Raw genomic sequence first — 57671 nt, forward strand, 5'->3', positions numbered from 1 at the left:
AGAGCGGTTTATCCTGAACATAAGATTATGGGGGAAGAGGGTTTTGGAGATGAACTTCAAGACCTTGGGGGAATTGTTTGGTTAATTGACCCAATTGACGGAACGATGAATTTTATACACCAACAAAGGAATTTTGCCATTTCTATCGGGATCTATGAAGATGGAGTAGGTAAAATTGGCCTCATTTATGATGTAGTCCATGATGAGCTGTACCACGCATTTCGGGGAAAAGGTGCTTACATAAATGGAAATCCTCTACCGAAGCTTAAAGAAGCAACTATTAAGGAATCCATTCTTGCTATTAATGCCACCTGGGTTATTGAAAATAAAAGAATTGATCACAATTTAATGATTCCCTTGGTCAGAGATGCTCGGGGGACGAGATCATATGGAACAGCTGCTCTTGAAATGGTATTTTTAGCAGCGGGCAGGGTAGACGCCTATTTTTCAATGAGGCTTGCACCATGGGATTTTGCTGCAGGTGCAGTTATTATTGAAGAACTTGGCGGAGTGGTGACCAATTTACGAGGTGAAAAACTTAATTTTCTTTCAAGAGATTCCTTGTTTGCAGCAAAACCAGGGCTTCACCAGACCATTTTAAAGGATTATTTAAAAAGTGGACAATGGTAGAAAGGATTGATGCCTGCTTAGTGATTAACAAAAAAGAAGCCCGGGTCCGCCGAGCTTCTTTTATAATTCTCCATTCTGCCGCATTTTTCTTTTTGTTTTAAACCCCATCCCCATAATAACAATCACAGCCGCAATACAGCCTACGCCCCCTATTACACTGTGTTCACTAATTGATATACCAATTCCGACAATACTAACCGCTGCAAGGATTGCATAAATAAGTAAAGGCCATTTCACATTGTTCATCAGCACATTCCCCTTCTGTTTATCTGCGTTTTTACTTTTTATTTCTATATTACATAAAATCATTTCAAGTTTCCACTTTATTTGTGGTATAATGTTTTAGTTGTATATGAAAAACTATAATTAAAAACAATTTCTAGAATAAAGGTAGGAGTGGAATTTTTTGAATATAAGAAATGATATACGTAATATAGCGATTATTGCCCACGTTGACCATGGTAAAACAACGTTGGTGGACCAACTGCTAAAACAATCTGGAACATTTCGTTCCAATGAGCATGTAGAAGAACGTGCAATGGATTCTAATGATTTAGAAAGAGAACGCGGAATTACGATCCTTGCAAAAAATACAGCGATCCAATATAAAGATACTCGTATCAACATCTTGGATACGCCAGGCCATGCTGACTTTGGCGGCGAAGTAGAACGGATCATGAAGATGGTTGATGGAGTACTTCTTGTTGTTGATGCCTATGAAGGCTGTATGCCGCAAACACGTTTTGTCTTAAAGAAGGCATTAGAACAAAACTTAACTCCAATTGTTGTTGTCAATAAAATTGACCGTGATTTTGCCCGTCCATTAGAAGTAATTGATGAAGTACTAGATTTATTTATTGAGCTTGGGGCGAATGAAGACCAGCTTGAGTTCCCAGTTGTTTTTGCCTCTGCGATCAATGGTACGGCAAGTACTGATCCTGAGAAACAAGACGAAAACATGAAGTCATTATATGACATGATTGTAGAACATATCCCGGCACCAGTTGATAATAGTGATGAGCCCCTTCAATTTCAAGTAGCATTGCTTGATTATAATGATTATGTAGGCCGGATTGGAATCGGGCGTGTATTCCGCGGTACAATGAAGGTTGGACAGCAGGTAGCTCTAATGAAGCTTGATGGTTCTGTTAAGCAGTTCCGTGTTACCAAAATCTTCGGATTCTTTGGCTTAAAGCGTCAAGAAATTGAAGAAGCAAAAGCTGGAGACCTGATTGCCGTTTCTGGTATGGAGGACATTAATGTCGGTGAAACGGTTTGTCCTGTTGAACATCAAGAAGCACTGCCAATCTTACGAATTGATGAACCTACTTTGCAAATGACATTTGTAGTCAATAACAGTCCATTTGCTGGTAGAGAAGGTAAGTATTTGACTTCAAGAAAGATTGAAGAAAGACTTCGTTCTCAGTTGCAGACAGATGTCAGCTTACGCGTAGATAATACAGATTCACCAGATGCTTGGATTGTTTCTGGTCGTGGTGAGCTCCATTTATCGATTTTAATCGAAAATATGCGTCGTGAAGGCTATGAACTTCAAGTTTCTAAACCAGAAGTAATTGTAAAAGAAATTGATGGGGTTCGTTGTGAGCCTGTAGAACGTGTTCAAATTGATGTTCCTGAAGAGCATACAGGTGCCGTGATGGAATCAATTGGAGCCCGCAAAGGTGAAATGCTTGATATGATTAATAATGGCTCAGGTCAAGTACGCTTAATCTTTAATGTGCCTGCTCGAGGTTTAATTGGTTATACAACAGAATTTTTAACGATGACTCGCGGTTATGGAATTATTAATCACACGTTTGACAGTTACCAGCCTATGCTTCAAGGACAAGTCGGCGGAAGACGTCAAGGTGTTCTTGTTTCAATGGAATCAGGAAAAGCTTCTACTTATGGAATTATGCAGGTTGAGGACCGTGGTACGATCTTCGTTGAACCTGGTACTGATATTTATGAAGGGATGATCGTTGGGGAGCACACTCGTGAAAACGATATTACCGTTAATATCACAAAGGTAAAGCATGCAACTAACATTCGTTCTGCAAACAAAGATCAAACGTCTGTCATTAAAAAACCTAGGATTATGACATTAGAAGAATCATTAGAATACTTAAATGACGACGAATATTGTGAAGTTACACCTGAGTCTATTCGTTTAAGAAAGAAAATCCTTGACAAAAATGAACGTGAAAGAATGGCTAAAAAGAAAAAAATTGCTGAATTGAGTTAACAATTGAGAGGTGCAAACCCGTGGAAGAATTAAGATCTTTCTCTCCCAGTTTAAGATTTTTTATTGAACTTACGAACGATATTGAAACTGGTGTTATTTTACAATATATCTTTATTGTTATTTTATCAGTCATTGTTTATCGTTTAGGTTTTGCAAAAAAGCTGCCTCTTGGCAAGAATATTGTAATCTATTTCAGCCTATGTATTGGATGCTTAATGTTGCTGTTTTTCTCTTACGCATTACCAATTGCGGAAGGTTTAGGTGTCGCGGCGGTATTATTAATCATTTATAAAATCCGTCTCCATCAATCGAAAAAACAGGCGAATAGTGAAGCAGCAGGGGGGGAATAGAATGCAATCCTTACAGGATGCACTTTATAATTGGCTCACGATAAAAGTGGTTTGTGATGCCCGCCCTGATGACAGAGCAGCGATTGAAACACGGGATTTCTTTGAGGAAATGCTCACTTCACAGCATTCTGTCTCCACTATCGAAATAACAAAAGATGATCTGATGTATTATATTTCGTATCAACAGGGAGAGGAAACGAAAAAGGGTCGTTATCCCCGCGAATTAATTGAAATCATGATCAACCAAATTAATCAAGAGCCCGAAAAGTATAAGGACTATCCGAATGAATAAAGCTGCAGAACTGTAGAGCTGCAGCTGAAAAAATTCAACAAAAAAACGCTTGTATACGTTGAAATACAAGCGTTTTTTATTTGATTCACTAATTAATACTCACCATTCATCCTTATCAGATTTGGGACGGTATAAGTGGAAATTACCTGAATCCCTTCGCGCATTTGTTTTTTCAGCAATTCTAACACTGCAGTCATTACACATATATGTATGAATGGGACGATTCCGAAGTCGTTTAGCAATTAAGGATTCATCGTCTATAGGTTCAATCTTATCGCAAATCACACATTTGACTCTCATTCAAGCACCTCTTTCATTCTTCTTTCGGATAACAGAATGTTTGTATTATAGTATACCATGACAATACAACTACTGGTAAATCAATTGGTTAGAGTTGATGGAAAATAGGGATAGTAGTAATATGAGAATATCTGTTTTGTATAGGAATAATTAAAGGGGTTGTGTAATATGGCAAATCAAGTAGAACCAAAGCTAATTCAGCCATTATTTGATGAACTGCAAAAAGAGCGGTTCGTCACTTTGGCTACGATTGATTATGAAACGGGCGGTCCGAATGTGAGTGCAATATCCTGGGTGCTGGCTAAAGACGAAGGAACCATCTATTTTGCGGTTGATAATCGTTCTAGGATTTTAGAAAATATCAATAAAAATAATCAAGTAGTGATTAACTTAATTGCAAATGAATCTACATACTCGATTCAGGGGCAAGCGCGTGTTAAAGAAGAACGATTACCAGATGTTCCATTGAAATTGGCAATGGTAGAAGTTGTAATTAATGAAGTGAGAGATGTTATGTTTTATGGATCAAAAATTGTGACAGAAGTTCAGTATGATAAAACCTATGATAAGAAAGCGGCTGAAAGGCTTGATAAGCAAGTCATGGATGCAATGAAAAAAGCTTAGTGAAAACTAAGCTTTTTTTATATATGATGGGGAAATGCCGCATGTTTTACTTGTAGTGATTGGATTGGTCCTCTTGTTCTTCATTGAGTTTCTTTTCTTCCTTACCTTTAAGCTTTCGGTCCGGTTTTTCAGTTGCGTTTTTCGGACTTGGTGTGATTAAATCGCCAGGTACTTCAGGTATTAATCGACCTGCGACATCGGCCAGTTCCTCCATAATCCCTCGTATGGGCCTGCCTTTTTTAATATCGGCTTGTATTTCCCGTAAACGCTGATTGGTGTCGGCATCTGCCACAACAATCGCTTTGGCTCCATATGGATCCTTTCTTAAACTTTCTGCAACAGAATACTTAATGGATCCAACCTGTGAACGATCAATCTTCGCATCGACATCAATTCCAACAATGGCATATTTCCCTAAAACTACTGCCGTTGCATCCGACACGTTTGGAATACTAGTTGCAAGCTCAACGAGACGTTTGGAAATTTCCTGCCCGGATTTCCGGTCTACGTGATTAATATAACTGTTCTTAACGTTCACTAGTTGATTACCGCTATTGGCATTCTCCTTATGGTCCGCAATGCTGCAGCCTGTTAAAAGTATACTGATGGCTGTTATTAAAAGATTTTTCTTCAATATGCTCCACCTCCAAGATGACTAATTAATGGTTAAATGGGCTTGAACAGTAGACTCTCATACAAGTTATATGGTCCTAATAACAATTATTGTGCGGAACTTCTTCTATCTTTATTCCAATAAACATATATTTTACCAAAGTCCAATCTAGCAAAGGGTTGTTGAAACTAATTTAACAAGCCATACACCAGTGAACCAGGAGGCGTTGCTTTGAGTAAAATATACGTGTTAGATACAAATGTCTTGCTCCAAGACCCGTATTCCATTTATTCGTTTGAAGATAATGAAGTCGTGATTCCCGCAGTAGTCCTTGAAGAAGTGGACTCAAAGAAAAGATATATGGATGAAGTTGGCAGAAATGCCCGGCAGGTATCGCGGTTAATTGATGGTTTAAGGGCAGCAGGAAAACTTTATGAAAAAATTCCTCTTGAGAATGGGGGAACCATTAGGATCGAGTTAAACCACCGGTCCTTTCACGAACTACAAGATATATTTGTTGAAAAAACAAATGATAATCGGATTCTGGCGGTGGCAAAGAATTTATACTTAGAGGAACAAGCAAAGGAAAATGGCAAGCCAGTAATAATCGTTAGCAAGGATGCATTAGTACGAGTAAAAGCAGATGCGATTGGGCTAACGGCAGAGGACTTTTTAAATGACCGAGTGGTTGAAGTGGAACATATTTATACAGGCTTTTTTGAATTACAGCTTCCGATTGAATTATTAGGCCGCTTTTATGAAAAAGGCGAGTTATCACTTTCTGAAGTAGCTAACCACCCGTTCTATCCGAATCAATTCCTAATCATGAAGGATATTCTAGGCAGTTCTGCTTCAGCTATCGGAATGGTTGATAAAACCAGTAAGAAGGTAAAAAAGTTAACATTAAATCAAGAGCATGTATGGGGAATACACTCACGAAACGTGCAGCAGACGATGGCGATTGAATTATTGTTACGTAAGGATATCCCGCTTGTTACATTAACTGGCAAAGCTGGGACAGGGAAAACCTTGCTTGCACTTGCCTCAGGTTTGATGCAAACGGAGGATTTTAGAGAATACAAAAAGCTTTTGGTGGCTAGACCGATTGTGCCTGTCGGAAAAGATCTTGGATTTTTGCCAGGAGAAAAACAAGAAAAACTCAGACCTTGGATGCAGCCCATTTACGATAACTTAGAATATCTATTTAATACGAAGAAACCAGGCGAGCTTGATGCAATTCTAGCCGGGATGGGCTCCATTGAGGTAGAGGCATTAACCTATATCCGTGGTCGAAGCCTGCCAAAGCAGTTTATTATTATCGATGAGGCACAAAACTTAACCAAACATGAAGTGAAGACGATTTTAACAAGGGTAGGAGAGGGCAGTAAGATTGTGTTAATGGGGGATCCAGAACAAATTGACCATCCATATCTTGATGCCTATAACAATGGATTAACGTATGTAGTAGAGAAGTTTAAAGATCAGGAAATTTCCGGACACGTTAAGTTGTTAAAAGGGGAACGCTCAGGCTTGGCGCGCTTGGCAGCTGATTTACTTTAGGGGAGAGCTGCACCTATTATAAACGGGTGCCAATTGGCACCCGTTTATGCAGGAAGTACAAAATGGCTTATTTAATCGTAAAGCCCGTTATATTTGTAAAGGGGTTATCCTTATTAGAACCATCACCATAATAAATATGGACGGGTCCATCAGAAGTTAAGGGTTTACCATTTTTTGAGTAACCTAAAATAAGGTTATATGCCGTTTCCAGTGGAAACTCAATTTCCTCTGTTGTGGTGTGGACGACCAAGCTTTTCGCTTCAGGCGCCGGCTCCGAATTTAACAAAAAAGGTTTAAAGGGAATTCCGAAGGTACCTGTCAATACCTTTTCTTTTTCAAATTTCTTTTCGGTCTTTAATGTTGGAGGATATATTGCCCCTTCCATTATTTCACGGTCCCAGTGTTTAGAAACTGCTTTTGTATAGGCCTCGACGGAATCGGAAGTCTCCTTTACTTGTGAGAAATAAGTGGTTAAATCAACCCGGCGGTCGTCAAAAATCCAAACTCCGGGATCAAGCGTAATTGTAAATTTTACATTCCCTGTGATTGTTAAAATATTTTCCATCATCCATCCCCCTCAAATCTTGCCTTTTGGGCGTTGTCTTTCCATAACCACTAACACTTACGAAAAAACTTATATTTGAATATCAATCATAATACCGCTTTCTTAGTATAGCTTTTTTTGGCATTATTGTCATAAAAGTAACTCGTTTTGTGAATATCCTTCATAGTTCTTGCAATTTTGTGGTGTAAACGGTAAAATTTATAGATAAGTTGAATTATCGCTCTGAAATGGGGGGATCAATGTTGGCGTCTGAAATGATCGTGAATCACCATGAAAAAGCCTATGCCTTGCTCCAGGCTGACGCTGAAAAGATATTAAAGCTTATCAAAGTGCAAATGGACAATCTCACGATGCCTCAATGCCCTCTTTATGAAGAGGTATTGGATACACAAATGTTTGGCCTTTCACGAGAAATAGACTTTGCTGTACGATTAGGCTTAATAGATGTTAAGGATGGGAAAACAATTTTAGATCAATTAGAGAGAGAATTGTCTGCTCTTCATGATGCGTCCTTAAAAAAATAATGCATAAATAAGAACTCAAACAATACAAAGTAATGTTTGGGTTTTTTATTATACCTAACAGGAATTATAATTTGGCTATTCATTATTAAAATATTGTAACAAAGGTGAATTTCCTCAAGTATTGCCACGTATTTTCTATTATAATAGAATGGTATTCTATCAATTTTTGAAAATGAGGACGTCTTAAATGCTGAAAAAAATAGTAAAATCATATGATTATACGTTGATTATTGCCATAATCCTTTTGTGTGCGTTTGGACTTGTGATGATCTATAGTGCAAGTATGGCCTACGCAGTCCAAAGGTACCAAGTAAAACCTGACTTTTTCTACCAAAGGCAAAAAATATTTTTATTAATCTTTGCTGTAATCTTTCTCATAACAGCATTAGTTCCTTATAAAATTATGAATTATACGAAATGGTTTCAGGCACCAATGGTCATTGCCTCAATTGTTTCATTACTAGGCCTTTTTGCTTTTGGACAAGTAAAGAACAATGCCCAAAGCTGGTATCAAATTGGCACCTTTCTTTTGCAGCCATCTGAATTTGTAAAGCTGGGTGTCATCATTTATTTGGCATCAGTTTATGCAAAAAAACAACCGTATATTAACCAGTTCAATAAGGGGGTTCTTCCGCCTTTAGTATATCTATTTATTGTCTGTGCTATGATTGCCGCTCAGCCAGACTTTGGGACAGCTGTGATTATTGCAGCAATTGCCGGTACCATTATTATTGCCTCTGGTATGAATTTAAAAACCATCTCGAAATTAGCTTTAATGGTTCTGATTGTTGCCCTGCCGCTTGTTCTCGTCTCTTGGGGAAAACTATTTTCACCGGAACAAATGAGCCGTTTTGAAGTTATGGGCAATCCTTTTGATGAAAAATATATAAAGGATGCCGGCTTCCATTTGGCGAATTCATTTATTGCAATTGGTTCGGGCGGAGTAAATGGACTCGGTTTGGGAAAAAGTATACAAAAACTAGGGTATCTGCCAGAGTCCCATACGGACTTTATTATGGCGATCATCGCCGAAGAATTAGGTATTTGGGGTGTGGGTTTTGTTATTCTCCTCCTCTCCTATATTGTTTTACGGGGAATTCATATCGGGATGAAATGCAAAGATCCGTTTGGCAGTTTATTAGCATTTGGTATCTCTAGTATGATTGGCATTCAGTCTTTTATTAATTTGGCAGGGGTATCTGGTGTTATTCCACTGACCGGTGTACCGCTTCCTTTTATCAGTTATGGCGGGTCATCCCTGTTAATGCTTGCGGGGGCTACTGGCATACTTGTAAATGTTTCGATGTTTGTGAAATATGAAAGTAAATATAAAAATAAACAAGATGCAACTGACAAAAAGCTTAAGACTGAGGATGGAAAGGTTTATTATCTTTAATGAGAACGCGGGGGAATTAAGTTCCCTTGCGTTTTTAAAAATACATAGAATACGAGGTGCTTTTCGTGACAAGACAAATTAATAAAATATTGGTTGCTAATCGTGGAGAGATTGCGATTAGGGTTTTTCGTGCTTGTACTGAACTGAATATTCGGACAGTTGCTATTTATTCGAAAGAGGACTCGGGCTCCTATCATCGTTATAAAGCTGATGAGGCCTATATAGTAGGTGAAGGAAAAAAACCAATAGATGCCTATTTAGACATTGATGGGATTATTGACATTGCTAAGAAAAGCGGTGTGAATGCGATTCACCCTGGTTATGGCTTCTTGTCAGAAAACATTCATTTTGCTAGACGCTGTGAAGAAGAGGGGATTATTTTTATTGGACCTGCTTCCAAACACTTGGATATGTTTGGGGACAAAGTAAAAGCAAGAACCCAGGCCGAACTTGCCCATATTCCCGTCATTCCAGGCAGTAATGGGCCTGTCAATGAGATTAGTGAAGTGGAGGAATTTGCTGCTGCACACGGCTTCCCTATTATTATCAAGGCCTCATTAGGCGGAGGCGGACGCGGGATGAGAATTGTTAAAAGCAGTGCGGATGTGCGTGAGGCCTTTGAACGAGCAAAATCTGAGGCTAAAGCTGCTTTTGGGAATGATGAAGTGTATGTGGAAAAATTCATTGAAAATCCCAAGCATATTGAGGTTCAAATCATCGGGGACCAGCATGGGAACATGGTGCATCTATACGATCGCGACTGTTCGGTTCAAAGACGGCATCAAAAAGTAGTGGAGGTAGCTCCAAGTGTATCCATTTCTGAAAATCTGCGGAACTCGATCTGTCAAGCAGCAGTAAAATTAATGAGCAACGTACAATATTTAAATGCAGGTACAGTTGAATTTCTTGTTTCTGGTAATGATTTTTATTTCATTGAGGTAAATCCGCGCGTACAAGTGGAGCATACTGTAACGGAATTAGTTACTGGAGTTGATATCGTTCAAACACAAATATTAATAGCTGAAGGGCATGAACTGCATGGCCCTATTATAGGTATTCCTGCACAAGAGAAAATAAAGTTGAATGGTTTTGCTATTCAATCGAGGGTGACCACAGAAGACCCGCTCAACAATTTTATGCCTGATACAGGAAAAATCATGGCTTATCGATCAGGCGGGGGATTTGGCGTACGTCTGGATGCGGGGAATGGTTTTCAAGGAGCGGTAATCACACCTTATTACGATTCTTTGCTTGTGAAGCTATCAACTTGGGCATTAACGTTTGAACAAGCAGCAGCAAAGATGGTTCGTAATTTACAGGAGTTTAGGATAAGAGGAATCAAGACCAATATTCCATTCCTAGAAAATGTCGTCAAGCATGAGAAGTTTAGAAATGGTGAATATGATACCTCGTTTATTGATACAACACCAGAATTATTTATTTTTCCAGTTAGTAAAGATAGAGGAACTAAATTATTAAGCTACATTGGAAATGTTACAGTAAATGGTTTTCCTGGGATTGAAAAAAAGAAAAGACCTGTTTTCACTCAACCTAGAATTCCGGCGCTAAAATTTGATGTTCCCTATCAAGATGGGACAAAGCAGATTTTGGATAAAGATGGACCTGATGGACTTGTCCAATGGATAAAAAATCAAAAGCAAGTATTATTAACAGATACAACCTATCGTGATGCCCATCAGTCCCTATTAGCGACGAGAATGCGGACAACGGATATTGTGCATATTGCCGAGGAAACAGCCAAATTGTTACCGAATTTATTTTCGTTTGAGATGTGGGGCGGGGCCACCTTTGATGTTGCCTACAGGTTCCTAAAAGAAGACCCATGGGACCGCTTATTAACGCTTCGAGAAAAAATTCCAAATGTTCTTTTTCAAATGTTGTTCCGCGGTGCAAATGCAGTGGGTTATAAGAATTATCCGGACAATTTAATCCGTGAATTTATCAATCAATCCGCTGCAGCAGGCATTGATGTCTTCCGGATTTTTGACAGTTTAAACTGGGTGAAGGGGATGGAAGTTGCCATTGATGCAGTCCGCCAGTCCGGAAAAATTGCCGAGGCGGCGATCTGTTATACAGGAGATATCTTGGATCCAACAAGAGTAAAGTATAATCTTAACTATTACCGAACATTGGCAAAAGAGTTGGAGCAGCAAGGTGCACATATACTGGCAATAAAAGATATGGCTGGCCTGTTAAAGCCGGAGGCAGCGTATCGGTTAGTATCCGAATTAAAAGCAACTGTCGATATTCCAATCCATCTCCATACCCACGATACTAGTGGAAATGGCATTTTTACGTATGCACGTGCAATAGAGGGCGGAGTCGATATAGTCGATACGGCTCTAAGTACAATGGCTGGATTGACATCGCAGCCAAGTGCTAACTCCTTATTTTATGCACTTGAGGGAAATACGAGAAAACCGCAAGTAAACATTGAGGCGCTTGAGAAGCTTTCCTATTACTGGGAGGATGTTCGCAAAGTGTATCATGATTTTGAAAGCGGAATGATGTCTCCTCATTCAGAAGTGTACCAGCATGAAATGCCGGGCGGACAATATAGTAATCTTCAGCAGCAGGCTAAAGCAGTGGGGCTTGGGGATCAATGGGATGATGTTAAAGGAATGTATTCCCGAGTAAATAAAATGTTTGGGGACATTGTCAAAGTTACCCCTTCTTCAAAGGTTGTCGGGGATATGGCCTTATTTATGGTGCAAAATGAAATAACGGAGGAAGATGTCCTATTAAAGGGGGACAGTCTTGATTTCCCTGACTCTGTTGTTGAATTATTTGAAGGATATTTAGGGCTGCCATACGGTGGGTTTCCTGAAGAACTTCAAAGGGTCATCCTAAAAGGAAAGAAGCCATTAGAAGTTCGACCTGGTGAACTGCTTGAGGATGTAAATTTTGAAAAGCTTAAGGAAGAGCTGTTTGAAGAACTTGGCAGACAAGTTACCGATTTTGAAATTTTATCTTATGCCCTCTATCCAAAGGTATTTATAGAGTATATCAGGGCAATTGAACGTTTTGGGAATATTTCCATGTTGGATACACCAACCTTCCTCTATGGGATGAGACTGGGTGAAGAAATCGAGGTAGAAATTGAAAAAGGTAAGACCCTTATTGTTAAGTTAGTTTCTATTGGTCAGCCCCAGGCCGACGGGACAAGGGTGGTTTATTTTGAACTAAATGGACAGCCGCGCGAAGTATCGATCAAAGATGAGAGTATTAAAGCAACGGTTGTATCAAGATTAAAGGGAGATTTGAAAAACGATGAACATCTCTCCGCCTCAATGCCGGGCACCGTCATTAAGGTTTTAGTAGAACGAGGAGAGAAAGTAGAACGTGGTGATCACTTACTAATCACAGAAGCGATGAAAATGGAAACAACTGTACAAGCGCCATTTTCAGGTATTGTAAAAGACCTTTACGTAAAAAGCGGAGATGCTATCCAGACAGGAGATCTCTTACTAGAACTGACAAAAGCATAAATTAAAGAAATAGGCTTTGTTGAAACCTATTGGTGATTTTTAGCATGTTGATTGGAGCGAAGCCGCCTGGAGCGGAAATCAACATTCAAGATTAACGAAGCAAGAAATTAAAAAAAGTTGCCGGGAGCTACCGGCAACTTTTTTAATGCTGATTTCGACGTGATCGAGAATACAAAAGAAGGAAATAACTTAACACCCCAAATAAACAGGTGATAAAAAAAGCATGCAGCAGTGCAATATACAAATTTAACAGGCTAAAGATGATAAACGCACCAGCAATCACTTGTAAGGTAACAAGGATGAATGCAATCATCCAGCCCCAATAAAGCACCTTCTGCTCTTTATAGTGACGTACGGCAAGGTAAAAAATATAAGCAATCCAGATGAAAATTAACCCTGCTGCAGTGCGGTGCCCCATCTGCACCCATTGGTATATGTCTGAAGGTAATGAAAATTTGTCATTAGAACAGAAGGGCCAGTCAAGGCAAACCAGACTCGCTTTCATATGGCGGACTAATGCTCCTGTATAGATAACCAGATAACTGTAGATGGAGACCCCAACAATATGAAAGCCCATTCTCTTATCGATGATTACCTTTTCTGCATCAAATTTCTTATCGACTTCAAAGATAAGCAGAGTTAATAAGAATACTGCAGCAAAGGAAACAAGGGAAATTCCAAAATGCAAGGCAAGAACAAAACCTGATTGCCCCCATAATACAGCAGCAGCTCCTATTAATCCTTGTAAGAGTAAAAAGATAACTGACAGCAATGAAAGAAATTTAGTCTCTCTTATATGGCCAATTGCCTTCCATGACCAAACCGAGAGCCCGAGAACCATTATGCCTCCAACACCTGAGACAAGCCGATGAGCAAGCTCTATCACTAGTTCTGGAGTTATTTCCGAGGGAACAAATTTGCCCTCGCATAAAGGCCAGGATCTTCCACACCCCATCCCAGACCCAGTTTTTGTAACCAAAGCACCGCCAAGTAGAATAAAAATCATAACGATTGTAGTTGCAACCGCCAACCACTTCAAAGAACGCCGCAAAAAATTCACCTCTTAAAAAGTTCAATAATTTGTCATTGGTTAAACCTGACAGTATAATAAATAAAAACGTAACTAGATTTAAAAGTCCCTATTTATCATAACGAAAATAGTTAAAAAAGAACAGAATTTTAGCTGACAATAATTAAATAATAAATGGAAGATGAATAATAACTATTTTTTACTATTATTATAGTGAAAATAGTCAAAAGGCTTGAATCTTAATTTGAAGGTAGTAAAATTGATGTATAAACAATGCTAATAGTCCAAATAAAAGAACAAAAAACAACCAAATCGGACGGTTTTAATCTGCTTTCCTTAAGATGCCTCATACTAAAAGAGAGTAAATGCTTTAAAGTGTCTAGATTACACGTTAACTTTTGTTTGGTCACAATTTAGTCTAAAATTATTCAAAAAAAGTTCACAAAAATACCAAAAAGTGTGATTTAATATACAGAGAAAGTGTTTTAGAAAATGAAGATTTTAAAAGTGAAAATACTTTTTATGTTATAGAACTTACTAGAAGTAAAAAGATTCCTTTCTTTAATTTTATATCAGTGCTATATATTTAAAAAATCAGGAAGGTATTTATGTTCCTTAATTGGTGAATATTTGTTAGTAGAATTAGGAGGAAAAGAAATGTCCAACTCTAAGACTTATGGTGATTCAGCCATTGAAAATGGTGCTGCAAGTCTGCATGGAACCATCGAAAAAACGACCGTCTGGAAGGACTTCATGGCCCTTATTAAAATAGGAATTGTTAATTCCAATTTAATTACCACTTTTACTGGTCTATGGCTGGCGATTCATTTCTCAGGTCAAAGTTTCTTAGATAATTTAGATATTATGTTTTTTACAGTAGTTGGTTCTTCCCTCATTATTGCTGGTTCATGCGCCATTAATAATTATGTTGACCGGGATATTGACCACTTAATGGAGAGAACGAAAACAAGACCTACTGTCACAGGGAAGATAATGCCTGTAAAAGTCTTAGTTCTTGGTATTTTGCTTATTGGACTGGGTACACTGTGTTTATTCTTTACTACAGTAACTGCAACAGTAATTGGACTGCTTGGAGTTTTTAGTTATGTTTTTCTGTATACACTATGGTCCAAGCGTCAATTGGTATCAAACACGATTATTGGAAGCATCTCAGGTGCAGTACCACCGTTAATTGGGTGGGCAGCAGTTGATGCTAATTTAGATATTATGGCTTGGGCATTGTTTGTTTTAATGTTTGTCTGGCAGCCACCTCATTTCTATGCTCTTGCAATGAGAAGAGTCAAAGAATATAGAGCCGCGGGAGTTCCAATGCTGCCGGTGGTTAAAGGCTTTAAAACAACTAAGATTCACATTTTGGTTTGGGTGGCATTACTTCTGCCAATCCCGTTTTTTCTTACTAAGTTAGGAATCCCATTTCTGATTCTAGCTACCGTACTAAATGTAGGCTGGCTGGCATTGGGGATTTATGGATATAAGGTCAAAGATGACATTAAGTGGGCGAAACTAATGTTTGTCTATTCTTTGCAATATTTAACGATTATTTTTGTGGCGATGGTTATAGTTACATTAATTTAGTTTTGCCCTAGGTTCATTCCGGGAGATTGGAAGTCTTTACTTTCTTTTCCTATTAGATGATTGATGACGGTTACATATACTAAGATTTAAAGCTGTTACTGTCAGTCGCTAACGAAGGAGTGAACCATCCTACATACTTCTTTGACCAACAATATTTATTTGATTTTATCAGTGAAAGAGGGGATTGATTAAGCTATGAAAAGGCTTGCAAAGTGGCGTTTGATTTCGTTGTTTGCGATTTTAGCGCTTGTACTCTCCGGGTGTGGGAAACCATATTTATCAGCGTTAAATCCAGCTGGAGAAGTTGCAGACACAGAATATGATTTAATGAAGTTAAGTACCTATATCATGGTAGGAGTAATCCTAGTAGTAGTAGTAATCTTTGTTTTGGTGTTTCTCCGTTTTAGAAGAAAAGACGAAAAAATCCCAAAACAAGTTGAAGGAAGTCATCGTTTAGAAATTATCTGGACTACGATTCCGATATTATTACTACTCATTTTGGCTGTTCCAACAGTTGCGTCCACATTTAAGCTTGCTGATGTGAGCCCGATGGACAAAAAGAATACAAAAGCACTTATTGTAAATGTACGATCGCATTTATATTGGTGGGATTTTGAATATCCTGGTCAAAAAATTGTAACAAGTCAGGAATTAGTGGTTCCTACAGATGAAAAAGTTTATTTTAATTTAAAATCTATGGATGTTAAACACTCGTTCTGGATTCCGGCTGTTGGCGGCAAAATCGATACCAACACAGATAATGCCAATAAGTTTTGGCTGGAATTCGATGATAAACGTGCAAATGAAGCCGGTAATCTTTTCTATGGAAAATGTGCTGAGCTTTGCGGACCTTCACATGCTTTAATGGACTTTAAAGTGAAAGCGATGAGCCGTGATAAATTTGATGCTTGGGTTACTGCTATGCAGAATGTAAAAGAACCCCAAAAAGCAACCAATGATTTAGCAGCTCAAGGTCAAGAAATTTTCAATAAAAGCTGTATTGGCTGTCATGCTGTTACACCAGCTAACAAAATGCCAGATACTGCACGTGTTGCACCTAACTTAACAAATTTTGGTGACCGATCTCGAGTTGCCGGTATACTTGACCATAATAAAGAAGAGGTAAAGAACTGGATCAAAAATCCTGAAACCTATAAACCAGGTAATATGATGACTGGTAAATACGGAAACTTGACTGATGACCAAATTGATGCCGTTGCAGAATATCTAATGGGCTTAAAGGTTCAGGAATAATAGGGGAATTGGTTGAAAGGGAGGTAAAATTGTGAGTACCATTGCTCAAAAAAAGGGATTTGGCGCAACGTTATGGGACTATTTAACAACAGTCGACCATAAAAAAATTGCCATCCTATACTTTATTGCAGGCGGATTTTTCTTCTTAGTCGGAGGACTAGAAGCGGTTTTTATCCGTATCCAGCTTGCTGTACCTAATAATGATTTTGTTAGTGCAGGTGCATATAATGAAATTCTTACGATGCACGGAACAACAATGATTTTCTTAGCGGCTATGCCGTTGCTAATTGGTTTTATGAATGCTGTAATGCCTTTACAAATAGGTGCGCGTGATGTAGCGTTTCCTTTTGTTAATGCGGTAGGATTTTGGTTATTCTTCTTCGGAGGAATCTTTCTTAACCTATCATGGTTCCTAGGCGGTGCACCTGATGCGGGCTGGACCTCATACGCATCACTTGCTCTACATTCTAAAGGTCACGGGGTTGACTTTTATGTACTAGGACTACAGATTTCAGGTATCGGTACATTAATCGGTGGTATCAATTTCCTTGTTACCATTATTAACATGCGTGCTCCTGGTATGACCTATATGAGGATGCCATTGTTTACTTGGACAACATTTGTTGCTTCTGCCTTAATTTTATTCGCATTTCCTCCATTAACAGTTGGTTTGACTTTAATGATGTTTGACCGCCTGTTTGGAGGTAATTTCTTTGATGTAACAATGGGTGGAAATACCGTTATTTGGGAACATCTTTTCTGGATTTTCGGTCACCCAGAGGTGTATATCTTAATTCTTCCTGCATTTGGTATTTTCTCGGAAATCTTTCCGATTTTCTCAAGAAAACGTCTTTTCGGTTATTCATCGATGGTTTTTGCGACTGTGCTTATTGGTTTCTTAGGTTTCATGGTGTGGGCACACCATATGTTCACAACTGGTTTAGGACCTGTTGCCAATGCTATTTTTGCAGTGGCAACAATGGCAATTGGGGTACCGACGGGTATCAAGATTTTTAACTGGTTGTTTACAATGTGGGGAGGAAGTATTAAATTTACTACTCCAATGTACTGGGCTTTTGCCTTTATCCCTACTTTCCTTATGGGGGGGGTTACAGGTGTAATGCTCGCCGCTGCTACAGCAGACTACCAATATCATGATACTTACTTTGTTGTTGCTCACTTCCACTATGTTATTGTTGGTGGGGTAGTGTTCGGTATTTTCGCGGGCATACATCTTTGGTGGCCAAAAATGTTTGGTACGATGTTAAATGAAACGTTAGGAAAAATCACATTCTGGTTCTTTTTCATTGGCTTCCATTTAACTTTCTTTATCCAGCATTTCTTAGGTTTATGGGGCATGCCACGTCGTGTCTTCACATACCTTCCAGGCCAAGGTTTTGAAACTGCCAATATGATCAGCTCTGTTGGAGCTGGATTTATGTCAATTGCAGTAATCATCATGCTTATTAATGTTGTAATGACTTCTGTGAAAAATGTTAAAGTGGGTAATGATCCATGGGGTGACGGTAGAACGCTTGAATGGGCAATTCCATCACCACCGCCATTTTATAATTTCAAACAGCTCCCATTAGTTCGTGGTTTAGATGCCTATTGGATTGAAAAAATGGAAGGGAAAAAAGGTATGACACCGGCTGAGCCGCTTGGTGATATTCATATGCCTAACGCTTCTTTTATCCCATTTGTGATTGCATTAGGCTTGTTCATTGCCGCATTTGGTGCAATGTATCATGTTGATAAAGTGTCATGGGCATTACCAGTCATGATTATTGGGCTTCTAATCACTTTTGGTTCATTGTTTACTCGTTCGGTTAAAGATGATCACGGATTCCATATTCATAAAGAAGAATTGCAGGAAGAAAAGGGGGCTAAGGCATAATGCACGCTGAAGAAAAAATGACGTTTGAAACATGGCCTGCTGAGCCGGAAAGATCGACCCTTGAGGCAAAAAATAAATTTGTTGGTTTTTGGTTATTCTTAGGGGGAGAGACCGTTTTATTCGCCTCTCTCTTTGCCACCTACCTAGCATTAAAGGATAAAGTGCCGAATACAAGCCAGCCGTTGGCAAAGGATCTATTTGAACTACCGCTCACATTTATAGCGACAATGCTGTTGTTAACCAGTTCGATTACAAGTGTGTATGCGATGTATCACATGAAAAATTTTGCCTTCAAAAAAATGATGCTTTGGTTAGGCGTTACCGTTTTATTAGGTCTGGGCTTCCTTGGCAGTGAGGTTTATGAATTTACAAATTATGTCCATGAGGGTCATAAATTTACCAGCAGTGCGTTCGGTTCCGCTTTCTATTCACTTGTTGGTTTCCACGGAGGGCACGTTGCATTTGGTTTGTGTTGGATTCTAACATTGATGATTCGGAACTCTAAACGTGGGCTAAGTCTTTACAATGCACCTAAATTTTACGTTGCCAGCCTTTATTGGCATTTTATTGACGTAGTTTGGGTATTTATCTTTACAGTAGTATATTTAATGGGGATGGTGGGATAAAATGACAAATCAGCCATTAAGCTCAAACAACCCAAGAGTGGATCTAGAATATCGTCGTAAAAAAAGCGCAGAAGAAATGCGCTACCAAGTTATCTCGTTTGCATTGATGATCTTTTTAACTTTAGTGGCATTCGCTTCAGTTGCCATGAAGGGTACTACGCAATGGTTTACTGTACCATTTATCGTTTTATTAGCTGCAGTCCAAGTTGTGTTCCAATTATTTTATTTCATGCATATGAGTCATAAAGGGCACGAAGCACCGACGCTTTTCCTGTTTTCCGGATTATTTGTCGGACTAACTGCAATATTAGCTTTTAGCACCATTATCTGGTGGTAAAAATCAAAAAGAAAAATCGGCGTTTAGCCGATTTTTCTTTTTAAGGAAAACCCTTTTCTCTTTGCGAGGTCTATTTTCTACGGGTATAATAATAATAAGATTCTTTTATATTGAGGTGAGATCAGAGTGCTTTCATTAGATATTTTTGGCTTTGAAGCTCTTTGGAGCCCGTACTTTTTAATTATATTACTTGCCATAACGGTTGCTTACTTTCTAATAACAACAAAATTTAGAATGAGGTTTCAACAAAGTGAGCCTTTAACAGCTAAACAAGCAAGCCTATTTTTAACGGCAATGTGCTTATTATATGCTATCAAGGGATCACCGTTGGATTTAATGGGGCATCTAATGTTTTATATCCATGGCATTACAATGGTTCTACTAGTTTTCCTTGTTCCGCCATTGTTTATTTTATCTATTCCTAATTGGCTCTGGAGAACAATTTTAAATTTGAAGGTAATTAAAACGGTATTCCAGTTATTTTCAAGACCAGTGATTGCGATTCTTTTATTTAATGCTTTCTTTTCCTTTTATCATATACCACTTGTTTTTGATCACGTTATGCAAAATAGATATTTACATGCGGGTTACTCGATTGTTTTGTTTGTATTTGCAATTGGGATGTGGTGGTCGCTTGTTTGCCCGCTTCCCGAATATAAAAATTTAACTGGAATAAAGAAGGTTGCTTATATTTTTGTAAACAGTATCCTAATTACTCCTTCATGTGCACTAATTATCTTCTCGGATAACTCCCTGTACGCCACATACCATGATCCCAAGGTATGGTCACAGGTCATGAGTTTATGTGTTGGTTCGTCGTTTGATAATCTCAATATAACGGGTCCAGAATTATTTAGTTCTATGTCTGCAGTGGAAGATCAAAGGCTGGGCGGGGTTGTCATGAAAATTCTCCAAGAGATTATTTTTGCCGTTGTTTTAGGACAAGTATTTTTTGAGTGGTATCGCAACGATCAGGAAGAATCAGAACGTGAAATGAAAAAACATCAATTAAATCCTACTCACTAAAACCTCCCTTCATATGGGGGTTTTTTATTGAGTATTAATTGAAATGAGTTGGGAACTACTCTAAAATAAGGGTAGTACATTTAGAAGAGAGGATCTACGATGAATTCCTTACCCATATTACCTACCATAAGTACGTCTTTTATTGTTTTAAGTGCTATTACGGTTGCCATTGGCTGGTACCAAATAAAACAAAGAAAAATTGATGCCCATAAAAAGACCATGTTTACTGCTGGGATTTTTGCCCTTATCTTTTTTATCATTTATGCCACAAGAACCATTTTTATCGGAAACACTTCTTTTGGCGGACCAGCAGATATAAAAATTTATTACACGATTTTTCTTGTTTTTCATATTACATTAGCAACAGTAGGAGCAGTCTTTGGCATCATTTCTTTATTAACAGGATATAAAAACAACCTGCCCATTCATCGTAAGCTAGGACCGATAACCAGTTTTATCTGGTTTTTTACAGCAATAACGGGAGTGGCTGTTTACTTATTGTTATATGTTTTTTATAAAGGCGGAGAGACAACATCAATGATTAAAGCAATTCTTGGATTATAAACAAACTCCAAGAGCACTTTGCTTAAAGACTAGCTGAATATCATGCTTAAAAATATAGGTGCTATCATCAGGGGTACTGATAAACCTTCGGTTTATTAAGAATCTTAAAGTAACACCAAAAAAGGTATAATTCTCTTAAATCATGAGAAATTATACCTTTTAAATTTAGACTAAGTAAAAGAACCCTGTTGATTGGAGCGGAAGGCGGCGGAGACTCCTGCGGGAGTACGGGACAGGGGAGACCCCGCAGGCGCTAAAGCGCCGAGGAGGCTCCCCGGCACGCCCGCGGAAAGCGAAGTCGCCTGGAGCGGAAGTCAACAGCCAAATTACATACACAACTCACATTTAAGGCATTTTTTCAGTGCCCTTGCTGTCATTAGCGTCTTTTTTTTACATCAATCTTAGTTATCTGAATACTAGAAAAATGAGAATTCATTAGAAATCCATATGGAGGAAGATAAATGGAGATTAAAATACTTAGTGAAAACGATTATTTAGAGACATTACGACTATCTGAGTATGCGTTTCAGTATCATGTCCCCGAAGAAAAGATTCCTAGCAGATTAGAAAAGTTAAAATCTCATAAATTATTAGGCATAAAAGAAGAAAATGTTCTTGCAGCCAAATTACATATCATTCCTCTCGCAGTTCATATGAATGGTGATGAGTGGAAAATGGGGGGGATCGCCGGGGTTGCTACCTTTCCAGAATATAGACGGAGTGGATATGTTAAATCTTTACTAATAGAAGCATTATCACAGATGAGTCAAGATGGGCAAATTGTTTCTCTATTAGCCCCATTTGATTTTGCCTTTTATCGTAAATTTGGCTGGGAAATTTTAAGTGATGTTAAGAGAGTAACAATTGAAAAAGTAAATCTTCAATTCCTCAACCTACAGCCAGGGTCGATTAAAAGATATGCTAAATCTAACCACCATGATGATATAGAGGAAATTTATCGAAAGTATAGCCAGAACTATATGGGACTGCTTGTTCGTAGCACGGACTGGTGGAAGGAACATGTTTATGATGAACAATCACATGCGGCGGTTTACTACAATTCCGCTAAAGAGGCAAGAGGATATATTTTATATACTATAAATGATAGAAAAATGGATATTCAAGAAGTAGTTGTACTAGACCAGGAAGCAAGAGTGGGATTGTGGAATCTTATCTGTCAGCACGATTCAATGGTCGATCGTGTTACTGTAAACTTGCCAGCACATGATCCGTTTTCCTATTTCTTAAATCAGCCGAAATTAAAGACCGAGGTAATGCCATATTTTATGTGTCGAATTGTTAAGGCAAAAGAATGTTTAGAGAGGTTTCCGTTTGATCGGAAAGCAGAGCCTATTTTTCTTCATCTAGAGGACCCTTTTGCTGTGTGGAATAACGGAAGCTATCTTATTGGTAATGGTGAAGTGAAGGAATATAAAGCGAAGCAGGGAAGCCAGTGTGTCAACCCGCCCAAGAAGGGGATCCGTTTGACCATCAATGAATTATCTGCGATTCTCTTTGGCTATAAAAGGCCTGTTGAGCTCTTTGAATTGGGATTAATAAAGGGGGCAAAACAGGAAATTAACCAATTTGAAACGATGATCCCACAACTAAAATCTGCATTCTATGACTTTTTCTAATCGAAAGAAAAGAACAAGGCGCATGAAACATTTCATGCGCCTGTTGGACTTTAAATTGCAAATTGACTGATTTCTTCTGTCACGTTTTCAATGATTTTTTTACATTGATTAACAAGGGAAGCAGGGAAGTTTTCCCCCTCACCATATTCCACTCCGTGAGGATAATAATGCTTTCCTAAAAGTGGTGTCAGCAATTGAATCGTTGCCTTAAACGTGTCCACATCGCCTTCAGTCGCTAAGCCTTGAACGCGAAGATAGAAAATGCCTTCTTTTAGCTCGAATTTTCGGTCATATGTAACTCGGTCATAATCCCATTGACCGGCCCGGACTAAACCATATTCATGCATTACGTCATCTAAACGGTTTATGTCCGCTTTTAATTTCTCAATTCCAGTATTCTCGAACTTCATCCTAAATCCCTCCTAAAAACAGTTGCCATGCCCCTATGTTCCTAAATTGGTATTGAAGCAAAATATAATTCATTTTAATAATAGTTGAATTTGTAACAACTTGCAATGAATAGATTTGAGCGAATAAAACCGTTTGCATTGGTAAACCCTAAACTATTGAAAAGGGTATAAAAATACTTTTGGAGGAAATAATCATGGAAAAAATACGTGACATTATGACAGATGAGGTAGAATGTTGTACTTTATTAGATAATATTTTTGAGGTTGCTGTGAAAATGAAGGAGCTAAACGTTGGAGCGATACCAATTGTTGATAAGGAAAAAATAGTCGGCATGATAACAGATCGTGATATTGTTATAAGAGGGGTAGCTGAAAAACATCCTGGGTCTACAAAAGTAGAAGATATCATGAGTAAAGAATTGATATCAGTGAGTCCAGACGCTTCCTCAAGGGAAGCAGCAAAACTAATGGCTGATCATCAAATTCGCCGATTACCTGTAGTAGAAAATGAAAAATTAATAGGGATTGTATCTCTTGGAGATTTTGCCATTCGTGAGCTGACAGATGACCAGGCAAAAGAAGCCCTAAGTGAAATTTCAGAACAGAATTACAATGACGTACAGCATTAGAAATTTAGATTATTATTAATGACCATTTGAAACAGGTACATGATGTGCCTGTTTTATTTTTAATCAGGTAATAAATCGGAGATTATTGCTTATTACTCTTACTAAACAGGATATAAATGATATAATTGTTTAATCAAAACATATAATGATAGAAATTGTTATAGAGAGGGTGAGTGCGTCTGCGTACTCTAAGCAGAATCTTAATACTCTCAGTTGTTTTCCTAACAATTGGTTTTTACATTAGTATAAATGGAAAAAATGATGATAGTAAAGTACTGATTAAGGAAGATCATACGTCAGAGATGAAACAATCTACGCCACAGGATGCTGATAAAACAAATGGGAGTACATCACCATTGGAAAAGCCAAAGGAAGGTTTAGCTCTTTTAATCGGACAAGATGTTTCTAATCTCGAAAAAGAGTATGGAACACCGATAAGAATTGACGAATCGATGTATGGCTATCAATGGTATATTTATAATCAAAGCGACAGCCGTTACTTACAAGTAGGAGTTGAAAATAATCGGGTTGTCACTATTTTTGCATTAGGGGAAAGTTTAGATGTTGCCCCCTTTGAAATTGGCCAGCCTGTCGAAGAAATATTTAATACGCAATTCTTTGATACGAATATTAATCTTAAAGTAAATGGGAATACTTATCGTTTTGAATTGAATGATACGGATTTAAATCTTCGTCCAATGGTTCGAATGGGGGATATTTATGTCCAATTATATATAGATAAGTTTACTGGTAATCTTTCAAGTGTGCGTTTTCTCGATGCTGAAACCTTGGTTAAACAACGTCCATATGAACTGGTTTATCGCGGCCAGCTCATCACGCCACCTGCACTTGATGAAAATAAGATGGAATTAGTAGAACAAAGTACAGAACAAGAAATTTTTGATATTACTAATGCTTTAAGAATTAGGCACAAAGTAAAACCCTTGGTCTGGGATGAAAAAACTGCTGAGGTTGCCTTTGAACATAGCAGGGACATGGCTCAAAACAATGATTTTTCCCATACGTCAAAGAAATTTGGTGATTTGGCCAATCGCCTAAAAACAGCTCGAGTTGCCTATCAAAATGCCGGGGAAAATATTGCTGCAAACTACACTGATGGACCTGCAGTAGTAGAGGGCTGGCTTAATAGTAAGGGACATCGAGATTCATTATTAAATAAAGAATTCTCTCATCTTGGTGTGGGTGTCTATGAAAAATATTATACACAAAACTTTATCCGCAAAACAGCGGAATAAATTGAAAGAGGTGACAATGTCACCTCTTTTCAATTTCCCAGTAAGTAAATAAAAAATGGCTTTTTTCCCAACTGCCATATAAGCGAACGGTTTCTCCGACTGTAAATGTGTCTTTTTTTGCGTCTGAAGTAAGGGGAGTAGTCTTATACGCAAGGATCACCCTATTGGAGGATTGAAGTTTAATGCTCTGAACCAAGACATACCGGTCATAATAGAACCGCTGCTTCTCTTCGGTGCTTTCGATTATCTCGCCTGTTACGACTGATTCCTGACGAACGTCTCCAGCCTTAAGCCATTTTCTATTTTGCTCTTTTCTATCTTTCCTCGTTACCCAAAAAAAGTACAGACATATAATCGGGATCACTATGGCGGTAACCATCTCGATTAAACGCCTCCCCTATCCTTTTTTTATGATAAAAAAAGTGCCAGTGGCATAGGCTATTTTTTTTCCATCACTGCGGAAGGCCTCACCAGAAATGACCATTGTTTTCGTGCCTTTATGAATAACCTCAGCTTTGCAGCGAAGTGTTTCACCAATACCCGGTGCTATATAATGAATATTTAATTGATTTGTTACGGCACCATATCCTTCCGGCACCAGACGATTAACCAGAACCCCCATAGAAGTATCGAGAACCGTTGCGGTAATTCCTCCATGAACAATGTTTAGGTTATTATAAATAACCGGACTAATGGGAATCGTAATTTCATAGCATTCATTCTCAAAGCTTGTTTCCATATGCAAGATTCCATCAATATAAGTACGTCGATTACCTTTTATCTTATTTTGTACACCTTCAAGTAGATGCTTGATTACACCGAGGTCTTCCTCAGACCCATTTTGGAGAATGGATTCTAATAAATCTCGTAGTTCTTCCTTCATATTTTTACCTCTTTCATATCTTTATCTCTTGCCATCTTACCACTAAGAAGAAGATTAATAAATTAATTAACTGTGAAGGCATTTCACATTTCTTCTTTTCCTACATATTGTATTATTGGCGATTAATATGGGCAGAGGTGAGAATAAAATGACGCAAAAGAAATTGCATCCTTCCGTGCTCCAATTTAAAGAATTTGTAAAGAACAATCCGCACATTATTAAGGAAGTTCGGAGTGGAAAGGCGACTTGGCAGGAATTATATGAGGATTGGTATTTGTTAGGGGAAGAAGATACCCGCTGGCAGACGATGGGTGCTGAGAAGGAACCAGAATCTAAAACAGACCAAGAGTCTAAAAATGATTGGTTATCCAATATCATGGGAATGGTGAAAAAAATGGACCCAAATCAAATGCAAGGCCATATAAATAACTTAAGTCAAGCTTTAGGGGCGATCCAAGGCGTTATATCCCAATTTCAAGGTGGTAATGTAAACAACTCTGTTTCAGGATCATTAAAGCCGCAAGAAGGACCGAAGCATCCATTTGCTTTTCGAAAAGACTAAATGGAAGGGACCCATACACGATGCGTAGAGATGTACTAGATTATTTGGAACGTCAAAAGGATTTAAAACAATTCATACGAGAACAGCCGCTATGGTATAGAAAGCTTACAAGAAACCCTTATGATTTACAAGCACTCGAAGTTGCTTCGTTACACTATTATAAAAAGACAATCCCCGATCATGTAGAGAAATTTTCAAATAGTGTTCAAATGGCTTCGATGATGTATCATATGTTTCAGGCGATGAAAACGCAAAGTTAAAAAAAGACCACAGTGTTCAATTGTGGCCTTTTTTTATGCCTTCGCATTTATTAATAGGGGGGTCATAAAACTCGGAAGTTGGTTTCTGCTTAGGCCGTTAGGCTAATCAAAAGATGAATGGTAAATATCCCTTGGGTAGCAGGAATTTTCGCTTTCTTCTTGTATATATGTTAAAATATCCTTGGAGGTGGGCGAAAAGTGCTTGCTACTTTAGAAAGAATTGAACTATTAGAATACGCCGAAGATTTAGCCAAGATGGTCTTAACGTCTGATATAGCAGAACAATATCAGATTAGTTTATATAAAATGCAAAACAATAAAGAAACACAACGGAAAATCAATCGTTTTGCCAGCCTAAAAGAACTTTATGAGGAAGTTCAGCGGTTCGGTAAATACCATCCAGATTATAAAAGAGTGATGCTGCAAATTCGCGAGGCGAAACGGGAAATGGATTTGGACCCGCTTGTTGCAGATTTTAAGCTGGCTGAAAATGATTTGCAAACTCTCCTAGATGAGATTAGTAAATCCATTGGGGGAGCCGTATCAGAACATATTAAAGTGCCTAGTGGTAACCCATTTTTTGAAACGGGTCATAGCTGTGGCACGGGTGGAAGCTGCGGATGCAGTTAAGAAGGAATCAGCTTTTCGTTAAGCTGATTTTTTCATTCTTTTAAGCATATTATGATAATAAGAGCTAAAGTTTGAATTGAAAAAATACGTTTTGATGTGCTAGACTTATTTTAAATGATGGTTTTGCTGAAGGGGAATATACAATGTTTGTTCAAAGACAAGGATTAGTAGTTTGGCTGTACTCTTTAAAACAAGCCAAAATGCTTAGGCGTTTCGGTAACGTTCATTATGTCTCAAAAAAGTTAAAATATGTTGTCTTATATTGTAATCAGGATGAAGTAGAAGGGATTATGGATAAGTTAAATTCCTTTTCGTTTGTGAAAAAAGTAGAACCTTCCTATAAACCATTCTTGAGAATGGAATACGAGAATTCTGCCCCGGATAAAGCCAAGGAATATGATTACAAAATGGGAATTTAAAAGGTGAGGGATGGTCCCTCACCTTTTTGCTGTCTGAGCTCTGCCCTTACAATCTTTATTGCAAGGGCAAAATATAATGGTTTAATCGCAGAATCCCTATCAAATACTGATAAAATAATTCTTTTTCATTAAAGGTGACAGATGGTTTTACCGAAAGTTCGATGATTTGTTTTCCAAGCGATTCCGCTGTTTGGGAAAACAAATCAAATCTTTTATTTGGCAGACTGGCTGGATTTGGAATCCCTTCGCGACATATATATAGCGCTTGGAATTTTCCGGGGTCTGTTGGTTTTAAGATAACAACTAAGGAAGTCATATCTTTACCTTCAGTGTTTGTGTGCAGTGCCATCATATGCTGGAGGCGGTGTTGATTTGCTTTTGCAAGTTCAAGCAGCTCATAAATATCTGAATATCCTTCGCCTAGTTCAATAAAACGCTGTATCAATTTGACATTCTCCTTTAAGCTTGATTCATCCCTACTTTATCATTTAATGGCAGCCAAATAAAGAACAAAAGCGCAAGCGCCTTGGTTAGCCCCGACAAGCATAAGACGAGCCGGCTGAAAGGTTGCTCTTTAACCTTTTGGACGGATTGACCTAAATGTGGAGGCGACTGCCCTGGGACGAAGGCATAAGACGGCCCTCGCTAGAAGGCGCTTTTTGCCTTCTTCGAGGGATGGCTTATGACTCGAGTCCCAAGGAGCCGCAACTGGATAATCTTATGACCTCGAGGGGCTAGGCGCTGGAGCTGGACGTGTCTCCCTGTAAAACGTTATCCACAAGTAGTAAATCTTTAATTTCCTAGAACATAAAAAAAACCCTGCAGAATAATCCGCAGGGTCCTTCTATATCCTAAAGCAAAGGATAGAAGGCAAAGGGAGAGGAGAAACCGGAGGAAGAACTTATGGGGAAACGTAAGTCTTCTCCGCGGTTGGCAACAACATCCTCGAATTGATGTTGTTAATTACATTATCTCCACAACAGAAAAGCTTATACGTCATTTTAATAAATTTTCCAACTACAAAATAAAAAGAGATAAATAGGTGAAAAGATATTCGGAACAGATTGTCTTTTTTATAAATTATGATAGGATGTATTAAGAAAAATGATTTTCAAAAATGTGGTGATATGTCCATGAGAGTGGTTTCAGGTATATGTAAGGGAAGACCGCTAAAAGCAGTCCCTGGAAATACAACACGTCCGACGACAGATAAAGTTAAAGAAGCCTTGTTTAATATGATTGGGCCTTATTTTGATGGCGGGGCTGGTTTAGATTTATTTGCAGGCAGTGGCGGATTAGGCATTGAGGGACTTAGCAGAGGTTTAGAAAAGGTTATTTTTATAGATCGAGAGTCAAAGGCGATTCATGTTATCCAAGAAAATATAAAGGCCTGCAAATTTGAAGATCGATCAGAAGTTTATCGTAATGATGCTGACCGAGCATTAAAGGCCCTTATAAAAAGAGGAATTTCTTTTGATTACATATTTTTAGATCCGCCTTATAAAAAACAGCAGCTTGTCGGCCTGATGGAAAAAATGGACCAACAGGACTTAGTAAAACCAGATGGGGTTATTGTCTGCGAGCATAGCTTCGATGTGGAATTACCTCAAATAGTAGGGCGATTTAATCAGATAAAATATGAAAAGTATGGGATTATTGCTGTGACGATTTATTCGAATGGCAGTAAGGAGTAAGGAGGAGTCCAGTTGGCTAGAATTGCGGTATGTCCAGGAAGCTTTGACCCCATTACCTATGGTCACTTAGATATTATAAAGAGAAGTGCGAAGGTATTTGATATTGTATATGTGAGTGTGTTGAATAATTCCGCAAAAAGCCCTTTATTCACGGTTGAAGAGCGGATGGATCTGATTAAAACAGTTACAAAGGACCTACCAAATGTAAAAGTGGATGTTCATTCAGGCTTACTTGTTGATTACGCGAAGTCCGTAAATGCCAATGCCATTATTAGGGGCTTACGGGCTGTATCAGATTTTGAATATGAGATGCAAATTACCTCCATGAACAGGGTTTTGGATGAAGATATTGAAACCTTCTTTATCATGACCAACAGCCAATACTCTTTCTTAAGTTCAAGTATTGTAAAAGAAGTAGCTAAGTATGATGGCGACATTTCTTCATTAGTTCCACCGATCGTAGAGAAACAATTACATAAAAAGTTTGGAAGATAAAAAAGCGAAAGCCCCGTATTGTGGTGTGAACTAGGTGTGACCGTTTAGTTGTATAAGGAAAAGGAGCTGGGCCTATGCCTAGCTCTTTTTTAACCGTGTAAACAATAGTGCGGTATAAATTAAGAGTGAGAAAATAGTAATTAACGGACCAACCTCGATCATTTTATGATAAACATGATTTGCGATCGAACCATCTCCCAAAAAAACGACGGGTAAGGTATTGGAGGGTTGTTCGTTATGACTAAAACGGATGTAGAGTGGTTTCCATAATAGTAAGGCAAAAAGGGCTGCAAAAATCCCTTGGAGAATCCTGGCGATAAAAAAGGGCTTAAATCTAATATCTGTTTGAGCGAGGATGCTTGCAACTTGAGCTTGAATACTAAAGCCGCTAAACGCTAAGATAAAACTAGTAATGATGGCTTTTTGCAAAAGGGTTGCATCTTGAACATGACTTATTAATTGACTTCCCATTGTAATTTCAAATAGTCCCGAAATAAAGGGAATGCTCAGCATATCTGGGAATGACAGAGACGATAGCATCACTTCAACTGTTTTTGCCAGTATGGCTGTTATATGTAGTAAATAGAGTAATTTGTTAATCACAGAGAACAAAATGATAAAGCCGCCGATCATTAATAAGGTTTGAATCGATGAATTAACTGCATCACCTAAAAGTTTGCCGATCGGCCTATTATCTTTTATTCTCGTTTGATGGAGAACTGAGAGGGCGGTTCTAAATTTGAATTTTTTTCTTTCATCTGAAGTCTCAGGTGTCTCCTTTCCATAAAAACGCATGATAATTCCTACACATATATTTCCCAAGTAGTGTGCAGCTGCTAAGAGTAGTCCAATTTTGGGGTTATTAAAGAAGCCAACCGCAACAGCACTAAATATAAATAAGGGATTTGAGGAATTGGTAAAGGATACAAGCCTTTCTGCTTCTATTTGCGTTAAATGCCCTTCCTGACGTAACCGTGAAGAGAATTTTGCTCCTGCAGGCTGCCCAGAGGCCATCCCCATTGCCCATACAAAACCACCAACGCCCGGAACTTTAAATAAGGGTCTCATCAGAGGTTCTAACAATACTCCGATAAACTTTACAACCCCAAATCCAATCAACATTTCAGAGACAATAAAAAATGGCAAAAGGGAAGGAAAGACAATTTCCCACCACATAGTAAGGCCGCGAATGGATGCTTCGAATGACTCCCTTGGAAAGGAGATAAGCGATGCAGCTAAAATGGTAACAGAAACGGATAAAAAAACCGTTTTTAGTTTTGACAGAACCAATCAAGATCCCTCCTTCCAAACGATTGCTCAAATCGTGCAAATCAATAGTATCAATGCTAAAATAAAGATTAAACTTATGAGAAAATCGTTAACCCTTGTCCCCATATACATCAAATATACTCATAGAAAAGCAATTTAGACCATAAGATTGAACGAGTTTAGCTTTAATTCTACACTCTTTATGCAACAGTAATGGGAGGTCAGTTGTGATGGAGCACCCAAAAATTGGATTGGCACTTGGTTCGGGTGGTGCACGCGGGTTTGCTCATTTAGGTGTAATAATGGCATTGAAGGAAGCTGGAATTCCGATCCATTTAATTGCCGGAAGTAGTATGGGGGCACTTGTGGCCAGTTTTTATGGTGCTGGACTTGATTTCGATCGTTTGTATAAATTGTCCACTGCCTTTAAAAGAAAGTATTTCTTAGACTTTACAGTTCCTAAAATGGGTTTTATATCAGGGAAAAAGATCAAAGAGTTTATAAGGGTATTCACTCATGGGAAAAACATTGAGGAGCTTTCCCTTCCCATTGGGATTGTGGCAACAGATTTATTGACAGGTGAAAAAGTGGTTTTTCAAAATGGACCTGTTGCTGAAGCTGTAAGAGCAAGCATCTCCATCCCAGGAATATTTGTACCAGAAAAATATAATGGGAGAATTCTAGTCGATGGCGGTGTTGCCGATCGAGTCCCGATATCAGTCGCCAGAGAAATGGGGGCAGATATCGTGATAGCGGTAGATGTGTCAAGGGTAAAACGAAACGCTGAAATAACAACAATTTATGATGTCATCATGCAAAGTATTGACATCATGCAGACGGAAATTATCAGCCACAGGGAAACAACGGCAGATATCATGATCCGTCCCCCTGTTGAAATGTATAGCTCACGTGCCTTCACTAATACAGAAGAAATCATTACTATTGGCATGGAAGAAACTAAAAAACATATCAAACAGATTAAAACCGTCATCGAAAAGTGGAAGGAGTAACACGAGCAATGCGTAGGAAAATATACACAGGAACAATCATTTTGTTGGCACTTATCTTAATTGGCGGTATGTATTATTCATTGCCCTTTTATGTTTCAAAGCCAGGGATGGCCAAGGAGTTAGAACCAATCATTACCGTAGATGACGGCTATAAAGAAGAAGGAAGCTTTATGCTGACAACCGTAAGAATGGGAAGGGCCAATATTTATTCCTATTTAGAAGCAAAAATGAGGAAGTATGAGGAAATTTATCCACTGAATATGATTCTGACTGATAAGGAAACAGAGGACGAATACAACGCCAGACAGCTTCATATGATGGCAGGCTCGAAACTAAATGCGATCGAGGTAGCCTATCGAAAAGCTGGACTTCCAGTTAAATATAAATATAAAGGAATCTATGTGGTCCAAGTTGTTCCAGGAATGCCTGCAGAGGGAAAACTCCAAGCTGGGGACCGGATATTTAAAGTGGACGGAAATAGTTTCCCATCCTCTGAAAAGTTCATTGATTTTGTAAGCAAAAAACAAGCAGGCGATAAAATTACCTTAACATTTTTAAGAAATAAGAAAATAAATACTGTTTCGGTTAGTCTGCAGAGATTCAAAGAGGATCCAACCAAAATTGGAATTGGGATCTCACTTGTAGACGACAAATCCATTATTGTTGATCCTAAAGTTAAAGTAAGGACAGATGAAATTGGCGGCCCATCGGCAGGGTTAATGTTTTCTTTAGAAATTTATAACCAGTTAACAAGTGAGGATTTAACAAGTGGATACCAGATTGCCGGTACAGGGACGATTGATGAACAAGGAAATGTGGGGCCAATTGGTGGAATTGAACAAAAGATAGTCGCTGCCGATAAGGCGGGGGCTGAAATATTTTTAGCTCCTAACGAAAAAGGCTCTAAGACATCCAATTATCGAGATGCTTTGAAAACCGCTCGGGATATAAAAACAAAAATGAAAATTGTACCTGTAGATACATTTGACGAAGCCGTACAATATCTTGAAAAATTACCAAATAAAGAAAAAGGATGATGAGACCATCATCCTTTTTTTATCCATATCGGCTGCTGCGTAAATTCCTGATTCATTAATTCTTTTGTTGGATGTTTGGCAATACCAAGGGAATAAACGCGTGCAGCTTTTAGGTCAAGCAGAATTTCTTTCTCCTTATAAGAGGAAAGCTTCGAAACGAGGGGAAGGGAGAAGTCTTTTTTTCGCTTATTTAAATATTCTTTGCCTTTATTGGTCATGCCTAAAAGTCTTAAATAAGTGGCTTGATTTGAAGGACCTGCCATTTGCCCTTTTTTTGTATTTGTCAAAATATGGACACATGTTCGTTGCAGTCTAGTCCAAGTGTATCGTTTTGTTTTAATCCTTTCCATAAATTCATGAAAGCTGCCTGATGTTAAGGCTGCCGCTAATAATCTATGTTCCAGTCCCTCTTCCACTTCATAGATATCTCTTAATTCATCGGGACTGCTTGTAAGCAGACGGAATTTGAGATAATCCCAGTAATTTTCCCATTGATGAAAAGCTTGATATTTTTGTAAATAATCCAATAACAATTGGTTGGTTGGAGCAGGTACATATTGACTAATTGATTTCTGATCGCCCTCCTTCGAAAAGATCGCTTTACGGATGCTTGTTGCACTTGCGATTGTTTCAGAGGCAAAGTGCTCATCGTGATAATCCGCATTTTTTCTTGGTACGGTTAAAGGTTTAAGGGTACTTTGTTGGTTCCTGATCGCTTTTATGTATTCAATTCCCAAGATATTATTTGGCTTCGCTAAATCTAAATAGGAGTTGTAGTCGGATAATTGGTGATAGGCTAACGATACTGCTTTTGGATAACTTACTCCAGTAGCAATAAAACGGTGGATATTTTCTTCCAATTGCTGCTTTTGCTCATTCATGAAATCAATGGTCTGAGTGAAAGAGGAAAGTTCACCGCTCTCACTTCCAAAACAAACGGAATCACAGCCTGCTGCATCTAAAATAGATATGGCACCACTCGCAAAGATTTCAGCTTTTTGTACGGCAAACATGTAAGGAAGTTCAAAGACAATATCCACTCCGTTCAGCAGTGCCATCTTGGTGCGATACCATTTTGAAACAAGTGCAGGTTCACCTCTTTGCAGAAAATTACCGCTCATTACCGCGATTACAACTTCGGCGCCTGCCGCTTCCTTTGAAGCAGCTAAGTGGAAGGCATGTCCATTATGAAACGGATTGTACTCCACGATTAAACCAACAGCGTTCATATTATTCTCCTTACTAAAAGAAATTGACTCCACTTCCATTTAGGAGTTTATATTTTTTTTAACATTATAGCAAAATTTTAAGGAAACCAATCAAATAATATGATAAGATGTTCTAGATGTTTGTAAAGGACACATCTGGATACACTAGTAATGGAAATCTTTTTACCGTCAATTTATTTTTGCAGAAAAAATCACCATTCTAGGTGTAAAGAAAAAACATTGACAAAAATATTATCGAAGGCTATAATTACCTTTGTTGCCTTGGGGTGATTCAATTGAAATGGACATTAAATCAATTACAAAAATATCGAAACAAGGATTTTATCATTGATGAGATCATTCGTGTGGATGAGATTAAACAAGTTGATCCCACGATTCGGGAAGTTTCTCCGATGCATATCACTGGTCGGGGAGATATTGATTCAACGAAAGTGACGTTTCATTTAAAAATTGAAGGTCATTTAATTCTTCCTTGTTCTCGTACTTTAGTGGATGTAAAACTTCCGATTAATGTCGACACAACTGAAACTTTCCTCTTACAAGGATCAGTCTATGAAACTGAAGAGGAAACATATCAAGTTAAGGGTGACTTGATTGACGTTACGCCAATCATTAGAGAAATTCTTTTACTTGAGGTTCCAATGCAAGTGTTTTGTGAGGATGTCGATTCTGAAGAAGCTGCACCGCAATCCGGCAAGGATTGGGAAGTTGTTTCTGAAGAAGATCAATCCAAAAAGATTGATCCGCGACTAGCAGGACTTGCAAAGTTTTTTGACGAAAACAAATCTTCTTCCGAATCATAATCGGCAAAATCTAAGAAGCAAAGTGAAGAACCAGCATTTCTGGCCTTCATTACTTTCTTAATACTCTTTAAGGAGGTGGGAAGAATGGCTGTACCTTTTAGAAGAACTTCTAAAACTGCAAAAAGAAAACGTCGTACTCATTTTAAATTAAACGTACCTGGTATGGTAAGTTGCCCAAACTGTGGTGAAATGAAACTTGCACACCGCGTATGTAAAGCTTGCGGAACATACAAAGGAAAAGACGTTGTGAACGACTAATTTCCGTTATGATAAAAAGCACAAGGAGCTATATGCCCTTGTGCTTTTGTCGTTTATAATCAGCTATTCATACATTCACAAATGAAAAGCGTGAACTAGATACAAAGGGGGAGGGAAAAGACTTTGTCATACACGATTGTTAAATCAAAGAAGGGCTATTTGGTATTTACGATTACAAGAAGTGAAAAAAGAAATGCAATTAATTATGAAGTGATGAAAGGCCTGGCCGAGGCGATAAAAAGGGCGGAAGATTCGGAAATAAAGGCACTTATAATAACGGGGACGGGTGAGAATGCCTTTTGTTCAGGGGGAGATCTATCTGTTTTTCATTCCCTCCATACAAAGGAGGATGCATATCCTATGCTATCTAAAATGGCTGATATCCTATATAAACTCCTCACTTTACCCATTCCTACGATAGCCCTTTTGAACGGAATTGCTATTGGCGGTGGTTGCGAACTAGCAGCAGCTTGTGATTTTCGTTTGGCAAGGAAAGGAATAAAAGCAGGCTTTGTTCAAGGGAAACAAGCGATTACGACAGACTGGGGCGGGGGTTCCATCCTAGCGGAGAAAATGACTGGTCCTAGTGCGATGAAGCTTTTGATGGAAGCAGAGCTGCAAACAGCGGAACAATTAAAAGAGGCTGGATTTATTCATGCCATTTACGAGACCAGCCCGCTTCAAGCAGGTGAAGAATTTATTGAGAAAATACTAGGGACTGATTTGAAGGTCCTCCAATCCTATAAAAGAATCTGGGTTCGAAAGTGGGAAGAAACTAAACTTCAAGAAAGAATAGAGGAAGAAGTCCGTAATTGTTCAATCCTTTGGGAAAGTGATGCCCATTTTGAATATGTAAAGAAGTTTATAAGTAAAAAAACTGTGAATAAAGATTAAAAGACAACTTCTGATTAAGTCTATCTTTTCTAGTAGATGCATATGTATTATAAAAACACTAGGAGGGATGAACAAATGTCACCAACTCGACAAGATGCATGGTCCCAAGACGAGGATTTGTTACTTGCTGAAGTGGTTTTAAGGCATATCCGTGAAGGCGGAACACAGCTCCAGGCATTTGAGGAAGTTGGCAAACAATTAACACGTACCTCGGCAGCATGTGGGTTTCGTTGGAATTCATATGTAAGAAAGCAATATAAAACTGGAATCGAACTAGCAAAGAAACAACGCAAAGAATTAAAGAAACAAGATGTCGTGATTGAGGAGATGAATCAAACTGAGCTGGTGGCTGTAGAAACTATACAGTCTGCGTCTCCAGTGGAGCAAGTCAGCAAGGTTACGTTTCCTGCTGTCATTCATTTTTTAGAGAGTCTTCACAAGCAGGCAGAATCCTCTTCTGGTTTTGAAGAAGAGAGGAAAAAGTCGGTCGAAAAAATCAAAGAGTTAGAAAAGAAGACTTACTATTTAGCGGGCGAAAATGAAAGATTGTCAAAAAACCTAAAAGCCATTGAAGAGGATTATCGTTCTTTAATCGAGATCATGGAAAGAGCACGAAAAATGGTTGTCTTGCAGGATGAGGACCGCCAGCAAAAGGTGAAGTTTCAGATGGACAAAAATGGTAACCTTGAAAGGGTGGAAAAATAGGAAAAAGCGGACTTCACGTCCGCTTTTTCCTATTTTAAGGTTAGTTAATTATTTTTAATGATGCTGTGCTTCGACACCGTCTGGATACCAAACAAGCGGATTTTCGCCCCGGTCACGTTCCATTTCATATTCTACATTGGCGAAGCCCAATTTTTCAAAAAATCCACTAGATTGTACTCTTGGATTTGTCTTAATAGGCAGACCAAAGCTTTTAGCAAAATCCACTAAAGCTTTCCCAAATCCTTTTCCTTGATAGTCAGGTAATACTTCAAGTTTCCACAATTCTAAGTAATTTTGTGGTGGGGAGAAATAGCGGTCAAATTTTGCATCAATTTGGTATAAACTCATTCTTGCTACTAGTTTGTCCCCGAAATAGACTCCGTAAAAAGGGGATTCACTATTATTATCTATCATATTTGCTTCTAAATCTTCAAACATCGATAATTCCTGAAGACCGTATTCTTTAAATTTTTTAAACTCTTCCAACGTTTTAAAATTTATTCTTAATTTCTCCACTTTGTACACCATAGCCTGCCTCCTAAATGTTGATATCATGTTCTTGTATATAATTATATGCTCTTGAATACTATGAAGAGAATCAATATTTGCATTATTCAAAATCGATTACTATCATTATATAACAAATAGATAAAAAATTCTTCACATAAGTTACGAAAGCGTTTGCAAAATTTGCAGGAAATTTCTTGAATCGTGTAGAAACATTTATGGAAGGCGTTAAAAGGGAATGAAAGGGGAAGAAAAGTGCAAAAAATTTTAATTGCCAATCGCGGAGAAATTGCCCTTAGGATTATTAAAACCTGTCAGATGATGGGGATTGAAACGATTGCTATTTATTCCGAGGCTGATCAGGATATGCCTTTTGTAAAAGAAGCAACTAAGGCAATACGTGTGGGAGAAGCGCATGTTAGCAAGTCTTATTTGCGAGTTGATAAAATCTTGGAAATCGCCCGGGACGAAAAAGTGGATGCGATCCACCCTGGATATGGTTTTCTATCGGAAAACGCGGCTTTTGCAGAGCAAACCATCAAGGCTGGAATGATTTTTATTGGACCCGAGCCTAAAACAATTGAGTTAATGGGGGATAAAATTACTTCCCGTCAAACAATGGTGAACGCAGGTGTTCCGGTAGTACCGGGAAGCAGCCATGGATTAAAAACAATTGAAGAGGCATGCAGTCTAGCAGAGACCATTGGTTACCCGATTATGTTGAAGGCGAGTGGCGGCGGGGGAGGAATTGGCATGGTCCTCTGTGAAAATGAGCAAGCGCTCAATAAGTCATATGAATCTACCAAGAAGAGAGCGATGACTTATTTTGGTTCTGATGAAGTTTTTATCGAAAAATATATTACAGAAAGCAGACATATTGAAGTTCAAGTTTTCGGGGATCGGTTTGGTAATATTATTCACCTGTTTGAAAGGGATTGTTCCATTCAAAGAAGACATCAAAAGGTTGTGGAAGAATCACCGTCGCCCTTTTTATCTGAACAAGTAAAGCAAAAGATGTTTGACACAGCGATTAAAGCCGCTCGTGCCGTTAACTATACAAACGCAGGAACAGTAGAGTTTATTGTTGATCAAGAAGAAAACTTTTATTTCCTTGAAATGAACACACGCTTACAGGTCGAGCACCCGGTAACGGAAAAGATCACAGGGCTTGATTTGGTGAAGTGGCAAATCTTAGTTGCTCGCGGTGAAAAGCTTCCGTTGCAGCAAACTGAAATTTCATCGCAAGGTCATGCAGTTGAATTTCGTCTGTATGCGGAAGATCCTGTCCGGTTTTTACCTTCTCCTGGAAAAATCACCACTCTTCAATGGGATGTAGGAGAAGGGGGCAGGATTGATTCCGGTTATATTGAAGGCGGAACAGTAACTCCTTTTTATGACCCGTTGATTGCCAAGTGCATTTTTTATGGGGAATCGCGGCAAAAAGCATTAGCTGCTGCCAAACGTTTTTTTAAAGACATAAAAATTGAGGGCATTAAAACAAATGTGCCGCTTTTTTTAACGATCCTAGACTCTGACTCTTTCCAAAAGGGAGAGTATACCACCAATTTCTTAAATAAAAATTATGTGAAATAAGGGGAGAATTCAAAATGAAGGAAATCACAGCATCAATGGCGGGGACTGTCCTAAACATTTTCGTTGCAGCGGGGGCTCAAGTAAATCCTGGGCAAGAAGTTGTCATGTTGGAATCTATGAAAATGGAGATCCCAATTGAAAGCGGCACAGAGGGAGTTGTCCGAGAGGTAAAGGTAAACAGCGGGGATTTTGTAAATGAAGGGGATGTCTTACTGGTACTAGAATAGCATGTTTAGAAAAGGGGGAGCACGGGTGACGACAATTAATACCTTAGTTGATCAATTAAACGATAATCGTAAAAGGATCGAATCCGGCGGCCAGCCTAAATATCATGAAAAGGCTAAGGAGCAGCAGAAACTTTTCGTACGTGAGCGGTTATCTCGATTATTTGATGAGGGTAAATATGAAGAGGATGGTAAATTTGCTAATTTCCAAGCCGGTGACCTGCCTGCTGATGGTGTGGTAACAGCAATTGGTAAAATTAATGGTCAGACGGTCTGTGTGATGGCAAATGACTCGACCATAAAAGCAGGTTCGTGGGGAGCACGGACAGTAGAAAAAATCATCCGAATCCAAGAAACAGCTGAAAAATTAAAAGTTCCGTTATTTTATCTGGTTGATTCAGCAGGGGCAAGAATCACTGATCAAGTAGAGATGTTTCCAAACCGGCGCGGTGCTGGAAAAATCTTTTATAATCAAGTAAAACTTTCCGGTATGATTCCACAGGTATGTATTTTATTTGGCCCTTCTGCAGCTGGTGGAGCCTACATCCCAGCCTTTTGCGATATCGTCATCATGGTTGACCAAAATGCTTCTATGTATTTAGGTTCGCCAAGGATGGCTGAGAAGGTTATCGGGGAAAAAGTGACACTCGAGGAAATGGGCGGTGCCCGGATGCATTGTACGGTCTCGGGCTGTGGCGATATACTCACCTATAGTGAGGAAGAAGCCATTGACTCTGCAAAAAAATACCTCAGCTTTTTTCCGGCAAGCTTTAAAGAAGTGACGAAAAAGATTGCGGGAATCCAAGCAAAACAAGGCCGAGATTTAGAAACGATTATTCCGGAAAACCAAAATGCACCATTTGATATGCTGGAATGTATTGAGCAATTAGTAGACAACGGAAGTTTTTATGAAATCAAGAAGCTATTCGCACCGGAAATTATTACTGGTTTAGCTCGCATCGATGGCAGGGCCGTAGGGATTATCGCCAATCAGCCAAAGGTAAAAGGAGGCGTGCTATTTGTAGATTCTGCAGATAAAGCAGCAAAATTCATCCAGCTCTGCGATGCCTTTCATATCCCATTATTGTTTTTAGCGGATGTTCCTGGCTTTATGATTGGGACAAAAGTGGAACGGGCCGGGATTATCCGTCATGGCGCTAAGTTAATTGCCGCAATGAGTTCGGCCACCGTACCCAAAATTTCCGTTATTGTGAGAAAAGCATACGGTGCAGGGCTTTATGCCATGGCAGGTCCCGCTTTTGAGCCTGACTGCTGCATTGCCTTACCTACTGCCCAAATTGCGGTTATGGGTCCTGAAGCGGCTGTAAACGCTGTTTACTCTAATAAAATCAATGAAATTGCCGATCCAAAAGAAAGAATCGCTTTTGTCCAAGAAAAGCATAAAGAGTATAAAGAGCAAATTGACATTTATAAATTAGCTTCTGAGTTAATTGTCGATGAAATTGTTGCGCCTTCCGAACTAAGAGAGGTCCTTATTCAGCGGTTTGCTTACTACGAAACGAAAGAGCTTACCTTTAGTGTCAGGAAACATCCAGTCTATCCTGTATAAAAGATGGAACCTTTTCGACAGATATTCGAAAAGGTTTTTTTGTATCTACTAACAAATGGCATCATCTGATAGAATATTAGCAAGCAGGATTACAATGCAGATTTTAAAAAAGGGGTAAACATCCATGAGGGTTGGGATTATTGGAGCGGGATCGATTGGATTATTGTTTGCTGCCTACCTTAGCCGAGTATTTGATGTAACTGTATATACAAGGTCACAGGAACAAGCAAACGAAATAAATTTACATGGAATCTCATTGCTTAACAGGATGGACAGAACAGTGGCCGAGGTTAAAGCAGTGCCGATAACGGACTGGCAGGGGTCAGAAGAGTTAACGATTATAGCGGTAAAACAATATCAGCTATTTTCAATTATAGAGAGATTAAAACAAACACCGACAATGCCTGCAAACCTTTTATTTTTACAGAATGGGATGGGGCATTTAAAACTGCTTAACGATCTTAAGGGAACGAATTTGTATGTTGGTTCAGTGGAACATGGAGCTCTTCGAGAGAATCTTTATACTGTTCGGCACAATGGTGCAGGTACGACTAATGTAGCTGTTTTTAAGGGGGATTCTGAGTTCTTGCAATGGTTGACGGGTGTCGTTGCTAAAGTGTTTCCGATGACTTATCAAGATGAATATTTTGCCATGCTGGAAAAAAAGTTAATTGCCAATGCCATGATTAATCCATTGACTGCGATCCTTCAAGTGGAAAATGGGGTACTAGTTAATAATCCATTTTATTATAAGATATTACAAAATCTATTCTGTGAAATAACTGCCATATTAAATCTTCAGTATCCGGAAGAATATTGGGGACAAGTGATTAAAATTTGTCAACAAACAGCGGATAATCGTTCGTCTATGTTAAAAGATATAGAAGCTAACCGACAAACAGAGGTAGACGCCATTTTAGGTTATTTACTTGAAGAAGCTGGCCGCAAAGGGATAACATCTCCTCAACTAGAAACGCTTTACTATCTTATTAAAGGAAAAGAAAGCCAAGGGGAGAGGTAGCATGAGCACCATTTTTTCGTCTATTCTAACCACATTCTTTGCGATACCGGTTTTAGGGACCATTCTTGTCTATACTGTAATAAAGCTATTATTAAAATCTACAAAAAAAGCACTGCATAAGGCTCTTGATTATACAACTATTTTGTATATTATTTCCGTTCATTTTTTAATTGTCACTCTTTGGGGAAAATCGTTTTTTTGGTTAATAATACTAGTAATGCTTTTAATCGCAATGGTGTTTGTTTTCGTTCATTGGAAGGTTAAGGAGGAAATCATCGTCAAACGAGTATGGAAAGGTTTTTGGCGTTTTAATTTTATCTTATTTTTTTTCGCCTATTTTGTCCTTACCTTTTATGGGTTAGTATCCCGAGCCATCACCTTTAGTTTTTCATCCTAAATTAGAGCAAAAGTTTTCTTTAATTAGGGATGATAATGGTATACTCGTTTAAGAATGAATCATGGTAACAGAAAGGAAGTACATGGATGGAGATTTTAAATCTCTCTTTGCCGGCAACGAATCGATTTGCATCGAATTATTTGGAACAATCTATGGAAATCCAGCCTTTTTTTCATTATCGCTATAATGACGTCCAAGAAGATATGAAAAGAATGCTTGAGTTAAACGATAGACCATTTCCACGCATCGAGGTTGCTCAGCATATTGAGAGCTTTATGGAGAGTTTTCCCTCTTCAGAAGCTGTGAAGAAATCAATTAATAAACTTAAACAACCTGATAGTCTTGTCGTAATTGGCGGTCAGCAGGCTGGAATCCTAACAGGACCCCTCTATTCTATACATAAAGTAATTTCTATTATAAAGCTGGCAGAACAAAAAGAAAGACAGCTTGGTGTTCCGGTTATTCCTGTTTTCTGGATTGCAGGAGAGGATCATGATTTTCAGGAAGTTAATCATGTGTATGTCCAAACAGAGCAGAAGGCAGATAAATGGGTGTATCCTGAAAAGGTGCTTCAAAAGAAAATGGTATCAGATATTGTGTTGGATAAAGACATTTGTCTGTCCTGGGTTCAGAACTTAATAAAAAATTTTGGTGAAACCGAATACACCAATGGGCTGTTAGCTTTTGCGGAAAAGCAAATAGTAAAATCAGCTAATTTTGTTGATTTCTTTGCCAACCTTATTATGGAACTGTTTAAGGATTATGGGCTGCTTATCGTTGACTCTGGTAACAAGGATTTTCGCCAGTTACAAAAGGGTTTTTTCGAGCAGCAGATTAACCATCACGACGTGATCACCTTCTCTTTGTTAGAGCTGCAAAAGCAAATAGAAAAGAAAGGCTTTCCAAATGCGATTGATGCATCTGAGAAAGCGGCCAATCTCTTCTATTATCATCAACGGTTAAATGAGAGGATTCTGCTGGAGTTTGATCGTGAGAACGATTGCTTTGTGGGTAAAAGTGGGGCAATTTCCTTTTCAAAAGAGGAATTACTGTCATTAGCCAATGAAAATCCTGCTGTTTTAAGCAACAATGTGGTAACACGTCCCTTGATGCAAGAATGGCTTTTCCCGACCATTGCCTTTATTGCTGGTCCGGGTGAAATCGCTTATTGGGCGGAATTAAAACTTGTGTTTGAGCATTTTCATATTAAAATGCCGCCGATTGTCCCACGTTTAAATATCACCTTCTTAGATCGATCAACAGAAACCGATTTAGCCGAATTAAATCTAAGTCTGAGTGACGTGTTAAGCAATGGTACTAAGAAGGAAAGAGAAAGGTTTTTAGAAGCCATTAAAGACCAAGAACTTGAACAGTTATTTACAAGTACAACGGATCAGTTAGTAAAGCAGTACAAACTAATTGAGGCGAAAACGGAGCAGTTAGATCGTGGTCTTTTGCCAATGCTCAAGAAAAATGAACATTATTTGTTAAAAGAAATTGGTTTTATGCAATCGAAACTTGAAGAATCCGTAAAGCAAAGACACGATACGATCTTAAAAAAATATGCTCGTGTGGATCTTGCTTTACGGCCAGATGGTTCCCCCCAAGAGCGGGTTTGGAATATCTTTTATTATTTAAACCAATATGGTCCACACTTTATAGCAGATATTATGACTGGCAGCTACGAATTCGATGGCAGGCATAAGGTCATAAAACTATAGATTAAAACTCCACCTTTAGCGGTGGAGTTTTTCTTTTTTTTTCTAAAAAATCAAGGCTAAAAAAGGATTTTTTTAAAAGTGGGGCGAATAGTTAAAAAATAGGTGGTGGAAAGTGGGGGATTGTGGTACATTTTTAATAGAAAGTGGGGGTAATGGGTATGTTCATGGGTGAGTACCATCACAGCATTGATACAAAAGGCCGTTTAATTGTGCCCTCCAAATTCCGTGATGAACTTGGTGACATGTTTATCATCACGCGGGGATTGGATCAATGTTTGTTTGGTTACCCAGTTTCTGAGTGGGGGCTGATTGAAGAAAAATTAAAAGGCCTGCCGCTTACAAAAAAAGATGCCCGTGCTTTTACTAGATTCTTCTTTTCCGGAGCGACAGAAAGTGAACTGGATAAACAAGGAAGAATTAATATCCCTGCACCACTATTGCAATACGCTAAATTAGAGAAAGAATGTGTTATTTTGGGTGTTTCCAATCGAATTGAGATCTGGAGCAAGCAGATTTGGGAGGATTATTTTACACAATCTGAAGAATCTTTTGCTGAAATAGCAGAAAATATGATTGGCTTTGATATATAATGGGAAAAGTTATATTAATATATTACTCATATATATCGTTCGATTGGAAAAGGAAGGTACGTAAATGTTTGAACATACAACTGTGTTATTAAATGAAGCTGTTGACGGATTAAATATTAAGTCAGATGGCATCTATGTAGATTGTACGCTGGGAGGGGCGGGTCACAGCTCTCTCATTCTTTCACGGCTAGGCGCAGGTGGAAGACTCTATGCATTTGATCAAGATGAAATAGCGATTGCTAATGCGAAAGAGAAATTAGCGGAATACGGTGATCAATTAGTTATTATTAAAAGTAATTTCTTAAACTTAAAAGAAGAGCTTGAAAACCGTGGCATTGAAAAGGTAGATGGAGTTTTATATGACTTGGGAGTTTCTTCACCGCAGCTCGATACACCGGAGCGGGGGTTTAGTTACCACCATGATGCCCCGTTGGATATGAGAATGGATAATGAAGCTGATATCTCCGCATACAACGTGATTAATCATTGGTCATATGAAGACCTCGTTCGGATCTTTTTTCGTTATGGGGAAGAGAAATTTTCTAAACAAATCGCCCGGAAAATTGAAAGTGCCAGAGCGATTAAGCCAGTTGAGACCACTGGAGAGCTGGTGGAGTTAATTAAGGACGCCATTCCTGCACCTGCAAGACGAAAGGGCGGACATCCTGCCAAACGAGTTTTTCAAGCAGTCAGAATCGCTGTTAATGATGAACTGGCTGTATTTGAACAGTCTCTCAATCAAGCCATTGACTTATTAAATCCTGAGGGGAGAATAAGTGTGATTACCTTCCATTCCCTTGAGGATCGAATTTGTAAGGCAGCCTTTAAAAAGGCAAGTGAGACACCCCCATTACCACATGGTCTACCCATCATTCCAGATGAGTATAAACCTATTTTAAAATTAGTTTCGCGTAAACCGATTCTCCCATCTGAAGCAGAATTGGAGCAAAACAACCGGGCACGTTCAGCAAAACTTCGGATTGCTGAAAAATTATAAAAACTTATATGCGCACGTTTTCGTGCGCTAAAGCTGACATTTTTGGAGAAAACGAAGATTAGATGATAGAATCTGGAGGGGAAGCATTTGAGTAATCTTGCCAGGAAAGTGTTAGAACAGCAACAAGCCGAGCAATCCGTTCAAATTAAACGACAAGTAAAAATTAAAAAGTCCTGGCTGACTCCGGGGGAAAAAATCATTGGAGTGGTCTTTGCTGGAATGGTTTGTTTTGGAGCAATCCATCTTGTCTCCAATCAATCAAAAATCTATGAAGCGAACAAAGACCTCCAATCTGTTCAGGATAAGATAACTGAACAGGAAAAAGTGAATGGGGATCTGAAGGTTCAAGTAAGTGAACTAAGTTCTTATGACCGAATATTCGCAAAAGCAAAGGAAATGGGTTTAGTAAAAGATGAAAATAACATCAAGGTCGTGCAGCAGAAATGAATAGGAAACAGCCATATATGAATGTGGGAGCAGCGATATTGTTTGTGATATTCGGCCTGCTCTTTTTTGTATTGATTTGCAGGTATTTTTCAATTGAAATTACAGGAGAAGTAAATGGACAGCCTCTTGCTGCCAAGGCACAGCAGAAATACAATCGCGAGGGAACCTTGCAGGCTAACAGGGGTATGATCTTCGACCGAAATGGCGTAGCGGTTGCTGAGGATACAGCCTCCTATAAACTCATTGCCATCTTAGATAAGAAGATGACAACCAATCCTAAAAAACCGCAACATGTCGTGAATCTTAACAAAACAGCAGAAGAACTATCGAAATATATAAAATTAGATGAATCTGAGATTTATAGTATCTTATCAAAAGGGAAAAAGAATACAAAGTTTCAAGTAGAGTTTGGTAAGGAAGGCCGGGATATCGATTTCAATACAAAGAAAAAAATTGAAAACTTAAAACTCCCTGGTATTACTTTTTCTCGTGATTCAAAACGCTTTTATCCAAATGGAATTTTCGCCTCGCATGTAGTCGGCTATGTAGACCGGACTGAGGAAAATGACGGAACCTATAAAACTGTCGGGAAAATGGGAATTGAAAAAACCTTTAACAAACAATTGACAGGAAAAAATGGCAGTATTAACTATGAGAGTGACTTATGGGGATATATCCTGCCTGACGGTAAAGAAAAAATATCCGCAGCGCAAAATGGTAATGATATTTATTTAACGATTGATCAAAAGATCCAAACTTTCCTAGAAGATGCGATGGATCAAGTGGTAAAGGATTATAAACCAAAAAAGATAATTGCGATTGTTGCAGACCCTAAAACAGGGGATATTTTAGCGATGGGCCAGCGTCCGTCATTTCAACCGGAAACAAAAGAAGGAATTACGGATAGCTGGCATAATGAAGCGATTGAAACATCCTACGAACCGGGTTCAACCATGAAAATTTTTACTCTTGCAGCCGCTGTTCAGGAGGGAGTATTTAATCCAAATGAAAAGTATCAATCTGGATCATTTAAAGTAACAGAAAAAAGTCAAACGATTCATGATCACAATTATTCAGGCTGGGGATCGATTACCTATCTAGAAGGAGTTCAACGCTCGTCCAATGTGGCGTTTGCTAAAATAGCCAAAGAAAAGTTAGGTTTCGAGAGATTTAGGGAATATTTAACCAAATTTGGTTTTGATAAACCGACAGGAATTGAACTTCCTAATGAGACATCAGGAAAAATTCAATATCACTACCCAATTGAAAAAATCACCACAGCCTATGGACAAGGTACGGCGATTACCGCCATTCAACAAATTCAAGCGGCAACCGCAATTGCAAATGATGGAAAAATGTTACAGCCCCATGTTGTAAAGAAAATTGTCGATCACGATACAGGAAAGACGATCGAGAAAACCTCACCGAAAGTCGTTTCAACACCGATATCGGCTGGGACGGCTAAAGAGGTGCGTGATATTCTAGAAACGGTTGTGACCTCGCCTCATGGCACAGGAGCACGTTACAAAATTGACGGTTATAGTGTTGCCGGTAAGACAGGAACAGCTAACATTCCCGGACCAAATGGTAAATATATACCCGGTGCAAATAATTATGTCTTTTCTTTTTTAGGGATGGCACCAAAAGATGATCCGAAACTAATTGTTTATGTAGCCGTACAACAGCCTAAACTTCAAGGGGTTGAAGCGGGTCAAGGGGCGATTCCAGTCTCTGAAATTTTTAATCCGGTAATGAAAAGTAGTCTAAATTATTTAAATATCCAACCCTCCAAGCTTGAAGTGGCGTCGATTAATAAACTGCCTAAATTGGAGGGAGCGCCTGTTCAGGATACTGTTAAAAGTTTAAAAGCAGATGGATTTGAAACGGTTGTACTAGGTAATGGTAAAAAGGTAACTGGGCAGCTGCCTAAGGCTGGAACCACCATTTTAGAAGGTGAAAAGGTAATTATTAAAACTTCCGGCAAAATGACGGCACCTGATATGGCCGGCTGGTCGCTCCGTGATGTCATGAAGGTTGCTAATCTGGCCAATTTAAAATTGAATTCCAAGGGCAAGGGTTTTGTTACCTATCAAAATATTAAGCCGGATGAACCTTTAAAAAGCGGGGAATACCTCAATATCGAATTAAAAACCCCGGAAGAACAATCGACAAATAATGAGAATCAAAGTGCTAATGAAACATCTAATGAGGAACAAACCGTTCAAGACTAGTAAAAGAGGCTGATCCAAAAGTGAGTGATGAATAATTTTTGCACACTCTGTTGATTGGAGCGGAAAGCGAAGCGCCTGGAGTGGAAATCAACAGACTAGTTTAATGTATAAAAAAGAAGGTGCCACTAAAAGTTTTACTTTTGGGACACCTTCTTTTACTTTACTACAATGGTTGTCCCGTTCTATTTAAATAAGTACAAGCATATAAATGAACGATACTGAAAGTGAATGTGGAATAAAGGAGGATCATTCATTATATGCGTGTTTCTAATGTTACTGTTCGAAAACGGCTAATGATGGCACTATTCGTTGGATTCCTTGCCTTCTTAATTATTGATGTTCGCCTTGGATACGTTCAGTTTGTTCTTGGAGATATGCTGACCGATAAAGCGAAAGGTTCGTGGAGCCGGAATATCCCTTTTGAACCTGAGCGGGGCAAAATTGTTGATCGGAATGGGGTAGCGTTAGCAACCAATATTAGTGCACCCACCGTCTATGTAATTCCACGGCAAATTAAAGACCCGGCAAACACAGCTGAGAAGCTTGCGTCGGTATTAAATATGTCTAAAGAAACAGCCTACCGAGAAATTACGAAAAGAGCCTCATCAGTCCGGATAAAAGAAGGCCGCAAAATCTCCCATGAAAAAGCGAAAGAAATTAGGGCTCTTGGACTCGAAGGAGTCTATGTTGGTGAAGATTCCAAACGGTATTATCCAAATGGAAGCTACCTCTCTCATGTTCTGGGCTTTACAGGAGTGGACAACCAAGGATTAATGGGTCTTGAGCAGTATTATGATAAAGAATTAAGTGGTGAAAGAGGTGCTGTGAAATTCTATGCCAATGCTAAAGGGGAAAGAATGAATGACATGGCAGATGACTATGAACAGCCCACAAAAGGACTCGATTTACAATTAACGATTGATTCAAAAATACAAACAATTGTTGAAAGAGAACTGGATATCGCACAAGCAAAGTATAATCCCGATGGTATCGTTGCCATTGCAATGAATCCGAATAACGGCGAAATATTGGCGATGTCGAGCCGGCCGACATTTGATCCCGCTAATTTTCGAAATGTTTCTCAAGAGGTCTACAATCGAAACCTCCCAGTTTGGTCGACCTATGAACCAGGGTCAACCTTTAAAATCATCACTCTTGCTGCTGCCTTGAATGAAGGAAAGGTCAACTTGGAGAAAGAGCATTTTCATGATTCAGGCTCTGTTCAAGTAGCCGGGGCAAGGTTAAAGTGCTGGAAAAGAGGCGGTCACGGTGACCAAACCTTTCTTGAGGTTGTCGAAAACTCTTGTAACCCAGGTTTTGTAGAGCTAGGAGAACGGTTAGGAAAGGATAAGCTCTTTAAGTATATTAAGGATTTTGGATTCGGACAAAAGACTGGTATTGATTTGCAAGGCGAAGGAACGGGAATATTATTTAATTTAAACCGGGTTGGTCCAGTTGAACAAGCGACGACGGCTTTTGGACAGGGTGTGTCTGTTACACCAATCCAACAAATTACCGCGGTATCTGCCGCCATCAATGGCGGGATTCTATACAAGCCATATATCGCAAAAGAGCTTATAGATCCTGTTACAAAAGAGGTCGTGATGAGAAATACGCCTGTAGTAAAGAGACGGGTTATTACAGAAAAAACATCGAAAGAAATCCGTAGTGCATTAGAAAGTGTTGTGGCAAAGGGTTCAGGTGGAAGGGCGTTTATTGAAGGATATCGAGTCGGAGGAAAGACAGGAACAGCGCAAAAAGCACAGAATGGAAGATATCTTGAAAATAACTTTATTGTTTCCTTTATGGGATTTGCGCCTGCAGACGACCCGCAAATTGTTATCTATGTAGCAGTTGATAATCCGAAAGGGGTTACTGCCTTCGGGGGTACCGTCAGTGCTCCGATTGTTGGTGCGATTATGAAAGACAGCTTAAGTGCAATGGGAGTGAAACCGCGTAAGGATCAAATAGAGAAAGAAATCAAATGGCCTGATGTACCTTTGGTGAAGTTACCAGACTTTGTTGGCATGTCAAAAAGTGAACTTCAAGAACAGCTTATTAATCTTTCAATTGATTCTAGCGGCGAAGGGGATGTGGTGGTGAGACAATCTCCGGATCCGGGCACGAAGGTAAAAGAAGGCTCGAAAGTAAGACTTTACTTTGGTAAAGGGGATTAAATAAATCAATAACGTGAAAATTTTAGGCGGCCGGAATGTTTTCCGCCGCCTAAAATTTTTATTACGGATTCATTACTAAATGGTAAAATAAAATATTTTAATGTAAAATAAGATGGAACTTTCGTAAGGATTTACGTTTAGGCATAAACTACTGATAATAGTTATGCGCAGTAATGAGAGGATTTGAGATAACATGAAGCTACAAAAGCTGCTTGAAAATTTGCACGCCATTTTACCTTATAATGGGGAAAACCCAGAAATTACATCAATTGAAAACGATAATAGGAAAGTGCAAAAAGGGAGCTTATTTATTTGCATTAAAGGATATACCGTGGATGGACATGATTTCGCGGAATCAGCAGTTAAGAATGGAGCAGCTGCCGTTCTTGCTGAAAGACCCTTAGAGTTAGACGTTCCGGTTTTGCTAGTTAACGATACAACGAGGGCGATGGCCGTCCTTGCTGATGCTTTTTACGGACAGCCGACTAAAAGTCTTCATTTAATCGGAATAACGGGAACGAATGGGAAAACGACCACTAGCCATTTAATTGAAAAAATATTTGCCGATGCCGGGAAGAAGACGGGCTTAATTGGCACGATGTATACAAAAATCGCTGACCAGATTATTGAAACCAAAAATACCACCCCGGAAAGTCTGACGCTTCAAAAAACCTTTAATCAAATGGTGGATGCTGGTGTTGATACGGCTGTTATGGAGGTCTCATCGCATGCTCTTGATTTAGGAAGGGTTCACGGCTGTGATTATAATGTGGCGGTTTTTACTAACCTTACACAAGACCACCTTGACTACCATCAGACAATGGAAGAATATAAGCGGGCAAAAAGCTTATTATTTGCGCAGCTCGGTAATACATTTGACTTAAGTAAACCAAAATATGCTGTCCTAAACGCGGATGATGATGCTTCAGAAATGTATAGCCGTTCAACTGCTGCACATGTTGTTACATACGGAATTGAGCAAAAGGCAGATCTCAAGGCGAAAAATATTCAAATGACACCGAAGGGAACCGTTTTTGACCTTGAAATAATGGACATTACCTATCCAATCCGCATGCAGTTAATTGGCAAATTCAGTGTCTACAATGTACTGGCCAGTATTGCAGCTGCATTAGTTTCCGGGCTTGAAATGGAACAAATTATTCATTCCATTGAAAGTGTCGAGGGGGTTGCAGGAAGGGTTGAACTTGTAAATGCAGGCCAAGATTTTACCGTCATTGTTGATTATGCACATACACCGGATAGTTTAGAAAATGTATTAAAAACGATCCAGCAATTTGCGGAGAAAAAGGTTTTCGTTATTGTTGGCTGCGGAGGGGATCGCGACCGCACCAAACGCCCATTAATGGCGCAGATTGCCTGTCAATTAGCAACAGATGTGATCTTGACATCAGATAATCCTAGAAGCGAAGATCCGCTAGAAATCTTGAAGGATATGGAAGCAGGGGTCAAAGGGGAAACCTATCAAGTCATTCCTGACCGGAGAAAAGCCATATATACAGCTGTGAGTCAGGCATCAGCTGGAGATATCATCTTAATCGCCGGTAAAGGGCATGAAACCTATCAAATTATTGGTAAAGAGGTTCATGATTTTGATGACCGGCTTGTTGCAAGGGAAGCGATTGAGGGGAGATAGTTATGTTTTTAGCTTTAAAAGATTTGGCACGATTGTTTACCGATAAACGGGGAACTCAAGATGAAATTCTGTTCTGTACAGTGTCTGACTCAGCCGCCTTGGAACAGTCAAAAGGATTATTTGTGCCGATCAACAAAGAGTCAGGAGAACTCTTAGAGGCCATTTCCAATGGGGCTGTAGCTGCCATTTGGGAGAAAGATGTTACACTTCCGCACTACCTGCCCAACCAGTTTCCAATTTTTTTAACAAAGGACCCGGCGGAAGCATTAAAAGATATCATTAATCTTTATATAGAAAAAATAGATGGAGAAACGAACAAGCATATGGAGAGAACAATCTTTAAAATTTCAAACAAAAAACTTCTTAATAAAAATAACCAAACATATGATATTGCTGGGCAACTGGCAATGCTAACATCAGAAAATAATCAGGAAAGGAGGGGATAAAATGAAGGAGCAAGTTATTTTTTTCACAATAATAATGGGTTTTTTAATCTCGGTTTTGCTTTCTCCCATTTTTATTCCCTTCTTGCGAAGATTGAAATTTGGACAAAGCATTCGCGAGGAAGGTCCTAAATCGCACCAGAAAAAATCAGGTACCCCCACAATGGGTGGTGTAATGATTTTATTTTCAATTATCATAACCACGCTGGTCATGATTGCCAAATTTGCAGACCATACACCAGTAACAGCTTTTTTACTCTTGTTTGTCACATTTGGATTTGGCCTGTTGGGGTTTTTGGATGACTTTATTAAGGTTGTATTAAAACGTAACCTTGGACTTACATCAAGGCAGAAACTATTAGGGCAAATTATTATATCTGTCATCTTTTATCTAATCTATAAACACACTGGTCAGTCAACAGAAATCAAGTTTCCTTTTGGTGATTTTTCGATTGATTTGGGCTGGGGATATGTGTTATTAATTATTTTCTGGCTAGTCGGCTTCTCAAATGCGGTCAATCTAACAGATGGTCTCGACGGTTTGGTGTCAGGCACCGCAGCGATTGCATTTGGAGCTTTTGCTGTGCTCGCTTGGAATCAAAATCAGTTTGAAATCGCCGTGTTCTCGGTAGCCGTTGTTGGAGCGGTGTTAGGTTTCTTGGTATTTAACGCCCATCCTGCTAAAGTATTTATGGGTGATACAGGATCACTAGCGTTAGGAGGAGCGATTGCCGCGATTGCCATCTTAACCAAGCTGGAAATTCTGCTGATTATCATTGGCGGTGTATTTGTAATTGAAACCTTGTCGGTCATTCTTCAGGTAGCTTCCTTTAAGACTACCGGGAAACGGATCTTCCGAATGAGCCCCTTGCATCATCATTATGAACTAGTGGGCTGGTCGGAATGGCGGGTTGTGGTAACATTTTGGAGTGTTGGATTAATATTAGCGATACTAGGAATCTATATTGAGGTGTGGTTGTAATTGAAACAGATCGAATCTTATCGTTATAAAAAAATTCTTGTACTGGGTTTAGCTAAAAGTGGCGTGACGGCAGCCTCTTTGTTACATAAGCTTGGAGCGTTTGTTACTGTGAATGATAAAAAGCCATTATCTGAAAATCCAGAGGCTCAAGGATTACTAGAGCAAGGGATAAAAGTAATATGTGGCGAGCACCCAATCGAACTATTGGATGAGGGTTTCGAACTGATTGTGAAAAACCCTGGTATTCCTTATCATAATCCAATGATTGAAGGGGCAATTGAAAAGGGGATTCCTGTCATTACTGAGGTGGAGCTTGCGTATGAAATTTCTGAAGCTCCCTTTATAGGGATTACCGGTACGAATGGGAAAACAACAACGACTACCCTTGTCTATGAAATGATGAAGGAAGGGAACAAGAAGCCGTTAATAGCAGGTAATATTGGTACGGTTGCTTCCGGTGTTGCCCAAAAGGCGACAGAGGACAATACTATTGTCATCGAACTCTCGTCTTTTCAATTAATGGGAATTAACAGATTTACTCCTAAAATTGCAATCATTACGAACCTTTATGATGCCCATCTGGATTATCATGGCACCAGAAAGGAATACATTCAGGCAAAGGCCAATATTACGAAAAACCAGTCTGAACTTGACTATTTAGTCATCAATGCCGACCAAGAAGAAACAATGGAAATTGCCCGCAATTCTAAAGCGACAATCATTCCTTTCTCCACTAAGAAAGAACTCTCAGAGGGAGCTTTTATTAAGGATGGCTGGTTGATCTTTAATCGTGAGCCGGTAATGGAAATTAGCGAAATCGTACTGCCGGGGGTACATAACCTCGAAAATATCTTATCTGCCATGGCCGCTGCCAAACTATCAGGCGTAGAAAACAGCGCCATCCAAACCGTCCTCAAAACCTTTACGGGTGTCAGGCACCGTTTGCAGTATGTCGCTGATGTAAATGGCAGAAAGGTTTATAATGATTCGAAGGCTACGAATATCTTAGCCACCATTAAGGCTTTAGCGGCGTTTAAGGCACCGACGATTTTACTTGCGGGCGGACTTGACCGCGGTAATGAGTTTGATGAGCTGCTTCCGTATTTAACCAATGTAAAAGCGTTAATCACGTTTGGTCAAACAGCTCCTAAGCTTGAACGGGTTGGAAAGCTTGCCGGAATAAATTCTATCAGCCATGTCGATAATGTTGAAAAGGCAGTGCCGGAAGCTTATCGATATTCAGAACCTGGCGACGTCATCCTTTTATCACCTGCTTGTGCAAGCTGGGATCAATATAAAAGTTTTGAAGTCCGGGGAGACATTTTTATCGAAGCGGTGCATAAGCTTAAGTAAGGGCTTGTCCTTCGAAAAGCGGAAGCGCCCGTTTAGCGGCGTATGGCCTGGAGCGCTTTGACTGAGATAAAGGAAACGGAAAAGCGGAAGCGCCTTGAACAGGGGCGACAGGCATAAGACGAGCCGGCGAGAAGGCTGCTTTTTAGTCTTCTTGACGGATTGGCTTATGACCCCGAGCCCCTAGGCGCTGAAGCTAGACAAACGAAGAGCGGAAGCTTTTTCGTGTTGACTTATCGTAAGGAGAAGAGCGAAGGACACTAGCCGCTGGGCGCTGGAGCTAGACACTCATCTAAGTTCAGCTAATAACTAGCGGAGCCCTAAAACACGTGGTTTGAGGTGGATAGTGGTGCCGACAAAGAGAACAACTCCCGACTTTATCTTAATGATTGTAACGTTCACACTGCTGGCAATCGGGCTCATCATGGTATACAGCGCTAGTGCCGTCTGGGCCGAATATAAATTCCAAGATTCCTTTTTCTTTGCAAAAAGGCAAACCCTCTTTGCCGGGGTAGGAATCGTTGCGATGTTTTTTATTATGAACGTAAATTACTGGACGTGGAGAACTTATGCCAAAACAATCCTCATTGTTTGTTTTGTTCTGTTAGTACTCGTGCTAATTCCAGGTATCGGGAATGTTCGAAATGGTTCAAGAAGCTGGATTGGGGTAGGGGCATTCTCTATACAGCCATCCGAATTTATGAAACTTGCCATGATCGCTTTTTTAGCAAAATATTTATCAGAACGCCAAAAATTCATTACCTCCTTTAAAAAGGGCCTTATACCTTCCCTTGGTCTTGCCTTTGTTGCCTTTGCTATGATTATGCTCCAGCCAGACTTAGGAACGGGAACAGTAATGATGGGGACTTGTGTGGTTATGATCTTTATTGCGGGCGCTCGAATTAGTCATTTTGGTTTTTTAGGCCTTTTGGGAGTTGCAGGTTTTGTTGGGTTAATTGCTTCTGCACCCTATCGGATTAAGCGGATCACCTCTTTCCTTGACCCCTGGTCGGATCCATTGGGGAGTGGATTTCAAATTATTCAATCCCTTTATGCGATTGGTCCGGGCGGGCTATTTGGCTTAGGACTTGGGGAGAGCAGGCAGAAGTTTTTTTACTTACCGGAACCGCAGACAGACTTTATCTTTGCGATCCTATCAGAAGAATTAGGCTTTATTGGCGGCTCATTCATTTTGCTTTTATTTGCCCTTTTGTTATGGCGGGGCATTCGGATTGCCCTTGGTGCACCTGACCTATATGGAAGTTTCCTTGCTGTAGGTATTATTGCCATGGTGGCCATTCAAGTTATGATAAATATTGGTGTTGTTACCGGGCTAATGCCGGTTACAGGTATTACTCTGCCCTTCTTAAGTTACGGGGGATCCTCATTAACATTAATGCTAATGGCAATCGGTGTTCTCCTGAATATTAGCCGATATTCACGCTTCTAAATTGAATTGATACCCTGTTCACTCGGCAGGGTTCTTTTTATGTTTTAACGGTTATTAAAAAGGCAGCATTTTAGTCTATCATTATATAGATAATGAATACATCTCTAAAATTGAGGTGTACTTTCTTTATTACAATTAAATAACATTATTTTTTCTGGCATATTTTCTTTTGTTTTTATAGTAGAATGTGTTTAGCAACTTTTTAGAGGTGAGAAAATGAAAGTAGTAGTAAGTGGCGGAGGGACCGGTGGACATATCTATCCTGCTCTCGCACTCATTCGAGAAATTCAAAAAGAAAACAAAGAAACAGAGTTTTTATATATTGGAACAACGAATGGCTTAGAAAGCAAGCTTGTCCCAAGGGAAAAGATTGAGTTTAAATCGATTCATATTACTGGTTTTAAAAGAAAACTATCGTTTGATAATGTAAAAACCATTATTAGATTTATAAAAGGTGTTCAGGATAGTAAGAGAATTCTAAAAGAGTTCCAACCCGATATTGTGATTGGAACAGGTGGTTATGTGTGTGGTCCTGTTGTTTATGCTGCAAAAGGACTTGGAATTCCAACCATTATTCACGAACAGAATAGTGTACCCGGTTTAACCAATAAATTTTTAAGCCGATATGTAAACAAAATCGCTATTTGTTTTGAAGAAGCAAAAGAATATTTTCCAAGTGAAAAAGTTGTTTTTACTGGAAATCCTAGAGCTTCCGAGGTGCTGGGTAAGGATGGAATTAAAGGGCGTTTATCAGCAGGACTGAGTGCCACGAAACCAGCCGTTCTTATTTTTGGCGGGAGCAGGGGGGCTCGGCCGATTAATGAAGCCGTTGTAAAGGCCCTCGCTGAATTAGCAGAAAAGCCGTACCAAGTTCTCTATATTACGGGTGACGTCCATTATGAGGCTGTTCAAAAGGAAGTAGAGTTAGTGGGAAATCCAAAAAATGTGGTGATAAAGCCATTTATTCATAACATGCCAGAGGTCCTGGCTGGAATTGATTTGGTTGTATCAAGAGCGGGAGCCACTACACTTGCCGAATTAACCTCATTAGGAATTCCAAGTATTCTAGTCCCAAGTCCCTATGTGACCAATAACCATCAAGAAAAAAATGCCAGGTCTTTAAGTGATCATGGAGCAGCACAATTACTGTTAGAGAAGGATTTAAATAATAAAAGTCTGGTCAGCCAGATTGATCGCATTCTCTTAAACCATGAACATTTAAAAGATATGAAAGCTAAAGCTAAAAAAATGGGTGTTCCTGATTCAGCCGGACGGCTTTATGAGGTCATGAAACAACTT

The 57671-nt window shown here is 39.1% G+C and carries 60 protein-coding genes (2 of these 60 only partly in view); 48 read left to right on the forward strand and 12 right to left on the reverse strand.

Annotated elements, in window-relative coordinates; genetic code table 11:
• A protein-coding gene (locus tag L1999_RS07945; RefSeq protein ID WP_235743052.1) for an inositol monophosphatase family protein crosses the window boundary here: on the forward strand, nucleotides 1-630 show its 3' portion. It extends 168 nt beyond the left edge of the window; only the last 630 of its 798 coding nucleotides appear in the window; its start codon lies off the left edge, out of view; it ends in the stop codon at nucleotides 628-630.
• 60 nt (nucleotides 631-690) lie between these two features.
• On the opposite strand, the gene L1999_RS07950 is transcribed toward L1999_RS07945, so the two are convergent.
• Nucleotides 691-876, reverse strand: a complete 186-nt coding sequence (locus L1999_RS07950) for a YlaF family protein (RefSeq protein WP_235743053.1) — start codon at nucleotides 874-876, stop codon at nucleotides 691-693.
• Nucleotides 877-1036: 160 nt separating this feature from the next.
• Between L1999_RS07950 and typA the strand changes: the two genes are divergently transcribed.
• From typA to L1999_RS07965, 3 genes are read left to right on the forward strand one after another with little or no spacing between them, the layout of a single operon-like run.
• The gene (typA, locus tag L1999_RS07955) at nucleotides 1037-2875 is read left to right on the forward strand and encodes a translational GTPase TypA (protein WP_235743054.1); all 1839 of its coding nucleotides are present in this window, start codon (nucleotides 1037-1039) and stop codon (nucleotides 2873-2875) included.
• Between the two features lie 20 nt (nucleotides 2876-2895).
• On the forward strand, nucleotides 2896-3225 hold the full coding sequence (locus L1999_RS07960) for a YlaH-like family protein (protein WP_235743055.1): 330 nt from the start codon (nucleotides 2896-2898) through the stop codon (nucleotides 3223-3225).
• A 1-nt stretch (nucleotide 3226) separates the two neighbouring features.
• Entirely contained in the window at nucleotides 3227-3517 is a 291-nt protein-coding gene (locus L1999_RS07965) for a hypothetical protein (protein WP_235743056.1), read from the forward strand.
• A gap of 99 nt (nucleotides 3518-3616) precedes the next feature.
• On the opposite strand, the gene L1999_RS07970 is transcribed toward L1999_RS07965, so the two are convergent.
• Nucleotides 3617-3817 carry a YlaI family protein gene (locus L1999_RS07970; RefSeq protein WP_235743057.1) on the reverse strand — a complete coding sequence of 67 codons (201 nt, stop codon included), beginning with the start codon at nucleotides 3815-3817 and terminating at the stop codon, nucleotides 3617-3619.
• 168 nt (nucleotides 3818-3985) lie between these two features.
• Between L1999_RS07970 and L1999_RS07975 the strand changes: the two genes are divergently transcribed.
• Nucleotides 3986-4441, forward strand: a complete 456-nt coding sequence (locus L1999_RS07975; protein ID WP_235743058.1) for a pyridoxamine 5'-phosphate oxidase family protein — start codon at nucleotides 3986-3988, stop codon at nucleotides 4439-4441.
• A gap of 46 nt (nucleotides 4442-4487) precedes the next feature.
• Here the strand turns inward: L1999_RS07975 and L1999_RS07980 are convergent, their stop codons facing one another.
• A complete protein-coding gene (locus L1999_RS07980) occupies nucleotides 4488-5075 on the reverse strand; it encodes a YhcN/YlaJ family sporulation lipoprotein (RefSeq protein WP_235743059.1) in 588 nt (195 codons plus the stop codon).
• 210 nt (nucleotides 5076-5285) lie between these two features.
• Here L1999_RS07980 and L1999_RS07985 point away from each other — a divergent pair, with 210 nt between their 5' ends.
• A complete protein-coding gene (locus tag L1999_RS07985; protein WP_235743060.1) occupies nucleotides 5286-6614 on the forward strand; it encodes a PhoH family protein in 1329 nt (442 codons plus the stop codon).
• 67 nt (nucleotides 6615-6681) lie between these two features.
• On the opposite strand, the gene L1999_RS07990 is transcribed toward L1999_RS07985, so the two are convergent.
• Entirely contained in the window at nucleotides 6682-7179 is a 498-nt protein-coding gene (locus tag L1999_RS07990; protein WP_235744289.1) for a peptidyl-prolyl cis-trans isomerase, read from the reverse strand.
• Nucleotides 7180-7421: 242 nt separating this feature from the next.
• Between L1999_RS07990 and L1999_RS07995 the strand changes: the two genes are divergently transcribed.
• The 3 genes from L1999_RS07995 to pyc all read left to right on the forward strand — a co-directional run bounded on the left by L1999_RS07995 (nucleotide 7422) and on the right by pyc (nucleotide 12608).
• Entirely contained in the window at nucleotides 7422-7703 is a 282-nt protein-coding gene (locus L1999_RS07995; RefSeq protein WP_235744290.1) for an Fpa/YlaN family protein, read from the forward strand.
• A 187-nt stretch (nucleotides 7704-7890) separates the two neighbouring features.
• A complete protein-coding gene (locus L1999_RS08000) occupies nucleotides 7891-9099 on the forward strand; it encodes an FtsW/RodA/SpoVE family cell cycle protein (RefSeq protein WP_235743061.1) in 1209 nt (402 codons plus the stop codon).
• 65 nt (nucleotides 9100-9164) lie between these two features.
• A complete protein-coding gene (gene pyc, locus L1999_RS08005; RefSeq protein WP_235743062.1) occupies nucleotides 9165-12608 on the forward strand; it encodes a pyruvate carboxylase in 3444 nt (1147 codons plus the stop codon).
• Between the two features lie 142 nt (nucleotides 12609-12750).
• Here pyc and L1999_RS08010 read toward each other — a convergent pair whose 3' ends face one another.
• Nucleotides 12751-13659, reverse strand: a complete 909-nt coding sequence (locus L1999_RS08010) for a COX15/CtaA family protein (RefSeq protein WP_235743063.1) — start codon at nucleotides 13657-13659, stop codon at nucleotides 12751-12753.
• A gap of 636 nt (nucleotides 13660-14295) precedes the next feature.
• On the opposite strand from L1999_RS08010, the gene cyoE reads away from it, so the two are divergent.
• From cyoE to L1999_RS08050, 8 genes are all read left to right on the forward strand, one after another.
• The gene (cyoE, locus tag L1999_RS08015; RefSeq protein WP_235743064.1) at nucleotides 14296-15234 is read left to right on the forward strand and encodes a heme o synthase; all 939 of its coding nucleotides are present in this window, start codon (nucleotides 14296-14298) and stop codon (nucleotides 15232-15234) included.
• 195 nt (nucleotides 15235-15429) lie between these two features.
• Nucleotides 15430-16488 carry a cytochrome c oxidase subunit II gene (gene coxB / locus L1999_RS08020; RefSeq protein WP_235743065.1) on the forward strand — a complete coding sequence of 353 codons (1059 nt, stop codon included), beginning with the start codon at nucleotides 15430-15432 and terminating at the stop codon, nucleotides 16486-16488.
• A gap of 31 nt (nucleotides 16489-16519) precedes the next feature.
• Entirely contained in the window at nucleotides 16520-18385 is a 1866-nt protein-coding gene (gene ctaD, locus L1999_RS08025; RefSeq protein WP_235743066.1) for a cytochrome c oxidase subunit I, read from the forward strand.
• Nucleotides 18385-19011 (forward strand): cytochrome (ubi)quinol oxidase subunit III, encoded by a 627-nt coding sequence (locus L1999_RS08030; RefSeq protein ID WP_215040665.1) that lies wholly within the window; start codon nucleotides 18385-18387, stop codon nucleotides 19009-19011. Before ctaD ends, L1999_RS08030 begins: the two co-directional genes overlap by 1 nt.
• Before the next feature lies 1 nt (nucleotide 19012).
• Nucleotides 19013-19348: a cytochrome c oxidase subunit IVB gene (gene ctaF / locus L1999_RS08035; RefSeq protein ID WP_235743067.1), complete on the forward strand. Its 336-nt coding sequence runs from the start codon at nucleotides 19013-19015 to the stop codon at nucleotides 19346-19348.
• A gap of 126 nt (nucleotides 19349-19474) precedes the next feature.
• Nucleotides 19475-20374, forward strand: coding sequence for a cytochrome c oxidase assembly factor CtaG (gene ctaG, locus L1999_RS08040; RefSeq protein WP_235743068.1), 900 nt, complete (start codon nucleotides 19475-19477; stop codon nucleotides 20372-20374).
• Nucleotides 20375-20473: 99 nt separating this feature from the next.
• Entirely contained in the window at nucleotides 20474-20938 is a 465-nt protein-coding gene (locus L1999_RS08045; protein ID WP_235743069.1) for a DUF420 domain-containing protein, read from the forward strand.
• A 461-nt stretch (nucleotides 20939-21399) separates the two neighbouring features.
• Entirely contained in the window at nucleotides 21400-22575 is a 1176-nt protein-coding gene (locus tag L1999_RS08050) for a GNAT family N-acetyltransferase (protein WP_235743070.1), read from the forward strand.
• Nucleotides 22576-22625: 50 nt separating this feature from the next.
• Here the strand turns inward: L1999_RS08050 and L1999_RS08055 are convergent, their stop codons facing one another.
• Entirely contained in the window at nucleotides 22626-22985 is a 360-nt protein-coding gene (locus L1999_RS08055; RefSeq protein WP_235743071.1) for a YugN family protein, read from the reverse strand.
• A gap of 194 nt (nucleotides 22986-23179) precedes the next feature.
• On the opposite strand from L1999_RS08055, the gene L1999_RS08060 reads away from it, so the two are divergent.
• Both L1999_RS08060 and L1999_RS08065 read left to right on the forward strand, forming a co-directional pair.
• The gene (locus L1999_RS08060) at nucleotides 23180-23614 is read left to right on the forward strand and encodes a CBS domain-containing protein (RefSeq protein ID WP_235743072.1); all 435 of its coding nucleotides are present in this window, start codon (nucleotides 23180-23182) and stop codon (nucleotides 23612-23614) included.
• A gap of 173 nt (nucleotides 23615-23787) precedes the next feature.
• The gene (locus L1999_RS08065; RefSeq protein ID WP_235743073.1) at nucleotides 23788-24870 is read left to right on the forward strand and encodes a CAP domain-containing protein; all 1083 of its coding nucleotides are present in this window, start codon (nucleotides 23788-23790) and stop codon (nucleotides 24868-24870) included.
• A 19-nt stretch (nucleotides 24871-24889) separates the two neighbouring features.
• Here L1999_RS08065 and L1999_RS08070 read toward each other — a convergent pair whose 3' ends face one another.
• The gene (locus L1999_RS08070; protein ID WP_235743074.1) at nucleotides 24890-25249 is read right to left on the reverse strand and encodes a hypothetical protein; all 360 of its coding nucleotides are present in this window, start codon (nucleotides 25247-25249) and stop codon (nucleotides 24890-24892) included.
• An 18-nt stretch (nucleotides 25250-25267) separates the two neighbouring features.
• Nucleotides 25268-25753 carry a PaaI family thioesterase gene (locus L1999_RS08075; protein WP_235743075.1) on the reverse strand — a complete coding sequence of 162 codons (486 nt, stop codon included), beginning with the start codon at nucleotides 25751-25753 and terminating at the stop codon, nucleotides 25268-25270.
• Nucleotides 25754-25901: 148 nt separating this feature from the next.
• On the opposite strand from L1999_RS08075, the gene L1999_RS08080 reads away from it, so the two are divergent.
• From L1999_RS08080 to L1999_RS08095, 4 genes are all read left to right on the forward strand, one after another.
• Nucleotides 25902-26315 carry a YlbD family protein gene (locus tag L1999_RS08080; RefSeq protein WP_235743076.1) on the forward strand — a complete coding sequence of 138 codons (414 nt, stop codon included), beginning with the start codon at nucleotides 25902-25904 and terminating at the stop codon, nucleotides 26313-26315.
• 20 nt (nucleotides 26316-26335) lie between these two features.
• Complete coding sequence (locus tag L1999_RS08085) at nucleotides 26336-26575, forward strand: YlbE-like family protein (protein ID WP_235743077.1); 240 nt, start codon at nucleotides 26336-26338, stop codon at nucleotides 26573-26575.
• A gap of 198 nt (nucleotides 26576-26773) precedes the next feature.
• On the forward strand, nucleotides 26774-27205 hold the full coding sequence (locus tag L1999_RS08090; RefSeq protein ID WP_215040677.1) for a YlbF/YmcA family competence regulator: 432 nt from the start codon (nucleotides 26774-26776) through the stop codon (nucleotides 27203-27205).
• A 143-nt stretch (nucleotides 27206-27348) separates the two neighbouring features.
• Nucleotides 27349-27624, forward strand: coding sequence for a YlbG family protein (locus L1999_RS08095; protein WP_235743078.1), 276 nt, complete (start codon nucleotides 27349-27351; stop codon nucleotides 27622-27624).
• A 55-nt stretch (nucleotides 27625-27679) separates the two neighbouring features.
• Here the strand turns inward: L1999_RS08095 and L1999_RS08100 are convergent, their stop codons facing one another.
• The gene (locus L1999_RS08100; protein WP_235743079.1) at nucleotides 27680-28069 is read right to left on the reverse strand and encodes a DUF7147 family protein; all 390 of its coding nucleotides are present in this window, start codon (nucleotides 28067-28069) and stop codon (nucleotides 27680-27682) included.
• Between the two features lie 688 nt (nucleotides 28070-28757).
• Between L1999_RS08100 and rsmD the strand changes: the two genes are divergently transcribed.
• Nucleotides 28758-29318, forward strand: coding sequence for a 16S rRNA (guanine(966)-N(2))-methyltransferase RsmD (gene rsmD / locus L1999_RS08105; protein WP_235743080.1), 561 nt, complete (start codon nucleotides 28758-28760; stop codon nucleotides 29316-29318).
• Between the two features lie 12 nt (nucleotides 29319-29330).
• Nucleotides 29331-29813: a pantetheine-phosphate adenylyltransferase gene (coaD, locus tag L1999_RS08110; protein ID WP_235743081.1), complete on the forward strand. Its 483-nt coding sequence runs from the start codon at nucleotides 29331-29333 to the stop codon at nucleotides 29811-29813.
• A gap of 78 nt (nucleotides 29814-29891) precedes the next feature.
• On the opposite strand, the gene ylbJ is transcribed toward coaD, so the two are convergent.
• The gene (gene ylbJ, locus L1999_RS08115; protein WP_235743082.1) at nucleotides 29892-31103 is read right to left on the reverse strand and encodes a sporulation integral membrane protein YlbJ; all 1212 of its coding nucleotides are present in this window, start codon (nucleotides 31101-31103) and stop codon (nucleotides 29892-29894) included.
• A gap of 209 nt (nucleotides 31104-31312) precedes the next feature.
• Between ylbJ and L1999_RS08120 the strand changes: the two genes are divergently transcribed.
• Together L1999_RS08120 and L1999_RS08125 are read left to right on the forward strand one after the other, a co-directional pair.
• On the forward strand, nucleotides 31313-32092 hold the full coding sequence (locus L1999_RS08120) for a patatin-like phospholipase family protein (RefSeq protein WP_235743083.1): 780 nt from the start codon (nucleotides 31313-31315) through the stop codon (nucleotides 32090-32092).
• Nucleotides 32093-32100: 8 nt separating this feature from the next.
• Nucleotides 32101-33129: a SepM family pheromone-processing serine protease gene (locus tag L1999_RS08125; RefSeq protein WP_235743084.1), complete on the forward strand. Its 1029-nt coding sequence runs from the start codon at nucleotides 32101-32103 to the stop codon at nucleotides 33127-33129.
• A gap of 8 nt (nucleotides 33130-33137) precedes the next feature.
• On the opposite strand, the gene L1999_RS08130 is transcribed toward L1999_RS08125, so the two are convergent.
• Nucleotides 33138-34358 (reverse strand): nucleotidyltransferase, encoded by a 1221-nt coding sequence (locus L1999_RS08130; RefSeq protein ID WP_235743085.1) that lies wholly within the window; start codon nucleotides 34356-34358, stop codon nucleotides 33138-33140.
• A gap of 275 nt (nucleotides 34359-34633) precedes the next feature.
• On the opposite strand from L1999_RS08130, the gene L1999_RS08135 reads away from it, so the two are divergent.
• The 4 genes from L1999_RS08135 to L1999_RS08150 all read left to right on the forward strand — a co-directional run bounded on the left by L1999_RS08135 (nucleotide 34634) and on the right by L1999_RS08150 (nucleotide 37018).
• Nucleotides 34634-35161, forward strand: coding sequence for a YceD family protein (locus L1999_RS08135; protein ID WP_235743086.1), 528 nt, complete (start codon nucleotides 34634-34636; stop codon nucleotides 35159-35161).
• A gap of 84 nt (nucleotides 35162-35245) precedes the next feature.
• Complete coding sequence (rpmF, locus tag L1999_RS08140) at nucleotides 35246-35419, forward strand: 50S ribosomal protein L32 (protein ID WP_024029176.1); 174 nt, start codon at nucleotides 35246-35248, stop codon at nucleotides 35417-35419.
• Nucleotides 35420-35542: 123 nt separating this feature from the next.
• Nucleotides 35543-36313: an enoyl-CoA hydratase/isomerase family protein gene (locus tag L1999_RS08145; protein ID WP_235743087.1), complete on the forward strand. Its 771-nt coding sequence runs from the start codon at nucleotides 35543-35545 to the stop codon at nucleotides 36311-36313.
• 75 nt (nucleotides 36314-36388) lie between these two features.
• Nucleotides 36389-37018 (forward strand): RsfA family transcriptional regulator, encoded by a 630-nt coding sequence (locus L1999_RS08150; RefSeq protein ID WP_235743088.1) that lies wholly within the window; start codon nucleotides 36389-36391, stop codon nucleotides 37016-37018.
• 54 nt (nucleotides 37019-37072) lie between these two features.
• Here L1999_RS08150 and L1999_RS08155 read toward each other — a convergent pair whose 3' ends face one another.
• Nucleotides 37073-37546, reverse strand: a complete 474-nt coding sequence (locus L1999_RS08155; protein ID WP_235743089.1) for an N-acetyltransferase — start codon at nucleotides 37544-37546, stop codon at nucleotides 37073-37075.
• 234 nt (nucleotides 37547-37780) lie between these two features.
• Here L1999_RS08155 and L1999_RS08160 point away from each other — a divergent pair, with 234 nt between their 5' ends.
• From L1999_RS08160 to murG, 17 genes are all read left to right on the forward strand, one after another.
• Nucleotides 37781-39118: an acetyl-CoA carboxylase biotin carboxylase subunit gene (locus L1999_RS08160; protein ID WP_235743090.1), complete on the forward strand. Its 1338-nt coding sequence runs from the start codon at nucleotides 37781-37783 to the stop codon at nucleotides 39116-39118.
• A gap of 14 nt (nucleotides 39119-39132) precedes the next feature.
• Nucleotides 39133-39345 carry an acetyl-CoA carboxylase biotin carboxyl carrier protein subunit gene (locus L1999_RS08165; RefSeq protein ID WP_235743091.1) on the forward strand — a complete coding sequence of 71 codons (213 nt, stop codon included), beginning with the start codon at nucleotides 39133-39135 and terminating at the stop codon, nucleotides 39343-39345.
• A gap of 25 nt (nucleotides 39346-39370) precedes the next feature.
• The gene (locus L1999_RS08170; RefSeq protein ID WP_235743092.1) at nucleotides 39371-40912 is read left to right on the forward strand and encodes an acyl-CoA carboxylase subunit beta; all 1542 of its coding nucleotides are present in this window, start codon (nucleotides 39371-39373) and stop codon (nucleotides 40910-40912) included.
• Between the two features lie 124 nt (nucleotides 40913-41036).
• Complete coding sequence (locus L1999_RS08175; protein WP_235743093.1) at nucleotides 41037-41933, forward strand: 2-dehydropantoate 2-reductase; 897 nt, start codon at nucleotides 41037-41039, stop codon at nucleotides 41931-41933.
• A gap of 1 nt (nucleotide 41934) precedes the next feature.
• Nucleotides 41935-42330 carry a DUF3397 domain-containing protein gene (locus L1999_RS08180; protein WP_235743094.1) on the forward strand — a complete coding sequence of 132 codons (396 nt, stop codon included), beginning with the start codon at nucleotides 41935-41937 and terminating at the stop codon, nucleotides 42328-42330.
• Between the two features lie 86 nt (nucleotides 42331-42416).
• A complete protein-coding gene (bshC, locus tag L1999_RS08185; protein WP_235743095.1) occupies nucleotides 42417-44051 on the forward strand; it encodes a bacillithiol biosynthesis cysteine-adding enzyme BshC in 1635 nt (544 codons plus the stop codon).
• A 158-nt stretch (nucleotides 44052-44209) separates the two neighbouring features.
• Nucleotides 44210-44641, forward strand: coding sequence for a division/cell wall cluster transcriptional repressor MraZ (mraZ, locus tag L1999_RS08190; protein ID WP_215040695.1), 432 nt, complete (start codon nucleotides 44210-44212; stop codon nucleotides 44639-44641).
• Between the two features lie 64 nt (nucleotides 44642-44705).
• Entirely contained in the window at nucleotides 44706-45638 is a 933-nt protein-coding gene (rsmH, locus tag L1999_RS08195; protein WP_235743096.1) for a 16S rRNA (cytosine(1402)-N(4))-methyltransferase RsmH, read from the forward strand.
• Nucleotides 45639-45725: 87 nt separating this feature from the next.
• Nucleotides 45726-46085 (forward strand): cell division protein FtsL, encoded by a 360-nt coding sequence (ftsL, locus tag L1999_RS08200; protein WP_215040697.1) that lies wholly within the window; start codon nucleotides 45726-45728, stop codon nucleotides 46083-46085.
• Nucleotides 46082-48316 carry a penicillin-binding protein gene (locus tag L1999_RS08205; RefSeq protein WP_235743097.1) on the forward strand — a complete coding sequence of 745 codons (2235 nt, stop codon included), beginning with the start codon at nucleotides 46082-46084 and terminating at the stop codon, nucleotides 48314-48316. The genes ftsL and L1999_RS08205 overlap by 4 nt, the downstream gene beginning before the upstream one ends.
• A 257-nt stretch (nucleotides 48317-48573) precedes the next feature.
• A complete protein-coding gene (locus tag L1999_RS08210) occupies nucleotides 48574-50493 on the forward strand; it encodes a stage V sporulation protein D (protein WP_235743098.1) in 1920 nt (639 codons plus the stop codon).
• A gap of 193 nt (nucleotides 50494-50686) precedes the next feature.
• A complete protein-coding gene (locus L1999_RS08215) occupies nucleotides 50687-52147 on the forward strand; it encodes a UDP-N-acetylmuramoyl-L-alanyl-D-glutamate--2,6-diaminopimelate ligase (protein ID WP_235743099.1) in 1461 nt (486 codons plus the stop codon).
• A 2-nt stretch (nucleotides 52148-52149) separates the two neighbouring features.
• Nucleotides 52150-52593: a hypothetical protein gene (locus tag L1999_RS08220; protein WP_235743100.1), complete on the forward strand. Its 444-nt coding sequence runs from the start codon at nucleotides 52150-52152 to the stop codon at nucleotides 52591-52593.
• Nucleotide 52594: 1 nt separating this feature from the next.
• Nucleotides 52595-53572: a phospho-N-acetylmuramoyl-pentapeptide-transferase gene (gene mraY / locus L1999_RS08225; RefSeq protein ID WP_215040702.1), complete on the forward strand. Its 978-nt coding sequence runs from the start codon at nucleotides 52595-52597 to the stop codon at nucleotides 53570-53572.
• Nucleotides 53573-54925 carry a UDP-N-acetylmuramoyl-L-alanine--D-glutamate ligase gene (gene murD / locus L1999_RS08230; RefSeq protein ID WP_235743101.1) on the forward strand — a complete coding sequence of 451 codons (1353 nt, stop codon included), beginning with the start codon at nucleotides 53573-53575 and terminating at the stop codon, nucleotides 54923-54925. It begins immediately after the preceding gene.
• Between the two features lie 346 nt (nucleotides 54926-55271).
• A complete protein-coding gene (spoVE, locus tag L1999_RS08235) occupies nucleotides 55272-56372 on the forward strand; it encodes a stage V sporulation protein E (RefSeq protein ID WP_235743102.1) in 1101 nt (366 codons plus the stop codon).
• Nucleotides 56373-56588: 216 nt separating this feature from the next.
• Nucleotides 56589-57671: the 5' portion of an undecaprenyldiphospho-muramoylpentapeptide beta-N-acetylglucosaminyltransferase gene (gene murG, locus L1999_RS08240; RefSeq protein WP_235743103.1), read on the forward strand. The gene runs 30 nt beyond the window's last position; 1083 of the gene's 1113 nt are visible here — the first part of the coding sequence; its start codon is at nucleotides 56589-56591; the stop codon falls past the right edge of the window.

This window comes from Neobacillus drentensis, from assembly GCF_021560175.1.
Classification (GTDB): domain Bacteria; phylum Bacillota; class Bacilli; order Bacillales; family Cytobacillaceae; genus Neobacillus; species Neobacillus drentensis_A.

Excerpts from the sequence above, each read along its gene's own strand:
- L1999_RS07950 (WP_235743053.1), bottom strand. The coding sequence starts at position 876 with ATGAACAATGTGAAATGGCCTTTACTTATTTATGCAATCCTTGCAGCG.
- L1999_RS07965 (WP_235743056.1), top strand. The coding sequence starts at position 3,227 with ATGCAATCCTTACAGGATGCACTTTATAATTGGCTCACGATAAAAGTG.
- L1999_RS07970 (WP_235743057.1), bottom strand. The coding sequence starts at position 3,817 with ATGAGAGTCAAATGTGTGATTTGCGATAAGATTGAACCTATAGACGAT.
- L1999_RS07975 (WP_235743058.1), top strand. The coding sequence starts at position 3,986 with ATGGCAAATCAAGTAGAACCAAAGCTAATTCAGCCATTATTTGATGAA.
- L1999_RS07990 (WP_235744289.1), bottom strand. The coding sequence starts at position 7,179 with ATGGAAAATATTTTAACAATCACAGGGAATGTAAAATTTACAATTACG.
- L1999_RS08000 (WP_235743061.1), top strand. The coding sequence starts at position 7,891 with ATGCTGAAAAAAATAGTAAAATCATATGATTATACGTTGATTATTGCC.
- cyoE (WP_235743064.1), top strand. The coding sequence starts at position 14,296 with ATGTCCAACTCTAAGACTTATGGTGATTCAGCCATTGAAAATGGTGCT.
- coxB (WP_235743065.1), top strand. The coding sequence starts at position 15,430 with ATGAAAAGGCTTGCAAAGTGGCGTTTGATTTCGTTGTTTGCGATTTTA.
- L1999_RS08030 (WP_215040665.1), top strand. The coding sequence starts at position 18,385 with ATGCACGCTGAAGAAAAAATGACGTTTGAAACATGGCCTGCTGAGCCG.
- ctaF (WP_235743067.1), top strand. The coding sequence starts at position 19,013 with ATGACAAATCAGCCATTAAGCTCAAACAACCCAAGAGTGGATCTAGAA.
- L1999_RS08045 (WP_235743069.1), top strand. The coding sequence starts at position 20,474 with ATGAATTCCTTACCCATATTACCTACCATAAGTACGTCTTTTATTGTT.
- L1999_RS08050 (WP_235743070.1), top strand. The coding sequence starts at position 21,400 with ATGGAGATTAAAATACTTAGTGAAAACGATTATTTAGAGACATTACGA.
- L1999_RS08055 (WP_235743071.1), bottom strand. The coding sequence starts at position 22,985 with ATGAAGTTCGAGAATACTGGAATTGAGAAATTAAAAGCGGACATAAAC.
- L1999_RS08060 (WP_235743072.1), top strand. The coding sequence starts at position 23,180 with ATGGAAAAAATACGTGACATTATGACAGATGAGGTAGAATGTTGTACT.
- L1999_RS08070 (WP_235743074.1), bottom strand. The coding sequence starts at position 25,249 with ATGGTTACCGCCATAGTGATCCCGATTATATGTCTGTACTTTTTTTGG.
- L1999_RS08075 (WP_235743075.1), bottom strand. The coding sequence starts at position 25,753 with ATGAAGGAAGAACTACGAGATTTATTAGAATCCATTCTCCAAAATGGG.
- L1999_RS08080 (WP_235743076.1), top strand. The coding sequence starts at position 25,902 with ATGACGCAAAAGAAATTGCATCCTTCCGTGCTCCAATTTAAAGAATTT.
- L1999_RS08085 (WP_235743077.1), top strand. The coding sequence starts at position 26,336 with ATGCGTAGAGATGTACTAGATTATTTGGAACGTCAAAAGGATTTAAAA.
- L1999_RS08095 (WP_235743078.1), top strand. The coding sequence starts at position 27,349 with ATGTTTGTTCAAAGACAAGGATTAGTAGTTTGGCTGTACTCTTTAAAA.
- rsmD (WP_235743080.1), top strand. The coding sequence starts at position 28,758 with ATGAGAGTGGTTTCAGGTATATGTAAGGGAAGACCGCTAAAAGCAGTC.
- L1999_RS08120 (WP_235743083.1), top strand. The coding sequence starts at position 31,313 with ATGGAGCACCCAAAAATTGGATTGGCACTTGGTTCGGGTGGTGCACGC.
- L1999_RS08125 (WP_235743084.1), top strand. The coding sequence starts at position 32,101 with ATGCGTAGGAAAATATACACAGGAACAATCATTTTGTTGGCACTTATC.
- L1999_RS08130 (WP_235743085.1), bottom strand. The coding sequence starts at position 34,358 with ATGAACGCTGTTGGTTTAATCGTGGAGTACAATCCGTTTCATAATGGA.
- rpmF (WP_024029176.1), top strand. The coding sequence starts at position 35,246 with ATGGCTGTACCTTTTAGAAGAACTTCTAAAACTGCAAAAAGAAAACGT.
- L1999_RS08150 (WP_235743088.1), top strand. The coding sequence starts at position 36,389 with ATGTCACCAACTCGACAAGATGCATGGTCCCAAGACGAGGATTTGTTA.
- L1999_RS08155 (WP_235743089.1), bottom strand. The coding sequence starts at position 37,546 with ATGGTGTACAAAGTGGAGAAATTAAGAATAAATTTTAAAACGTTGGAA.
- L1999_RS08165 (WP_235743091.1), top strand. The coding sequence starts at position 39,133 with ATGAAGGAAATCACAGCATCAATGGCGGGGACTGTCCTAAACATTTTC.
- L1999_RS08175 (WP_235743093.1), top strand. The coding sequence starts at position 41,037 with ATGAGGGTTGGGATTATTGGAGCGGGATCGATTGGATTATTGTTTGCT.
- L1999_RS08180 (WP_235743094.1), top strand. The coding sequence starts at position 41,935 with ATGAGCACCATTTTTTCGTCTATTCTAACCACATTCTTTGCGATACCG.
- bshC (WP_235743095.1), top strand. The coding sequence starts at position 42,417 with ATGGAGATTTTAAATCTCTCTTTGCCGGCAACGAATCGATTTGCATCG.
- mraZ (WP_215040695.1), top strand. The coding sequence starts at position 44,210 with ATGTTCATGGGTGAGTACCATCACAGCATTGATACAAAAGGCCGTTTA.
- rsmH (WP_235743096.1), top strand. The coding sequence starts at position 44,706 with ATGTTTGAACATACAACTGTGTTATTAAATGAAGCTGTTGACGGATTA.
- L1999_RS08205 (WP_235743097.1), top strand. The coding sequence starts at position 46,082 with ATGAATAGGAAACAGCCATATATGAATGTGGGAGCAGCGATATTGTTT.
- L1999_RS08210 (WP_235743098.1), top strand. The coding sequence starts at position 48,574 with ATGCGTGTTTCTAATGTTACTGTTCGAAAACGGCTAATGATGGCACTA.
- L1999_RS08215 (WP_235743099.1), top strand. The coding sequence starts at position 50,687 with ATGAAGCTACAAAAGCTGCTTGAAAATTTGCACGCCATTTTACCTTAT.
- L1999_RS08220 (WP_235743100.1), top strand. The coding sequence starts at position 52,150 with ATGTTTTTAGCTTTAAAAGATTTGGCACGATTGTTTACCGATAAACGG.
- mraY (WP_215040702.1), top strand. The coding sequence starts at position 52,595 with ATGAAGGAGCAAGTTATTTTTTTCACAATAATAATGGGTTTTTTAATC.